Genomic DNA, 56,885 nt, shown 5'->3' with positions numbered 1-56,885 from the left:
TCTTTTTGTTCCTGCAGCCAGGCAGCCTCATCCAGAAGCATATCCAGGCGTGATATTGCAATTTTGTTCACAATTTCGCCTCGACGCACCAGGGTGATGCGGTCGAGTAATTTGTGACAATGTGCGCAATGTGTTTGGCTGTGTTTAAAGTCTTTTAAATAGCGGCTTAATGGCCGTCTTTTAGGTTGCTGCACCGTCATGATAACTCCTGGTTGTCAATGCGTTGTGCGGCATTTTTCAGGGGCGATCCAGTACGGATAGTCTCACCAACCTATAACTTACCCAGCTTTGTACGTAAGCGCTTAATAGCCTGGCTATGCAATTGGCTAACCCGAGATTCTCCGACGTCAAGAACAGCGCCAATCTCTTTAAGATTAAGCTCTTCCTGATAATAAAGCGTCAGAACCAGTTGTTCGCGCTCCGGTAAGGATTCAATCGCTTCCATTACACGGTGACGCAAATTACTTTCCATTAACTGGAATAACGGGTTTTCCTGTTGATGATCGTCAGTCACAACTTCGATACTGTCACCGTGCTCTTCTCGCCATTCGTCATAGGAGAAAAGCTGGCTATTGTTGGTATCAAGCAGCATCTGACGGTATTCTTCAACCGGAACACCGAGGCGTTGTGCGACTTCTGTTTCGGTCGCATTACGTCCCAGCTCTTGCTCAAGTTGCCCCATAGCCTGTGCTACTTCGCGAGCGTTACGCCGGACACTGCGCGGTACCCAATCACGGCTGCGCAATTCATCCAGCATGGCCCCACGAATGCGCTGCACTGCGTAAGTGGTAAATGCCGTTCCTTGCAGAGCGTCGTATCGGTCAACTGCATTCAGTAACCCGATCCCGCCCGCCTGTAGCAGATCGTCCAGTTCCACACTCGCCGGCAAACGCACCTGCAGGCGCAATGCTTCGTGACGCACCAAAGGTACATAACGCTGCCACAGCGAGTGTTTATCCATTACACCTTCAGCGGTATACAGTGAATTCACGATAAACAGCCCTGCGTTAGTTTGAGTTATCGGCATGATTATCCGATTCTGTAGCACTTTTAATCGGATGAATAGTGGGTGAAATGGGGGGTTATTTGCAGGGTTGTGTATCAGAGTTCATCTCATACTGTAAATGTACACTCCCATCCGCCCGGGCGCCGCATGATCAATGTATTAATTTCACCTGCTGGTACAGAAATCGGTCGTGAGATTTGGCTATCGCTTCGTTATGAAAAAACGGTGAAGCTATTTCCAGCAAGCTCCCGTTGTAACAACCCAGCCCGTTATAATATTCGGGGGTCTTTTATATTGTCAGACACCAGAAATGCAGACTGGCAACAGGCCTGTCAGGCGCTCAATCTATTATACGACATCCCGTTTTACTTTCCTGCGTATGACGCAAATCACGTAGCCACCACGCGGCATCTGACTGAAAAAGAAGCAAAAAAATCAGTTGCAGGTAGACATTACGCTGGACCATTTTTTTATAAATTTCTTCCCCTGGTTAATACTCTGGGTATCATTTTCTCGTCTGTTAATGATACCCATATGGAAGTGACTGAATGTTGGCAGCTATTTATTAAACCAAACGGCAAAAGTCACTATCCCGGCGCGCGGACAATTAACGGCAAACACGCTTTAGAAATACAATTATGCGATAAGCATGGTTTGCCGATTCGGGCGAAGTGCTGTGGTTATGAATATCGGGTTAGTGGTTTTGTTCATGAAAAATATGGCAATACTTTTAACCAGCGTCTTTTTCAAAAAAGTATTCAAGGCGGATTATCGCTTTATTCGCCTTTTAAGTACGAACATCACAAAACGCCTGTTACCGTTATGCGCAAGCCAGCCGCTAAAGGTCAGCTTGTCAAACGGCGACGCACAGATTCTTTTTTGGGCAGAGCCAACCATGTAAGCCGCAATGATAAGATTACGGTGCATCGACATACAAACGTCATTTCACAAGAGTGGCATTGATGAACGATCCGGAAGGCTTTCAACAACAGGTATTTATACCTTGATGTCACTATGACAGACCTTATTCTCAAGGAATAATCATGAAAAAAAATGTCGTTTTCATTCACCTCGAAAGCCTTAATCAGGCGATATACAGCCGTCGCCAGTGGTTTCCATGCCTGAACAGCCTGACGCCGCATACATTACGCTTGAATAATTTTATCTCATCAGCGACATCATCGTTCATGGCCGTCAGTGATTTACTGCACGGTGATGACGACATCCTTGAGCATAATGTGAATTTTGAGATAGGACTGGTGCCGCGCCGTAAGTCGCCGTCCATGTTTGATGATCTGCATAATGCCGGTTACCGTACTGCAGGGCTGGGTTTCCCACAAAACGTGGTGAGTTTTGACATGATCTGGAGCGAGCGCGATCGCTTCAAATGGTATGACACTTCCAGCGAGATGCTACATACCGCCGAGTCTATTATTGCTGACCATTCCCAGCCTTTCGCGCTGTATATCTGGAACCTGTGTAGTCACCTGTGCTATCAGGACGGTTATAAAGGTGCCAGTGATAATAGTTTCATCCGCTGGCAACGTGGTTATGAGAGTATGGATAATACCGTGGGTGATATCCTGCGCCTGCTGATGAATCATAAACAGATGGAAAATACCACGCTGGTTATCTTTGGCGATCACGGCGACGATTTCTGGAACCACGGCCTTAATGGCGGATTTGCCCATGCCATCGAACCTTATACCTCTTTGGTTCATACACCGGCATTTATCTACGACAGCAACTATAAAGCACGTGATATCAATCATCTGGTTAGCATGATTGATCTGAAAAAAACGGTCTTTGATATGTTGAATATTCCGGTGACGGGTGAAGATAACCCGGCAAGCTTCTCAGCGCTTTCTGGTGACAGGAAATACAGTTACAGTCGAAATCTGTTTGCTGCCCAGACCGGTGAAACGCGCCATACCCCGCTTCGTAAAGGCTACTCTATTACCTCTGAACTTTTCCATCTGCTGTATGTGAATGGTGAGTACAAGATGTATGCGTGGCAAGCGGATAGTGCGAACCAGTTTAACCTCCTGGATTACCTTAAAACCGAAAACGGTAAGGCCTCCATCGATTATGAACGCCTTGGCGCAGGCAGGGCTGCTGGCGCGCACCCGCATGTCCAGTACTTTTTATATCCGGGTTGTGAAACGGTAATCGTTGAGGCGTTTGAAGAGATGTCATCCCTGTTACAACGATGGATTGCTGACAAAAACAGTCTGGTTGATTGAATATGGATATAAAAAAACCCATCGTAAAGATGGGTTTTTTATTATTAGCGCAGACGGGCAATCTCAATGATTTCGGTCGTCGAGATCGACGGTGTTCGCGGCAAATAAACGACCTCACACCACGGTTTAACCCAATCAAAACGCCCTTCCCAATCATCACCCATCACCAGCAAATCGGCATTTTTCATCTCGATATAGCGGGCTTTATCTTCCAGTGATTCTTCTATGAACACTTCGTCTACACAGCGCAATGCGCTGATAATTTTAACGCGGTCATCCTGGCTATAGAGCGGGTAGCGCTGCTTTTTTTTAAAACTCAGCGCGTCAGAAGAAACACCCACAATAAGATAATCGCCAAGTTGAGCGGCACGCTCAAGAATATTCACATGTCCAATATGAAAGACGTCAAAAGTACCGAAGGTGATCACTCTTTTCATATCATATACCCGGCAATACTAATTTAAAGTCACAGTGGTCAGGAGAGATAGAGTGTCCCAAACTTTTCTCGCGAATAAGATCGGTAATCATATCGACTTCATCAAGCGTCAATGTTGGGTAGATCGGTAAACAAAGCACCGAAGCAGATACTTTCTCAGCCACAGGCATCAGGCCCGGCTGTGCGCTGGGTAATCCGCGGTACATCGGGAACTCAGAAATCAGCGGATAGAAATAACGTCGGGTAAAAATATTATGCGGCTTGAGACTTTCATAGAGTTCATCTCGTGAGCAGGCAAAATTCTCATCGATAAATATCGGTGTATAAGCATAATTCCACTCGATATTTTGCGGTTTATCCAGGATCCGCAAGCCTTTAATACCTGCGAGTTTTTCGACGTAACGCTTATAGATTACTTCACGGTTGAGCAAAGCCTGATCGATATGTTGCAGCTGGAGCATACCAAAAGCGGCCTGGACTTCGTTCATTTTGCCGTTTATACCCGTCGCAACCACAGTAGTTTCATTTGCAAAGCCAAAGTTTTTCAGATCATCGATGCGTTTTTTCATTTTCGCATCCTGACAAATAATGGCGCCGCCTTCGACTGTATTAAAGACTTTCGTCGCGTGGAAACTGAGGATCGAGAGATCCCCATGGGTCAGGATGCTGCTGCCATTTTCTTTTACACCAAAGGCATGGGCCGCATCATAGATAACACGCAGATCGTACATATCAGCAATACGCTGAATCTCATCCACATTACACGGAATACCGTAGCAGTGGACGGGCAAAATCGCCGTCGTTTCCGGAGTAATCGCCGCTTCGATTTTACGCGGATCCATATTGCAGGTTTTCGGATCGATATCCACGAAAACCGGTTTTAACGAGTTCCAGAGGATGGTATGCGCCGTCGCCACGAAAGAGTACGGGGTGGTAATCACCTCCCCTTTTACTCTTAATGCCTGGAGTGCCGTTAACAGCGCCAGCGTACCGTTTGAAAATAGCGACAGATACTCAACACCCAAATATTTCGCCAGCGCCGCTTCAAATTGCTGATGAAACGGGCCTGAGTTGGTCAGATGTTTGCTTTGCCAGATCTGCTCCAGATAAGGAATAAACTCCTCAAGCGGCGGCAGTAACGGGCTGGTTACATAAATATTATCGCGCATGGATTTACTCCTGGCTCGCCTCGATATCTTTGATATCGAGAACAAAACTTTGTGGCTTCTTACCATCGCAGTAATTCTGCCAGATGGTACGGAGCAATTTTTCAAAGGTTCGCGAAGGATCAACAACATCGTTTTTCCGTTGCACAAAACGCTCACGCATATTTAAGCGGATGGAATTCAACTCTTCTTTTTTATCTATCCATGCCAGAGCATGCTCGATATAAGCTTCCTCATCTTTAACAAGGAATTGTTCAAGCTGATAAGCTTTGATGATCTCATTACCCTGGCGACCGGCCATCGTTCTTCCGCTCAGGGTGAGCATCGGAACCCCCATCCACACGGCGTTATTACTGGTGGTACCGCCGTCATACGGGAAAGTATCAAGCATAAGATCAATCTCAAGGTGCATACGCATATATTCTGCAAAATGCGTTTTTGCACGGAAAATAAGCTGATCGGATTTAACGCCCAGCGCCTCAAATTTCTCCCGCAAACGTGCGGAAACCTCTTCTGATGGCATATAACCAATTAACATTCTGGCATTAGGCGCAGCAGTCAGTATTTTGGCCCATGTGGCAACCACACCGTCGCTGATCTTTTTCGGTCTGTTAAGGCTGCCGAAGGTAAACACCCCATTAGAAAGAGCAGGCAATGGATTCACATCTGGCACGTTTTTCGGCGGCTCATACTGAACAGGCATTGGCATAAAGATCAGTTTTTCGGTGAACTGATCATCAAGCTCTCCGGGTTTCGCCATACCCGTGCCGCAAATATGATAATCCATTGCGATCAGGCCGGACGTGCAAGGATAACCAATCCAGCCAAGCGCAACCGGTGCTGGTTTCAGCGCAAACGTCGCAAGGCGGTTGTAACCTGTATGGCCGGAGAGATCGATAAGAATATCCACAGCATCTTCATTAACGATACGGGCGAGTTCCAGCGCACTCTTCGTAAAGACATTGCGCCATTTCGTTGATGTTTTCTCGAAATACTCACTCACATCGTCATAAATTGGCGAGGTGTTGTAGACATACAATTCATACTGTTCACGGTTGAAATTTGCCCAGTATGGTTTAAGGAACCAGGTCACCGGGTGATGGCAAAGATCGCCGGATACAAACCCGATACGCAACGGGCGTTGCGGATCTTTACTGCCTGACCAGTTAAAGCGCGTTTTCTGCTCTTTTGCCCATTTCTCCGTCAGACGGCCATAAACGCGGTGTTCTTCGAACAGCGCCGCTGGCTCTATGTTTGCGCTATGGGACAACGCAAAATTCAGACGGCTGTAATTACCCTGGTCTGACGGCATCAGTTTAATGGCTTTGCGAAGTAAACTGATAGACTCTTCTACCCGCAAATTTTCTGCCACTAACACTGCGAGGTTAGCGACCATACCCGCATTATTCGGCGTAATGGATAACGCTTTTTTATAGCAATATTCAGCACTGGCTACGGCTTCATAGTCAGAATACAGGCGACCCAACGCATCCCAGGCGAGCGCATTACGCGGATCTGCACGCAGAATGGCGCGCACCACGCGTCCTGTCAGCCAGTCTTGCTGCAAATGCCACAGCGCCACGGCCAGTTCGAAATAGATGTCCCAACTGACAGAGGTAATACTCAGCGTGCGGTTAATAGCGCCAATCGCTTTACCGTATTCGGAAGTACGGCTGTAGACGCGTGACAGTTCCAGCCATGCATTCGGATTCGCTTCCATCTTACTGACCACGTCCAGCGCCAGTTCTCTCGCTTTATCAAACTCACTGTTGAGAATAAGCGAATCAAGGCGATCAACGGTTTTATGGTCGACCGGCTGCGTATTCTTTTTATCAAGCGGGGTAGCGTCCGCACGCAGATTTGCCCCATCGAAGCCACCATTCTGCGGCGCGCTGGAGAAAAGAATGAGAGGCAGGATCGTGCCCGCCATTTCTGGTAGCGTGGCGACTTTGATTAATGACTGATAGTGCGCAATCCAGCTGGCAACGCTACCCGTCAATACCCCTTTACGACGCAAACCGTCTACCAGCTTGATGTCAGCAAACGCCAGATTATCTTTTTCCAGCACTGACACTTCCTGCGCGGTCAGTTCGACAGCTTCGTTCCAGAAGTTAAAGCCCGATTTTAATTGTTGGAAAGCCTGGCCAAAGATGGTGGTCAAATGCGGCGTTTTCTGTTCATTGTAAACAGACGGGATTCGCTGGAAATATAATCCAGCAGCACCCTGCATGAACAAGGCGCCCAATGAGAGCAAGAGCTTCTCTTCATGGTCTACTTTTTCGGTTTCCGGAGAGCGTGTATGGAATGCCAGTTGCTCAAAACTCATGCTCAGCGGCCATGCTTCGCCCAACGCATCCAGCACAGACAACGTGACCACATCATCGGTCGCAATAAAAGCACCGGACTCAGAACGCAGGCGATTATAAATCTTGCCGTTGCCATCAATTTCGCGACGGAAACTCGCTGCCCAATGGAAATCCCGCAAGCGGCTGAGATCGGGTTGGGCAGCAATGTCCTGCGCTGACTCAGCGACTGTAAGCAAACTAAAGCGCGAACGACGGTTAACAGAGAAATCGAGGTATTGCTGAACCAGCAATTTATCTTTGTGCGGACAAACGGCCTCTGAAAGTTCTGCCACCTTGTCGCCGTAATGCGCAGGGCACTCTTTCCAGGGGAAGAGATCGCCAACATAGCGTAGTCCGGAACGTGTCACGCTCTCATGGAAATCGACAAAGTAGCTGGCATTGTTCATACCGTGTAAATAACGCAAGGCGAAGGTTTCATCATCCATCGCCTCGGCTTCACTGATTAACTCTTGCAGCGCTTCACGAGCCGGGTGTTGACTCATGCCCAGCGAAAGCCAGGTTAATGCAGCACGGGCACTGCTTAAACGCAGTTCATCACTGTTCGCGTCGCGCGCATGCAGAGCGATTGCATCCTGAATAATCTGGCTTACACCCGCGCCTGGCTGGGTAAGCCACTCGGTCGCAACCACGCCCTGGGAGGTAAGATGCTGTTGGCAAAAGGCAAACAACGCTTCACGCGTCTGACTATCAAGCAGCGAGAAAATATTATGAATGATGATGTAATCAAACTGAACGCCAAGACCTGCAAGCAAATTTTCCAGATCCGTGCAAAACAGCTGGGTATTCTTAATTCCCGCTAATTTGAACTGCAGCTGCCCGGCTTCGATTTTCTCCGACGACAGGTCGATACCGATAATTTCGGCCTGCGGGTAAGCGAGAGCAAAAGGCATAAGATGCGAAGCATCGCCGCAACCAATATCCAGGATACGCGCGCGATCTGGCGCTGCGCCGTCAATACCATATAGCCAGGCGCTCGCCTGAATACGTGTTGCGCTGAGATAAGGAGCAACAGTGGTCGACTTAGGTATAGCGGAATTGACTGACGCTAAATTGAAATTTTGCGGTAAATCTAAAGAGAACACAGCGCTATCCTTTACAGTTTGGAAACCATTTTCCTCATCCTACCAGCGCGCTGTAGTGTCCATTGGCAGAGTAAACGTCAATAATGGGGGTAATTCTATCTATCAAAAAATGGGGCAAAAAGACGCAGCAAATACACTGCGTCACTCGCATCCGGAAATCAAAATTATCATATTAAATCAAATAGATAACATATCTTATAAGAATGTAGTTTTATTACTCCAGATAAAAATCGACGGCATCCACATCCAGCACCAGCACATCATCCAGTTGTGCAACATCCAGCCGCTCTGGAAAATAGTTATCAATAAATATTGCAGGCCCTTTGATATGCGTTGATTTTTTAACTGAGTCTTGCAAATGAATGATTTCATCAAACAACAGCGGTGAAATCGCCGCCTGATTTAATGTTTCGAGCGGTTTTTTCTCGTGGCGGGTAATTAAATGTAGTGATTTACCACGGGCCCGACTTTGATACAAAAAAGCCAGCACTACAGGGTTAGGTTGGTTTCGAATAATTAGCGTATCGTCCAGATCCACATAGACGCGCTGGTAATGCAATGTCGTTGCTGCGCGAGTGCGGATCGATCGTTCAATAAGCGTCACATGCGGCGTGACCAACGGAATCACATCTCTTCCCATAAAATCATGTAGCGCCATAAGCGGCAAATTAACACCGCGAGCGCGTTGGGCGACCATTGTCCCGGCGACGCGACATGACACTTCAAGTAATTTCCAGCGTTGGGCACTGTCTTGTTTCAACTGGAAAAACCAGGGACCTCTTAAGGTTAACCCGGCATTAATTTCGCGGGCGATAGCGGCAATCTCGTCGTCAAGAGCGACACTTTGCGAGCGCATCGTAATACCCGCCCTCACCCGTTCACGCGTACGCGGCCCCGCCCAGACGAGTTCGCCACGCCGGTTGGTAAAACAATCCACCGTCAGCTCGCGGCCGGGCAGATATTCAACAATCACGGGCATATCGCTACCGGCAATACTTTGCGCGAGTTGCTCCTCATTCGCCGCGAGTGCGATGCCATTCCCCCCCTGACCACAGTCAGGTTTGACAATGACCGGCCAGCTTTTTGGCGTTTCCCCCATAGCGTAGACATGCGGGATCCAGCTTGCGCCCGCAAAGCGCTGATATGTGAGACTTTTACGGCGAGCAATTCGTGTGGTTTCCCTGTCGCCATTAACGAGATAACAACCGGCTAAATCGTCCATTTCCGCCAATTTTTCGCATACCGTATCGTGAGTAGCAAAAATGATGTCAATTTTATGGGTAACCAGCATCTCTCTGAAATGAGAATCGAATTCCGGTGCACTGATAAAGGGAACATCGCCAATGTAATCCGCAAAATGAAAACGCCCGTGATCATCGCAGCTTGATGCGCCAATCAGGCGATTAATATGGAGCGAATAACGAAGCGATTGCGCGATCTCTCCTGCGTTTTCCGATCCGCAGGGGAAAACGAGCACATTCATTTTTTTCATTATCTTTATTCCTTAGCCTCATCCGTAACCACAGACCTGACAATCTCACTAAGCTGCTGGATGTCCTCTTCGCTATAACGTTGGTCGCACGGCAAGGGGATCATGTAATTGACAAAGTTCGCCTCGACACTGTCAGGCTCGACACGTTCAAGAACTTCGTGCCAGTAGGTGGCGACAAATACGCCTCGGGCAATCAGCGCCTGACGTAATGCTTTTGTCGGGTAGAAAAACGGGTAACAAAATGGCCCCGTGACCGGAGCCTCTGCAAAGCGAAATGCATTGAGAGCGCCAAGCGATTCACTTAGCAGAGCATAATTCCGCTCACGGACCGTTCTGATACGTTCGTAATCCACTGAACGCAAGATGCGCTCCGTCAATGCGGACATTTTCCTTGCCGTGATGTTATTAAGCGCTGACTCCGCCTGCTGAAAATCGGCATAACCGGCAGAAGTGCCGTGTTCGTGCTGCACCAGAAGATGTGCAAAATGGTGTAGCGATTCCCGATCCTGAATCTCAGGAAACGGTAACTCAATCTGTGTCTGCAAAAATCCGCCATCAGCAACGCCAAAGAATTTCCGCGGTGAATAGAGATTGGCCAACGCCGGATACTGTTGCTGATAAAATGCCTGAGAGTGATCGAAGATGATCCGATGAGCGGGGATCATTCGCGAAAGTTTTTCTTTCTGCTCCCCACCCTGCCCCAGGTAATCAACATAAAGAAGGCAATCCTCTTTTTCAAACGGCATAGCGAACAACGGCAGGTAATCGTCCGTGAGTCTGTACCAGACAATGTCTATTCTCGCTGCAACAACCGCATCAATCACACTCTGGCAAATCAGCCTGGGTAACCAGAGACGTTGCGGCTGCACACATTCTAAAAGATGATAAAGGGCACCGCGCGCAGAGTGGTACGCTCTGGCACGCGGGTAATAATGTGCGCCGGCAGGAGGTAATTCTAACGGGAAGTAACCACCGAATGTTTTATTTGCCATTCTGAATTCAGTCAACGTAGCTAAAATTCTTCAACGCCTGCCTCACCTGCTCAGGCTCACAATGCATCAGAACATCAATCATCGAAAGATAAGGCACGAAATCATGCGCGCCTTGTGAATACACGGTATTGTTGGCCTGCAAAAAACGGAGCGTAATACCGTGTTGCGCAAAATTTTTCGCACTGTATAAATGACGTCCTCCGGTACTGTTGACATACCGCTCGCCTTCCAGCGCTTTGCAAATACCGATGACCTTGTTCTCAGCATTTTCATTACGATCATAAGTCAGGCTGGAGGATCGTACTATGTTTTGCTCCAGTCCAAGGTAACCGGATACGCCGTCAATCGCGACCCGACAGCATGCGGTAATATCGCGATCTTTATTCCATAACGCTTTTTCCACCAGCGGCATGACGTCGCTAAAAAAAGGGGCTTTGCGATAACTTTGCTCAAGGGTCCGTGCGATCTTCTCAACCTGCAAAGAGAACGTCAGTTCACCAATTCGCTTGAACGACGATGCGGAGGGTACAGGTAGCGTAAATCTCTGCGCCTGCCCATCAACAAGAATGCTGTTGCGATTGATATATCCCTGCTTGATAAAGTTGGCATCGTCGTAGAGCACGAAGACGTCTGACTGGTAGATAAGCTGGAAGTACCCTATCCATGGGAAAAAATAGGGCTGCATTATGGCTACGTTCATCTTCCTTTATCCTTAGTCATACTGCCAACGTGCGAAAGAAAAATTATCGTAACACTGTGATGCTTTCACCATAGAGGAAAAAGGCAGAGGATCGGTATTCTGTTTATGAAATTAGCTGACGTAAGGGCAAAAAAAAACCAACCCCGGAGGGTTGGTTTTCAATGTCACATTGAAGCGTGTTATTAACGCAGCAGGGACAGTACAGACTGCGGAACCTGGTTCGCCTGAGCCAGTACAGAAGTACCTGCCTGTTGCAGAATCTGCGCTCGGCTCATGTTGGACACTTCGGTCGCGTAGTCAGCATCCTGAATACGGGACTGTGCTGCGGACAGGTTAGTCACGGTGTTGTTCAGGTTGGAGATAGTAGAGTCGAAACGGTTCTGAATCGCACCCAGGTCTGAACGCTGAGTATCAACAGCTTTCAGTGCATCGTCGATAGAAGACAGTACGTTGGTTGCCAGAACGTCGAAGCCTTTAGCTTTGATGCTACGAGTTTCGCCAGATGCCAGACCAGTGGTAACACCGGTGGTACCTGTTGCGCTGTATTTGTTCCAGCCGCTGTTGCCAGAGATGGTGATGTCGATTTTCTCGCCATCTTTAGAGCCAACCTGGATAGAGATAGTGGTTGCGGAGTTGGAACCAGCCAGGATTTTGATACCGTTGAACTGGCTCTGGCTTGCAACACGGTTGATCTCGTCCAGACGCTGGTTAACTTCAGACTGGATGGAGTCGATGTCGGAACCGGAGTTGGTACCGTTCTGAGCCTGAACTGCCAGCTCACGGATACGCTGCAAGTTGTTGTTGATTTCGTTCAGAGAACCTTCGGCAGTCTGAGCAATAGAAATACCGTCGTTCGCGTTACGAGAAGCCTGAGTCAGACCTTTGATGTTTGCAGTGAAACGGTTGGAGATTGCCTGACCAGCCGCATCATCTTTTGCGCTGTTGATACGCAGACCGGAGGACAGACGCTCAATAGCAGTGCCCAGCGCAGACTGAGATTTGTTCAGGTTGTTCTGAGTAGTCAGTGACAACAGGTTAGTATTGATAACTGCCATAATTACTTTCCTTCAAAAATTGATTTAGGGTCGGTGCCTAACACTTACGGCGTCTCTCACCGTCAACAAGGGTATCGGCGCATCTTCGAAGGACTTTAGAAATAATCGATAAAAACTTTTATCTCATTGTTTTTAAATGATTTAAAATTCTTAAAGCGTCTTTTTAGCTCAAAAAATCGCCTTTCCGGAGCGGTTTTTGTCTTCTACAATCCTCTTATTTACCCCTAACTGCTCCCGCTTTTCTGTCGATTATTTTTTCATACGGTGTGTAAACTTTTTGCTCGAGTTGCCGATAGAGAGTCAAGTTACACACAAGACGCAAAGGAAAACAGACATGGCTTCTATTAGTAACCTTGGTGTAGGTTCCGGTCTGGATCTAACCACGTTGTACAACAACCTGGAAGCAGCTGAAAACACCAAGCTGACAACGATTACCAACCAGAAGACCACATATACCGCTCAATTAAGTGCGTATGGTAAGTTGCAAAGTGCCTTAACCAGCCTACAAACCGCAACGGCGGCGTTGGGTAAAGCATCTACATGGAACTCAACAACAGTTAACAGTACTAACACTTCTTTCTCTGCGGCCACGACCAGTGATGCAACGGTAGGGGATTATACTGTTAACGTTAGTCAGGTGGCGAAAGCGCAAGTACTGATGTCATCCAGTATTGCCAGCAATACCACACAGCTTGGCGGAACGACGACTGACAACACCCGTACCATTACCATTACCCAGGCGGGGACAAAAACGCCGCTGACGGTCAAATTAGCAGATTCTGATACGTCATTGACCGGTATCGCTAATGCCATCAACAAAGCGGGCGGCAACGTCAGCGCAACGGTAATGAAGGCAACTGATGGTGACTATCGCCTGATGCTGACCTCAAAATCGACCGGTACCGATTATGACATGACGGTCACTGTAACGGGCGATGATACCCTGCAGCAGAAGATTGGTCATGACAGCACGAGTAGCGCCCTTGCCGTGCAGACAGCCTCTCAGAACGCGAAGGTCTCCATCAATAATGTGGCGATTGAACGCGCCAGCAACACCATTACTGATGCATTGCCCGGTGTGACGCTGACGCTCAAATCAAAAAGTACGGCAGATGAAACGCTAAGTATTGGCCGTGCAACAGACGCTAACACCACGGCTATCAATAACTGGGTAACCGCCTATAACTCACTGCAATCCACTATCGCTAGCGTAACGAAATATGTTGCCGTGGATGCAGGCGCTGATAGCCAGTCCTCCAGTAACGGCGCGCTGCTGGGCGATTCGAACGTACGTTCGATTCAGTCTCAACTGCGTTCTCTGCTGACTGACGTACAAAGCCAGAGCGGCAATTACAAAATTCTGGCTCAGCTTGGGATTACACAAAACCCGGTAACCGGCTCCGATGGCTCGACCGGAACATTAACGGTGGATTCGACCAAGTTATCGAAAGCGTTAACCGACAACCCGGAATCGGTTCAGGCCTATTTTATTGGTGACGGAACCAAGACCGGTTTAGCGACCAAGATGAACAATACCCTGACGTCGATGCTGAGCACCGCGACAGGTAAAACGGGCGTTATCCAGAACGCGCAAGACGGTATTAACAAGACCATTAAGACTCTGGATCAGCGTTATACCGATATGGAAGCAACGATTGAAGCAACCATGGCGCGTTACAAGTCACAGTTCACTGCGCTCGACACGCTGGTCAGTAAGTTAAACAGTACCGCAACTTACTTAACGCAGCAGTTTAGTTCTTCCCGCAGTTAAGGATTTGATATGTATAGTCAAAGTGGTGCTAATTCGTACCAAAAAGTTGGGCTGGAAAGCGCTGTAATGAGCGCAAGCCCACATCAGCTTATTGTCATGCTTTTTGACGGGGCACACAGTGCCCTTGTCCGGGCACGGCTGTTCCTCGAACAAGGGGATTTGGTGTCAAAAGGCCAGGCACTTTCACATGCTATCAGCATTATAGATAACGGTCTCAAGGCAGGGCTGGACATGGATGTTGAGGGTGAGCTCCCTCGAAATATGGCATCGCTTTACGACTATATGGTGCGCCGTTTGTTACAGTCAAACCTGCATAACGACGTGGAAGGCATCATCGAGGTAGAGGGACTGCTGAACAATATCGCTGATGCGTGGAAACAAATTAACACATCGGCTTCTACTCATCAGGACATGCGTTGATGACTAACTTCATCCCATCTCTTACCGACTGGCATGCGTTGCATGCTCTGAGCATCACCATGCTAAATCTCGCCCATTCAGGTAAATGGGATGAATTGATTGAACAGGAAGTCAACTACGTACAGCTTGTAGAGAGTATTGCCCGCAACCCGATTTCACCAGGCAACAAACTGCAAAATCAGCAGGCTAAAGAGCTGCTGGGGATGGTGTTGTCAAATGAAGCTGAGCTCAAGGTGCTGTTACAGCAGCGCATGGAAGAGCTGCGCCACCTGATTGATAAAACAGGTAAGCAACAGTCTCTGACCTCAGCTTATGGTAATTTGTCTGGTAAAATCTTGTTCCCAAATAATTTAAATCAGTAACCACCAATCCTATGGTTTTCTTCCATACTCCAGAAGTCCAATGACGCGACTTCTGGAGCAAGGAAGATGAAAAACCCCACTTTATTGCAGACCTTTCACTGGTATTACCCCGACGGCGGCAAGCTGTGGCCCGAACTTCAGGCCCGTGCTGCCAGCCTCAATGATCTTGGCATCAACATGGTCTGGTTACCGCCCGCGTATAAAGGCGCGTCCGGCGGCTATTCTGTGGGATATGACACGTATGATCTCTTTGATTTAGGTGAATTTGATCAAAAAGGATCCGTGGCCACAAAATATGGCGATAAGGATCAGCTTCATGCCGCTATCGACGCGCTGCACAGCCACGGTATTGCTGTTCTCCTGGACGTGGTGGTGAACCATAAAATGGGCGCCGATGAAAAAGAGGCGATTCGCGTTAATCGAGTGAACGAGCAAGACCGGACACAAATTGATGACACGGTGCTGGAATGCGAAGCCTGGACACGCTACACCTTCCCTGCCCGTCAGGGAAAATATTCAAAATTTATCTGGGATTACAAATGTTTTAGCGGTATCGATCATATTGAAAATCCTGCAGAAGACGGCGTGTTTAAAATCATCAATGATTACACTGGCGAAGGCTGGAACGATCAGGTGGATGACGAGATGGGTAACTTCGATTACCTGATGGGAGCGAATATCGATTTTCGTAACCACGCTGTGACCGAAGAGATCAAATACTGGGCGCGTTGGGTGATGGACCAGACTCACTGTGACGGTTTTCGCCTTGATGCCGTGAAACATATTCCCGCATGGTTCTATAAAGAATGGATAGAACATGTGCAGGATGTGGCGCCTGAGCCGTTATTTATCGTCGCCGAATACTGGTCTCACGACGTGGATAAACTGCAGCAGTACATTGGCCAGGTCGAGGGCAAGACTATGTTGTTCGACGCACCGCTGCATATGAATTTTCATGAAGCCTCAAAACAGGGGCGCGACTATGATATGAGCCAAATTTTTACCGGCACGCTGGTAGAAGCTGACCCGTTCCATGCCGTGACGCTGGTCGCCAACCATGACACACAGCCGCTCCAGGCACTGGAGGCGCCGGTAGAAGCCTGGTTTAAACCGCTGGCCTATGCGCTCATTCTGCTGCGGGAAAATGGCGTACCGTCTGTGTTCTACCCGGATCTGTTCGGCGCAAGTTATGAAGATACCGGCGGCGATGGTGAAACATACCATGTCGATATGCCGGTTATCGACAAGCTGGACCGGCTTATCCTTGCCCGCCAGCGCTTTGCCCATGGGGTGCAGACGCTCTGGTTCGATCACCCTAACTGTATCGCTTTTAGCCGTAGCGGGACGCAAGACAATCCTGGCTGCGTGGTCGTCATGTCAAACGGTGATGACGGCGAGAAGACGTTGAATCTCGGTGTTAACTACGGCAATAAAGTGTGGCGTGATTATCTGGGGGACTACCAGGAGAGTGTCACCACCGATGAAAACGGTGAAGGCACGTTTTATTGCCATGGCGGGAGTGTCAGCGTCTGGGTACAGGAAGAGGTGCTGTAATGATTGCGCTGAGCGAACGGACTCGCTCAGCGCCGTTGTTCAGGGTTTCACGCCAATAACGGTTTTCTTCGCCAGCGCCTGCGTACACTCAACGGTCGGCTTATCAACCCGGCGCAAGGTCATGCCGTCATAGTCAAGTTGATTACCGTCGCGCTCAAGGCGATAGATATCGCGCTGCTGCGTCACGTTATACCAGTCATCTCCCCTGGGCATCAGCTTGCCCGGTACCGCAATCACGCGTTGCCACTGACGGCAATCCAGCGTATCCCCTTCTGGCGTAATGATTAGCGAGGCAATAGCCTCAGGGCTGACCAGTTTACTTTGCGGTCCCACCGTCTGCCAGTTGCCCGCCAGCCCTTCCGGGGCCGGGTGCTTGACCACCGAGGTAAAATCATCCACCTGCACGCAACCACTCAGTGCCAGCATTGCGCCAATAATCAGTTGTTTTTTCATTATCTTTCCTGCTTTTTGCGACAGAATGAGTGTGGCACTAAACGCCTGCGGCCACCAGGGTTTCATCATACCAGACCCGATTTTTGACTGAGTACAGGTTTCAAGTTATTAAACACAGCTAATATGCGCGTCCCGGGCACAGTCCGGTTCATCTTTCGTTGGCACCTTCTGAGTTCAGAGGCTAATACCATGTCATGGCAACACATTAAAACGACCTTCCTGATTAAATTCTGGTCGCCTGTTCCGGCGGTTATCGCAGCGGGAATTCTTTCCACCTACTATTTCGGCATTACCGGCACCTTCTGGGCGGTAACGGGGGAATTTACCCGTTGGGGCGGGCAACTGCTGCAACTGGCAGGGGTACACGCCGAAGAGTGGGGATACTTTAAACTCATTCATCTTGATGGCACACCGCTGACCCGAATAGACGGCATGATGATTATCGGTATGTTTGGCGGTTGTTTTGCCGCAGCATTATGGGCAAACAACGTGAAACTCCGTCTGCCGCAGCATCGCATCCGCATTGTCCAGGCGGTCATCGGCGGGATTATCGCCGGATTTGGCGCGCGTCTGGCAATGGGCTGTAACCTGGCAGCCTTCTTTACCGGCATTCCGCAGTTCTCGCTACACGCCTGGTTTTTTGCCGTCGCTACCGCCATCGGTTCATGGCTGGGTGCCCGCTTTACGCTCCTCCCCCTTTTCCGCATACCGGTAAAAATGCAGAAAGTCTCAGCGGCGTCGCCACTGACACAAAACGCGGACCAGGCGCGTCGGCGCTTCCGTCTGGGGATGCTGATATTTGCCGGGATGATTGGCTGGGCGCTGCTGACGGCGATGAACCAGCCGAAGCTGGGGCTGGCGATGTTGTTCGGCGTAGGCTTTGGTTTGCTGATTGAACGTGCGCAGATCTGTTTCACCTCCGCCTTCCGCGATATGTGGATAACGGGCCGTACGTTAATGGCAAAAGCGATTATTTTCGGCATGGCGGCCAGCGCGATCGGTATTTTCAGTTACATACAGTTGGGTGTGGAAGCCAAAATCATGTGGGCAGGCCCGAATGCCGTTCTCGGTGGCTTGCTGTTTGGCTTTGGCATTGTGCTGGCCGGCGGCTGTGAGACCGGCTGGATGTATCGTGCCGTTGAAGGGCAGGTACATTACTGGTGGGTCGGTCTGGGTAACGTTATTGGTTCAACTCTGCTGGCTTACTTCTGGGATGACATCTCCCCTGCGCTCGCCACAAACTGGGATAAAGTCAACCTGTTGAAAACCTTTGGGCCGCTCGGCGGATTGCTGGTGACGTATGCCCTGCTGCTTATCGCCCTGCTCTTTGTCATTGGCTGGGAAAAACAATTTTTCCGCCGCGCATCGCGGGCGGCAATTAAGGAGACCGCATGAACATCGTACCCGATTACCGTCTGGATATGACGGGTGAACCCTGCCCCTACCCGGCAGTAGCGACGCTGGAGGCACTGCCGCAGTTAAAAAAAGGCGAAATTCTGGAAGTCATCAGCGACTGCCCGCAGTCAATCAATAACATTCCTGTCGATGCGCGAAACCATGGCTATACGGTGCTGGACATCCAGCAGGATGGGCCAACGATTCGTTATATGATTCAGAAATAGGGAAAAGGCGGCTAAAGGATGGCTCACCGGCACTCTTTACGTGAAGTTCGGTGAAAAAAGTGGCAGCTCCGGACGGGGCTGCCAGCAAAAAACTAAACCTGCATATTCATGATGTCCTGGTAAGCCGTTACAAGCTTGTTACGCACCTGGACACCCATTTGCAGGGAAATGGATGATTTCTGTAAGTCGGTCATTACGTCATTCAACGCCACGCCCGGTTCGCCAAGGGTGAATTTCTCAGCCTGTGTACGCGCCGTGTTCTGCGTATCGCTGATTCGATCCAGCGCGGCATGCAGCTGCCCGGCAAAACTCACCGTCTGAACGCTGTCAGCGTTATCAACGCTTTGATTTTTCGCCAGACTTGCGGTCGCCTGCAGTTGGCTGATAACGCTTTCTATACCCTGAATTGCCATGGATTATCCCCGGATGGTTTGATACACGGATAAGGTTACCAGTTCGTCAATAAGATAATGGCGGTAAATAACGATAAAAAACCAGGTTATTTGAGGCATAGAAAATTCTGAATCATCAAATAATGGCATAGCCATATTAATGGACAAATGTCGAGTTTGCCGATCCGGGAGTCTGTTTTGTTTCACTACTCAAATAACAACATCCACCCTGAGTTACGAGGTGCGCAATGAGTGCGACTGCAACTTCTGCACCACAGAATAAATCTCTGGAGTGGCTCAACCGCTTGCGCGCGAACCCCAAGATCCCATTAATGGTGGCGGCGGCTGCAGCCGTTGCTATCGTCGTCGCCATGGTACTGTGGGCAAAAAGCCCGGACTACCGCACCCTTTATAGCAACCTCTCCGATCAGGACGGCGGGGCTATCGTTACCCAATTAACGCAAATGAACATTCCTTACCGTTTCTCTGAGAACGGTGGGGCTCTTGAAGTTCCTGCAGATAAAGTTCATGAGCTGCGCCTGCGCCTCGCGCAACAGGGTCTGCCGAAAGGCGGTGCTGTCGGTTTCGAATTGCTGGATCAGGAAAAATTTGGCATCAGCCAGTTCAGCGAGCAGGTTAACTACCAGCGCGCGCTGGAAGGCGAACTGGCCCGTACCATTGAAACACTGGGTCCGGTGAAAACCGCGCGTGTCCATCTCGCGATGCCAAAACCGTCTTTATTCGTGCGTGAACAAAAATCGCCGTCTGCCTCGATCACGGTCAACCTTGCACCGGGTCGCGCCATGGATGACGGTCAAATCACAGCAATCGTTCACCTGGTCTCCAGCGCCGTCGCTGGTTTGCCGCCGGGTAATGTGACCGTGGTTGATCAGAGTGGCCGCCTGTTAACGCAGTCCAACACCGCAGGCCGTGACCTCAACGATGCGCAGTTAAAATACGCATCAGATGTCGAAAGTCGCGTACAGCGTCGTATTGAATCCATCCTTGCGCCAATCGTGGGTAACGGTAACGTTCACGCTCAGGTTACCGCGCAGATTGATTTCGCGAACAAAGAACAAACCGAAGAGCAGTACCAGCCAAACGGCGATGCCTCTCAGGCAGTACTGCGTTCTCGCCAGACCAACGAAAGTGAGCAGATTGGCGGAAGTTATCCGGGCGGCGTACCGGGAGCGCTGTCTAACCAGCCTGCCCCGGCCAATGCCGCACCGATCACAACGCCACAGGCGAATCAGCAGAACGGACAGCAAAATCAAACGGGTCAGCAGACGGCCTCTTCGGCTGCAAACAGTGCAGTGCCGCGCAATACCACCCGTAACGAAACGGCGAACTACGAAGTAGACCGCACCATTCGCCACACCAAGATGAATGTCGGCGATATCGAGCGTCTCTCTGTGGCCGTCGTGGTGAACTACCGAACCCTGGCGGATGGCAAGACCGAAGCGCTGACCGCAGATCAGCTTAAGCAAATTGAAGACCTGACCCGCGAAGCCATGGGCTATACCGAAAAACGCGGTGATACCCTGAACGTGGTGAACTCCCCGTTCAACGCAACCGACGATGTGGGTGGTCAACTTCCATTCTGGCAACAGCAGAGCTTCATCGATCAGATGTTGACTGCAGGTCGCTGGCTGCTGGTTCTGATTGTCGCCTGGCTGCTGTGGCGTAAAGCGGTACGTCCGCAGCTGGTTCGCCGTCAGGAAGAGGCGAAAGCGATACAGGAAGCACAGCGTGCCCGTGCTGAAATTGAAGAGTCCGTGGAAGTTCGTCTCAGCAAAGACGAACAACTCCAGCAGCGTCGTAATAATCAGCGTCTGAGTGCCGAGGTGATGAGCCAACGCATTCGTGAGATGTCAGACAACGATCCGCGCGTTGTGGCGCTGGTCATTCGCCAGTGGATGAGTACTGAAAATGAGCAATAATGCAACCGGCCTTACCGGTACCGATAAAAGCGTCATTCTGCTAATGACCATTGGAGAAGATCGCGCAGCGGAAGTGTTCAAGCATCTGTCCCAGCGGGAAGTGCAGCATCTCAGTACCGCTATGGCCAGCATGCGTCAGTTCTCTAATAAGCAATTAGTAGAAGTCCTGCAGGAGTTTGAGGGCGAGGCTGAACAATTCGCGGCCCTGAATATCAACGCCAACGACTACCTGCGTACGGTACTGGTGAAAGCGCTCGGCGAAGAGCGTGCCGCCAGCCTGCTGGAAGATATTCTCGAAACCCGCGATACCACAAGCGGTATCGAGACGCTCAACTTTATGGAGCCGCAGAGTGCCGCCGATCTTATTCGCGACGAGCACCCACAGATTATCGCTACCATCCTTGTCCACCTCAAACGTGGCCAGGCTGCCGATATTCTTGCCCTGTTTGATGAGCGTCTGCGCCATGACGTCATGCTGCGTATCGCCACGTTCGGTGGCGTACAGCCAGCCGCACTGGCCGAACTGACCGAAGTACTCAACAACCTGCTCGACGGTCAGAACCTCAAGCGCAGCAAAATGGGCGGCGTGAGAACGGCGGCGGAGATCATCAACCTGATGAAAACGCAGCAGGAAGAAGCCGTTATTTCGGCGGTTCGCGAATTCGACGGCGAGCTGGCACAAAAAATTATCGACGAGATGTTCCTGTTCGAAAACCTCGTGGATGTGGACGACCGCAGTATCCAGCGCCTGCTGCAGGAAGTGGATTCCGAATCCCTGCTTATCGCGCTCAAAGGCTCCGAACCGCCGTTGCGCGACAAGTTCCTGCGCAATATGTCCCAGCGTGCGGCGGATATCCTGCGCGACGATCTTGCCAACCGTGGCCCGGTCCGCCTGTCGCAGGTGGAAAACGAGCAGAAAGCCATTCTGCTTATTGTTCGTCGTCTGGCCGAAACCGGCGAGATGGTAATTGGCAGCGGCGAGGATACCTATGTCTAATGAATTGCCGTGGAAGATCTGGACACCAGAAGATCTCGCTCTACCGGTACCTGAGTTTATCGCCGCGCTGTCCACAAGCGATGAGCCGAATGTAGAGGTCGAAGACGAACAATCTGCTGAACAAAAGCGTCAACAGCAGTTAGCACAGATACAGATGCAGGCGCATGAAGCAGGCTATAATGCAGGTCTGGCAGAAGGCAGACAAAAAGGCCAGGAACAAGGTTACCAGGAAGGCCTCTCTCAGGGCTATGAAAATGGTATGAACCAGGCGCGCCAGCAGCAGGCACCTATCCATGCCCGTATGCAACAACTGGTTAGCGAATTTCAGTACACCCTGGATGCGCTGGATAGCGTGATTGCCTCCCGTCTGATGCAGATGGCGCTTGAAGCCGCGCGTCAGGTCATTGGCCAGGCCGCGTGCGTGGATAACGGCGCCCTGATTAAACAGATCCAGACGCTGCTGCAACAAGAACCTCTGTTCAGCGGTAAACCACAGTTACGCGTGCATCCTGATGATTTGCAACGCGTAGAAGAGATGCTTGGCGCGACGCTCAGCCTGCATGGCTGGCGTCTGCGCGGTGATCCGACCCTGCATCCAGGTGGCTGCAAAGTCTCTGCTGATGAGGGCGATCTCGACGCCAGCGTGGCAACGCGCTGGCAGGAACTGTGCCGCCTTGCGGCACCGGGAGTCGTTTAATGACTGCACGTCTGACTCGATGGCTGACTTCGCTCGATAATTTCGAAGCCCGAATGGCGCAACTGCCATCCGTGCGTCGTTATGGTCGTTTGACGCGTGCTACCGGTCTGGTGCTGGAAGCGACAGGTTTGCAACTGCCGCTGGGGGCTACCTGCGTTATTGAACGTCAGGAAAACGGCGAGACCAGAGAAGTCGAAAGCGAAGTTGTCGGCTTTAACGGACAACGCCTGTTCCTGATGCCGCTCGAAGAAGTGGAAGGCATCCTCCCTGGCGCTCGCGTCTATGCGAAAAGTATTCTTGGCGATGGTTTGCAAAGCAGCAAACAACTGCCGCTTGGCCCTGCCCTTCTTGGTCGTGTACTGGACGGCAGCGGCAAACCACTCGATGGTATGCCAACACCGGATACCGGTGAAACCGGCGCGCTGATCACCCAACCGTTTAACCCGCTACAACGTACGGCTATCGAGCATGTGCTTGACACCGGCGTGCGAGCCATCAACGCCCTGTTAACGGTAGGCCGCGGCCAGCGCATGGGGCTGTTTGCCGGTTCCGGCGTGGGTAAGAGCGTCTTATTAGGCATGATGGCCCGCTATACCCAGGCTGACGTTATCGTGGTCGGGCTCATCGGTGAGCGTGGTCGTGAAGTAAAAGATTTTATCGAGAATATCCTCGGTGCCGATGGTCGCGCACGTTCGGTTGTGATCGCCGCGCCTGCGGATGTCTCGCCTTTATTACGTATGCAGGGCGCAGCCTACGCCACCCGCATTGCTGAAGATTTTCGCGATCGCGGCCAGCACGTGCTGCTGATTATGGATTCCCTGACGCGTTATGCGATGGCCCAGCGTGAAATCGCGCTGGCGATCGGCGAGCCGCCCGCCACCAAAGGTTATCCCCCCTCCGTTTTTGCCAAATTACCTGCGTTGGTGGAACGTGCAGGTAACGGTATTAGCGGCGGAGGCTCCATTACCGCGTTTTATACCGTGCTGACCGAAGGGGATGACCAACAGGATCCGATTGCCGACTCCGCGCGCGCCATTCTGGATGGACACATTGTCCTGTCCCGTCGGCTGGCAGAGGCAGGACACTATCCTGCCATCGACATCGAAGCGTCTATCAGTCGTGCGATGACGGCCCTGATTACGGAAAAGCATTACGCCAGAGTCAGAAATTTCAAACAGTTGTTGTCGAGCTTCCAGCGTAACCGTGATCTGGTGAGCGTTGGCGCCTACGCGCGCGGCAGTGACCCGATGCTGGATAAAGCTATCGCATTGTGGCCGCAGTTAGAGGCTTTTTTACAACAAGGCATTTTCGAACGTGCCGGGTGGGAAGATTCAATACAAGCCCTTGAACTCATTTTCCCGAACGCATAACGCAGTGGGAGAGCGACGACTATGACGCAAAATAGCGCATTAACGACGCTAAAGGATTTGGCAGAGAAAGAAGTTGACGACGCAGCCCTGAGATTGGGTGAAATGCGCCGCGGTTGCCAGCAAGCGGAAGAGCAGCTAAAGATGCTGATGGATTATCAGCATGAATACCGCAACAACCTGAATAATGATATGAGCCAGGGGATCGGAGCCCAGCGCTGGCAAAACTATCAGCAGTTTATTCAGACGCTGGAAAAAGCCATTGAGCAGCATCGACAGCAACTGATGCAGTGGAATGAAAAAGTCGACACCGCACTGAATTGCTGGCGAGAGAAAAAGCAACGACTGCAGGCATGGCAAACTCTGCAGGAAAGACAAAACGCTGCCGCACTACAGGCGGAAAACCGCCTTGATCAAAAGAAAATGGATGAATTTGCACAACGCGCATCCCAGAGGAAAAATGAATGATCAACTTGCAGAAATTGCTTTCGACAGACGTGGATGCAACCTCCGGTGTGCAAACAGGTGTTGGCAAAACGAGCGGTGATACAGCACAAGATTTTCTTGCCCTGCTGGCAGGCGCCCTTGGCGGAAAAACGCTTACCGGCACCGACGCAGAGGGCAAGACAACCTTTACCCTTGCCGACCTGCAAGCCGCCAGCGGCAAATCGCTGAAAAATCTGCGCGCATTGTCTTCTGACGATGCGCAGAGTCCTGCACAGAAACTGGCAGATTTACTGGCCCGCCAGACAGTCAAAACCGATACTGATACTCTGACCACCGACGGTAAAACCCAGGTACAAGCGCTGTTATCGGGCCTGACGCCGGAAACCAAAAGCGGCGTTCTTGCTGCGCTCGGAAAAACAGAGACGGGCACTGCCACTCACGCAGCCACTGACGATGACAGCAGTGATTTAAGCGAAGAAGAGCTGGCGGGTCTTAGCGCACTGATGGCTATGCTGCCGCATCAGCAAACTGCCCAACTGACGCCGACAAAATCCACCGCTGACGTCGCCACCGCCGCCTCCAGCGCGGTGGGCGCCACAAAACGTAGCGGAGTTGATCTGGCGACCCTTGCAGCCGGTGCGCAAAAAGGCGATAACGCAAATACCGCAGCGCATGGAACGGACCTCTCTGCCGGTGATGATGTCGCCCAACAGCATGCCGGCATTTTTGGCAGCACGCTGGCCCCCGCAGCGAAACAAGATGCGGACAACGCCGCCATGACCATCAACACCACCGCCAGCGTTGCGCCTGTCGTCAGTAATGCATCATCAGCCCAGGCCAGCGCGCCGATCTCTTCTGCCGTTTTGAGCGCACCGTTAGGCAGCCATGAATGGCAACAGACGCTCAGCCAGCACGTCACTATGTTTACCCGACAGGGTCAGCAAAGCGCCGAGTTGCATCTGCACCCGGAAGATCTTGGTCAGGTACAAATCTCCCTGAAACTCGATGATAATCTGGCGCAAATTCAGATGGTGTCGCCGCACAGCCACGTTCGTCAGGCGCTGGAGGCTGCACTGCCTACGCTCAGGACATCGCTGGCTGAAAACGGCATCCAGTTGGGTCAAAGCAGCATCAGTAGCGAAAGCTTTGCCGGGCAGCAACAATCTTTTTCTCAACAGCAACACTCTTCACGCACTGGCGGCGGTAACAATCTGGCAACAGAAGACGATGAGCCGCTGATCGCGCCTGCAAGCCTGCAATCGACGGCGCGTGGTAACGGTGCAGTCGATATCTTTGCCTAAACGCCAGAGGTAGCATGATTATCCCCGTCTTTTCCGCGCTTTGACGCGGACAGGACACGGGATAATCAGACTATGAGCAGTACCTAACAGGAAGCACGTATCAGATGACTGACACCGCTATCAACAAAAAAAAACGTAAGCGTAAAATCTGGATCCCGCTATTGGTGTTAATCACCCTCGCTGCATGCGCGACTGCTGGCTATAGTTACTGGCGTATGCAACAGCATCCGTCTACGGACGCGAAGGCGGAAACAGAAGCCCCGCCGCCGCCTCCGGCACCTGTATTCTTCGCCCTTGATACCTTTACGGTAAACCTGGGCGATGCGGATCGTGTGCTGTACATCGGCATCACGCTGCGTCTGAAAGACGACGTCACGCGTGCCAGACTGAGCGAATATTTGCCAGAAGTTCGTAGCCGTTTGCTGTTGCTGTTCTCACGTCAGGATGCCTCAAAGCTCGCCACTGACGAAGGTAAGCAGCAACTGGCTACAGCGATTAAAGAAGCAATCGCAACACCGTTAGTGGCGGGGCAACCGAAACAAGAAGTCACTGACGTTCTTTATACAGCTTTCATTCTGCGGTAAAGACATGGGCGATAGCATTCTTTCTCAGGCCGAAATCGACGCGCTGCTCAACGGAGACAGCGACACGAGCGATGCTCCGAAGCCAGGTGCAAGCGGCGATAGCGATATTCGTCCCTATGACCCGAATACCCAGCGCCGCGTAGTACGTGAACGTCTGCAGGCGCTGGAGATTATTAATGAACGTTTTGCGCGTCAGTTCCGTATGGGGTTGTTTAACCTGTTGCGTCGTAGCCCGGATATTACCGTTGGCGCGATTCGCATTCAGCCCTATCACGAATTTGCGCGTAACTTGCCGGTTCCGACCAACCTTAACCTTATCCACCTTAAGCCACTGCGCGGTACGGGATTATTTGTTTTCTCCCCAAGCCTGGTCTTTATTGCGGTAGACAACTTATTTGGTGGTGACGGACGATTCCCGACGAAGGTGGAAGGCCGCGAGTTTACGCACACAGAACAGCGTGTTATTAACCGCATGTTGAAACTGGCGCTTGAGGGCTACAGTGATGCATGGAAAGCTATCCATCCGCTGGACGTTGAATATGTACGTTCAGAGATGCAGGTTAAGTTCACCAATATTACGACCTCACCTAACGACATCGTGGTGAACACGCCGTTCCATGTGGAAATCGGCAACCTGACGGGTGAGTTTAATATTTGTCTGCCATTCAGCATGATAGAGCCGCTGCGTGAAGTGCTGGTCAACCCGCCGCTGGAGAACTCCCGCTCGGAAGATCAGAACTGGCGAGACAACCTGGTGCGCCAGGTTCAGCACTCTGAGCTGGAGCTGATTGCTAATTTTGCTGATATTTCACTGCGGCTGTCGCAGATACTTAAACTCAAGCCCGGCGATGTCCTGCCGATCGAGAAACCCGATCGCATCATTGCGCATGTGGACGGAGTGCCTGTACTCACCAGCCAGTATGGCACGCTAAATGGTCAGTACGCCCTGCGTGTCGAGCATCTGATTAACCCGATTTTGAATTCGCTGAATGAGGAACAGCCCAAATGAGTGATATGAACAATCCGTCCGATGAAAACAGTAGCGCAATGGACGATCTGTGGGCTGACGCGTTGAACGAACAAAAAACCACCACCAGCAAAAGTGCAGCTGACGCTGTCTTCCAACAGCTGGGCGGCGGCGACGTCACGGGTAGCCTACAGGATATCGATCTGATTATGGATATCCCGGTCAAACTGACCGTAGAGCTTGGACGTACGCGCATGACCATTAAAGAGCTGCTGCGTCTGACGCAGGGTTCTGTGGTTGCTCTTGACGGTCTGGCCGGTGAGCCGCTGGATATTCTGATCAACGGTTACCTCATTGCGCAAGGCGAAGTTGTGGTTGTTGCGGATAAATACGGCGTACGTATTACCGATATCATTACTCCGTCTGAGCGCATGCGTCGCCTGAGCCGCTGAGGCCGCCAATGAAAACCCAGGCCACGGTTAGCCAGCCGTCAAACGTACCGGGTTCGCCACTGCTGCAAGTCAGTGGCGCGCTGGTGTTGATTCTGGCGATAATTTTTATTGTCGCCTGGCTGGCGAAGCGTCTGGGATTCGCCGGTAAATCTGCGGGTAGCCGCGGACTAAAAGTCAGTGCCACTACCTCCGTAGGGCCACGCGAGCGCGTGGTCATTGTTGAGGTGGAAGATGCGCGCCTGGTCCTGGGCGTTACCCCTTCGCAGATTAATTTACTGCACACGCTTCCTCCGGCCCCCGCCGACAATGAAGACATGAAAGAGAAGACCCCGGACTTTCAGTCCGTGATGAAGAATTTGCTTAAGCGTTCCGGGAGAACCTGATGCGCCGTTTGTTACCTTTCGCGCTGGCCGGATTATGGCTGGCTGCCCCTGCCGCATTTGCTCAACTCCCGGGCCTGGTGAGTCAACCTCTGGCCAACGGCGGACAAAGCTGGTCCCTGCCGGTGCAGACGCTGGTCTTTATCACTTCACTGACCTTCCTGCCTGCCGTACTGCTGATGATGACCAGTTTTACACGTATCATCATCGTGTTTGGTTTGCTGCGTAATGCCCTGGGTACCCCTTCCGCGCCGCCAAACCAGGTTATGCTGGGGCTGGCGTTGTTTTTAACCTTTTTTATTATGTCGCCGGTCATCGATAAGATTTACGCCGACGCTTATCAGCCCTTTAGCGAAAACAAGATTTCTGTCGATGTGGCGCTGGAGCGCGGCGCACAACCGCTGCGTGAGTTTATGCTGCGCCAGACGCGCGAAGCCGACCTCGCCCTCTTCGCCCGCTTATCCAATAGCCCGCCGATTCAGGGGCCGGAAGCCGTCTCAATGCGCATCCTGCTGCCGGCCTATGTGACCAGCGAACTCAAAACGGCCTTCCAGATTGGTTTTACGATATTCATCCCGTTTTTGATTATCGACCTGGTGATCGCCAGCGTCCTGATGGCACTGGGGATGATGATGGTGCCTCCTGCCACTATTGCGCTGCCCTTTAAGTTAATGCTGTTCGTGTTGGTGGATGGCTGGCAACTGCTGGTCGGTTCACTGGCGCAGAGTTTCTACAGTTAGGAGTGAAAGATGACACCTGAATCGGTCATGATGATTGGCACCGAGGCGATGAAAGTTGCCCTCGCACTCGCCGCGCCATTGCTCCTGGTCGCCCTGGTGACGGGTCTGATTATCAGCATCCTGCAGGCCGCTACCCAGATTAACGAAATGACTCTCTCATTCATTCCAAAAATCATTGCGGTGTTTGTGACTATCATCATTGCCGGCCCGTGGATGCTCAACCTGCTGCTGGATTATATGCGCACGTTATACAGTAACCTGCCCTATATGATTGGGTAAGCCCCGCATGTTTCATGTCACCAGCGATCAATGGCTCCAATGGCTCAGCATGTATTTCTGGCCCTTGTTGCGCATTATGGCGCTGATTATGACGGCTCCGATCCTGAGTGAGCACTCTATCCCCCGACGCGTAAAAATGGGGCTGGGTCTGGTGATCACCTTTATCGTCGCGCCGACGCTGCCCCCGGTCAACGCAACCATGTTTTCCGCGAATGGCTTCTGGCTGGCAATACAACAGCTTCTGATTGGCATAGCGCTTGGTTTTACGATGCAGTTTGCCTTCGCGACCATTCGTTATGCCGGAGAGTTGATTGGTTTACAGATGGGTCTGTCATTCGCGACCTTTGTTGATCCTACCAGCCACCTCAATATGCCTGTGCTCGCCCGCTTCATGGACATGCTGGCGATGCTGCTGTTTTTAGTTCTCAATGGTCATCTGTGGCTGATTAGTATGCTGGTGGACACCTTTCATACGCTGCCGATAGGCGGAGATCCGGTGAACAGTGATGCGTTTATGGCCATCACCCGCTCCGCGAGTATGATTTTCGTTAATGGCGTGATGCTGGCTTTGCCCATCATTACCCTGCTGCTGACCATTAACCTGGCGATGGGTTTATTAAACCGAATGTCTCCACAATTCTCCCTTTTTGTTATCGGTTTCCCGATAACATTAACGGTGGGCATTTTGCTCATGGTGGCCATGATGCCATTAATCGCGCCTTACACCGAACGTGTATTTGGTGAGGTTTTCAATCTATTAGCCGATATAGTCGGCGAACTGCCCAAGAAATAACAACCCACACATTTTATATAGCCTTCCTAAGGAAATTCCTAAAATCAATTTCGGGAATCACTCCCTACGATATACCTGACGCGGGTTAATTGTTTTTAAGGTTCTCACAGAACACAACATTTACTTTACTTTGAGATGATTCCTGGCAAATTATACGTAACTTTACGGGATAGTGGTTTCGCCTGAGGTCGTCCTGCTCATTGTTTTATTACTTTTTTGCCTGGTGGTTCAGGGACCTCTGGCGAGGGTGAATTATCGTTACGCATTGAGTGAGGGTATGCCATGTCAACGATTATTATGGATTTATGCAGTTATACCCGGTTGGGACTAACGGGGTATCTGGCAAGCCGGGGGGTAAAGAAACGAGAAATCAACGATGTAACAACCGTTGATGAGCTCGAATCGGCATGTGTGGCGTTACAACCCACGGTGGTGTTTATTAATGAGGACTGCTTTATTCACGATCCTGTCAGCAGTCAGCATATAAAAGAAATCATTACTCAACACCCCCGGACGTTATTTATTGTATTTATGGCAATAGCTAATATTCACTTTGATGAATATTTGTTAGTCCGCAAGAATTTATTGATCAGTTCCAAGTCGATAAAGCCTGAGTCCCTGGACGATATTTTGGCTGACTATCTTAGTAAAGAGAAAAAGAGTATTGGGCACATTAATTTACCCACGCTATCACTGAGTCGGACGGAATCCAGCATGCTCAAGATGTGGATGTCGGGGCAGGATACCATCCAAATATCCGATCAGATGAATATTAAAGCTAAAACGGTATCTTCCCATAAAGGTAATATTAAAAGGAAAATTAAAACGCATAATAAGCAAGTGATCTATCATGTCGTTCGTCTGACCGACAATGTAACCAGCGGTATCTTTGTGAATATGCGATAAAATTTTGAGGGATCACCCTCCTGAACGGAGGGCGAATGAAATTAATCAATCAGTTCAACAAAAATCCCGTCCGGATGACCTTTTTCATTAAAGAACCAGATACCGAGCGGGTAATCATCAAGTGACACCAGGTACATCGTACCTTCATTGAATTCTTCAATAGCCAGCACGACACCCGGACGGCGCGGACCACCGTCCGTCTTGACCGTAACCCGATCGTTTACCTTCATATCCATCCTCCTGTTTCATTTGTGCCAGTGTAGAACAATTCTCAATAGCTGGCAGCCTCCGGGCGTTTGGCTGACTATTTTTTCTACCGACTATACTGATCAATGGGCCTGACAATGAGGTGAAACGGATGAGTACAGTGAAAGAGTACAGCGACACCGCAAAACGGGACGTCAATGTCGACGTTGACGCCCTGCTGGCAGCAATCAACGAAATATGCGAGAGCGAAATCCATCGGGTTGCTGACGGCGATGGTCAGCGCGTTAGCATCGATGGGCGGGATTACCACACCTGGCGTGAACTGGCAGAGGCGTTCGAGCTTGATATTCACGACTTTAGCGTGACGGAAGTGAATCGCTAAATCGCTAAAAAGAAAAAATCCCGGTCATGGGGTGGCCGGGATAAAACTTGCTCTCGCAAGAAGCACTTGAAAATTCGTTACACCAGGGAATCTGATGTAACTGGAACCATATCCTCAAACTTATTGCATGACAAGGTAATATTCCTGGGTTGAATAATTTAGTCGCGCAATATTTACACCGAGTGCACATCCATGAGTGCCCGCGCCATGCCGCTTACCTGCATTCGGTATCGATGTTTCGCTAAGTGGCCTTACGTAAAAATGAGATTTGTCTTACCTGACTGCAAGGAGCAGACCATGCCAACGCTTGACGACCCACTGCTGGTGTTTTCCGATGTTGACGGCACACTCCAGGATAGCCACACCGGCGACTGGCAACCGGCGGCTGAGTGGCTTGCCCGGCTGCGTGAACACCATATTCCTTTGATCCTCTGTAGTAGCAAAACTGCCGCCGAGATGATGGCAGTACAACGCATGCTGGGTCTGGAAGGCCTGCCCTTTATTGCCGAGAACGGCGCTGTTATTCAGCTTGATGAACACTGGCAGGATCACGAAAACTATCCGCGTATCATGACAGGCTCTTCCCACGACGAAATTACAAAAGTTCTCATTGAACTGCGCAGTCGCGATGGCTACAAGTTCACGACCTTTAGCGAAATGGACGAGCACATTCTGGCTGATGTCACCGGTCTTCCACCAGCGCAAGCCGCGCTCGCCCGTTTGCAGGAAGCGTCTGAAACCTTAATCTGGCGGGATAGCGATGAACAGATGCAGATTTTCGACGCTGAACTGGCCCAGCTCGGCTTACGTTTCGTGCAGGGGGCCAGGTTCTGGCATGTCCTTGATGAACGTAGCGGCAAAGACCAGGCAGTGAACTGGTTAATACGCCAGTATCGTCATTATGACGGTACGAGTCATATCACCCTGGGATTAGGGGATGGTCCCAACGATGCGCCGCTGTTGGATAGCGTCAATTTCGCTATTGTGGTGAAAGGGCTGAACCGTGAGGGGATCCGCTTACAATATGATACCCCTGAGCGGGTATACCACTGCGCCCTTGAAGGCGCAGCGGGGTGGCGGGAAGGAATGGATTATGTGTTGGGCAGTGGCGACACGCCGTCCTCGGCGCAAACCTGATTGCGACCGTTATTTTTTGCCTGATATAAACGGCTGTCGGCAACAGACTGGAGATATTCGAAATCATAGTTGCCGCCTTCCTGCGCGCCAGATACGCCGAGGGAGGCGGTAACGCGAATGGTTTTACTCTTTTGAACAAAAATTTCTTTGTCGCTGATACGCTGGCGGATTTTTTCTGCCACCACGGTCGCATCCAGGAGCGTCGCCCCGGGCAGCAATACACAAAACTCTTCCCCCCCGACTCGCCCGGCCACATCCTGCTCGCGGATCGATTTACCAATCAAGCCCGCAGCATAAGACAACACCAGATCCCCGGCCTGGTGACCAAAGCGATCGTTGACCCGCTTAAAATGGTCAAGGTCAATTTGAATCACCGAGAGCGGGAGATTTTGCGCAGCACACTCCTTTGTCAGCACCCGGGCGCGCTCAAACAACGCGCCGCGATTATTCAGTCGCGTCAATGGGTCATACCAGGCCTGCCATTGCAATGTATGCTGGAGCTGGAACATATTGCTGACCATCTGCCGGATAACGCCCCACGAGAGCAACAGCAGAGTGGTAAACAGGAGCCACAATAAAGCCAGGGCGAGACTGATACTGCCAAAATCACCGCGCAACCCCTCACGCAACGTCTGGATACGCAGCACACTACCTTCGAAATGTTTGAGTTTTTCCCAGCTCACGAAACGCGTCCCCAGGCGCAAGCCGCCCGCTGTGTCTTTGGCCATTTCCCGTTTCAGCTGCGCCCGTTCCTCACTGGAAAATTGTTGGTTCGCGGTTCCGCGCTCTGCGGTAGTCGTAAGCAAAGCAAACTGCGCATCATACAGTTGGTATTCGCCTCTATCCTGATTCTGTCGCGCTTCGGTCAGTAATGCCTTCATTGATGACACAGGAAAACTCATTGATAGAACGCCATACCAGTCGTTTTGATGATCCAGCGGCACACTGGCGGTCACCAGCGAATCGGCAAGACTCAGTTCGTGCGCTTCGTCACTAAACCAACGTACACCGCGCAGTTTGTTTTCACGCTCACTTTGCCCGCTAAACCAGGGGCTGGTCAGATACTGGTAATACTGCTGAACAATTTCATTATTGTTCCCGACTGGTAATGTGGAGATAAAAAAACCCGCACGGGAGACATAGAGCGCACGACGCGGAAACATAGTGGCACTGGAGGCAAAACGGAACAGATAACCGAGCTCCATTGCGGCAGTCAGTTCATTATGCAATAGCGGGTTATCGCGGCTTAACGAGGCGCTTTGCTCGACAAAATAGTCTGACACACCATATAAAGGCAGCGTCCGGCGGTTATCCAGCACTATTTGCCAGTAAGGCAGCATGCGCTTCTGTTCAAACTCCGCCTGTATGTTACGTAAAACATCGAAAGCGAGCGGCGTTTGTAGCGCAGACTGCATACCGTTGCGGAAAAATAGCAGACGGTCGATACCTACCTGCATCTGCCTGTCCAGCACATTGGCAACATTATCCAGCGCGTTACGCTGACTGACGACATACGCGCCTTTCATCACAATGACTTCACGCCATGTCAGCACCGTAGAACAGACCAGCACAATAACAAAACAGAGATTCACGACCCGGCTGGGAACAAACCAGGTTTTGACAAACGCAAGTCGCGGAGGACTTTTAACGACTTTTTCCTGCCCCACAAAGACTCCCTGAATAAACGCAACGCTGAATGCGTTATGCGATTGCCAACGGCAAATAACTGAAAGAAGAAAAACGCCCGGGCATGCCGGGCGTTTTAGATGGCTATGCCTCTTCGCAAAGCTTTCGTCCTTCACCGGGAAGCAGTTCATCTTCCCGGAAGGCTTCACGTTTTACGACGTAACCGTCATACCAGCGACACTCCACCATCCCGCTGGAATAACCGGTGACAATCATGCACTGCCCACCATTTTTTGCTTTTACTTCATCACTGACCAAAAAGACCATCTTTGCCTCCTGTATCAGGGTGAAACGATTTCACCTTAGACGAAGTTTCAACCTTTTGCGTAGTGGCAAAATCGAGAATTCAGGCATGCGTACCACGCAGTCGTGCAATAAGTTTCACCGCTAATAAGACTATCGCACCGATGATAAAACCCAATACCAGATTAGCCAGCACGGGGAGCAATGCCGCAACGAAGGTATTACTGCCTTGCGCCATGTGTTCAATGGCGTGGTGTAACGGCGCAATACCGTGAACCACAATGCCGCCGCCAACCAGGAACATGGCCAGCGTCCCGACGACCGACAATATTTTCATTAGCCAGGGCGCAATAAATAACAAGCTTTTGCCCAGCGCCTGCGCAAGCGCCGCGCGTTTTTCTGCCAGCCAGTACCCCATATCGTCAAGCTTGACAATAATGCCCACCAGGCCATACACCCCAATCGTGACCAGCACCGCAATTCCGGACAGAATCAGCACCTGATTTAACAGCGGCGCTTCAGCCACAATACCCAGGGTGATAGCGACAATTTCTGCCGACAGAATAAAATCGGTGCGGATTGCGCCTTTAACTTTATCGCGTTCAAATTCGCGCGGATCTTGTGAGGCCATCGCATTCAGCCGCTGTTCGCGCGCTTCCTGCGTTTCTTTATGTTTACGGGCCTCAAGGGTGTGCAATACTTTCTCGACACCTTCAAAACACAAAAACGCCCCGCCAATCATTAATAACGGCGTAACGGCCCAGGGGATAAAAGCGCTGATCAATAGCGCCAGCGGCACCAGAATCACTTTATTGAGCAGTGACCCTTTTGCGACGCTCCAGACGACGGGTAATTCGCGGTTTGCGCGTACGCCGGTGACCTGCTGGGCATTGAGGGAGAGGTCGTCACCCAGTACGCCAGCGGTCTTTTTTGCCGCCAGTTTACCCATCACCGAAATGTCATCCAGCAATGTAGCGATGTCATCGAGTAAAGTTAATAAGCTACTTCCTGCCAAAATGGTCTTCCTTATTGATTATCTGCGATTTTTTGCCTGTTGATTCTCTAAGTATGATGTAAAAAAGCCACAGCGAAAATCCTCAAGCGTAAGACAACAAAAATTTAACAGATAAAATACAATTAACCACTCGCCAGGGCGATAGTTTTGGCGTTTACTATATGCCTCCTTTTTATTTTGCTGTGAGTGAGTATGCATTTCAGGCAAGTTCTACCGCTTATTGGTGCACTTTTTGCGCTGTATATCATTTGGGGTTCCACGTACTTTGTTATTCGCATCGGGGTTGAAAGCTGGCCACCGTTTATGATGGCTGGCGTACGTTTCCTTTCTGCCGGCATTTTACTCATGGCATTCTTGCTTATTACGGGCCATAAACTCCCCCGGCTGCGTCCTTTGCTTAATGCGGCGCTGATTGGCGTGTTATTACTTGCCGTCGGTAACGGTTTTGTGACCGTTGCGGAACATCAGAACGTCCCTTCCGGCATCGCTGCCGTCGTCGTAGCGACCGTTCCGCTCTTTACGCTCTGCTTTAGTCATTTTTTTGGTATTCAGACCCGCAAATTAGAATGGATGGGGATTGCTATTGGCCTTGCGGGTATCATCCTGCTTAATAGCGGCGGCAACCTGAGCGGTAATCCCTGGGGTGCGCTGATGATCCTTGTCGGCTCGCTGAGCTGGGCATTCGGTTCCGTCTACGGTTCACGTATTGAATTACCCACCGGCATGATGGCTGGCGCAATCGAAATGCTGGCAGCAGGCCTCGTCTTGTTGACCGCCTCCGTACTCAGCGGCGAGAGGATGACCACACTACCGACGGTGCAGGGCTTTATGGCGGTCGGCTATCTGGCCATCTTCGGTTCTGTGATTGCCATCAATGCCTATATGTACCTGATACGCAATGTCAGCCCGGCTATCGCCACCAGCTATGCCTACGTTAACCCGGTTGTGGCCGTTTTGCTTGGTACCGGTTTTGGCGGCGAACATCTTTCCAGCATCGAGTGGCTCGCGCTCGGAATTATCATTATGGCTGTCGTACTGGTGACGCTGGGGAAATACCTTCTCCCTGCCCGACCCGTGATTAGCCCTTGTGAAGCGGAAAAGTAACGTTCATTGATGAATGCCCAGTGTGTCGATCTGCGCGGCGTCACCGCCCCCGCAGATCCACTCCTCGAGCCGCTCGGCCAGTGCATCGTCCGTTAATTTAAGCCGCCCGCGTAGCGCACATTCCCAGACAATGAGTACGCGCCACCCCTGCTCTCGCAGCAATGCGCTATCGCGGTTGTCACGCACGACATTTTTACCTATTTTTTCCAGCCAGAATTCAGTACGCGTCGCGGGCACTTTAAATAAATAGCACTCGTGGTGATGCCAGAAACAGCCGTGGGTAAAGATGACGGCGCGATATTCGTCCAGCACAAAATCAGGGCGTCCAGGTAACGCAGCATCCTGGACACGGAATGTCAGGCCAAGCATCTCCAGCAGCGAAGCAAGCCGTTTTTCGATTGCCGTGTCACGGGTGGCAATGGCACGCATGTTTTTGCTGCGCGTCGCTTTATCGTGGACATCTGCCATGTGCTCCCCCTCGTTTTACCGACCTGGTTTATGATGACCAAAACGATGCAAGACTTCGTTATCCAGCCCGTGGTAATCACCCTGTAATTCAGCGCTGATTTTTGCCATAAACTGCACCAGATAATCGGCATTATGCTGCGCCAGCGCTCTCCCCTTTTCCGTCTGCATGGTGGCGGGCAGCGTCAGCAGCTTGGTGCGAAAATGGTCAAGCGCATAACGTTTATCGTTGAGTTCACGCCCGTCGGCAAAGGGATCGCGACTATCAAATAAGGCGACACCCAGCGAACCGGCAACCGCAAAAACGCGTGCCAGCCCAATGGCGCCTAGCGCTTCAAGTCTGTCGGCATCCTGAACAATTTTCGCCTCCGGCGTTTGTGGCGCGATCCCGGCGCTGTAGCTGTGCGCCTCAATAGCGTGACGCACCGCAGGGTAGCGTTCTTCCGGGAAATGCTGAAAATCCGCGCGCAGAATAGCTACCGTTTTTTCCGCCGCCATACGCGAGGCTAAGGACCGCCGTGGATCATTTTTTGCCAGGCTGACGATATCGTGAAAATAACAGGCCGTCAGAATCACCAGCGCGTCTACTTCCTGCCCCTCCATAAGATGCTGCGCGGTACGCCAGACCCGGCGAAAATGGGCGACATCGTGGGCGGCATCCGTCTGGCTATAATGTTGTCCGACCCATGTGTCGAAACACTGCTGCCAGTCAGTTAATGTCATGGTTACTCCATCCAGGGAAAACCGTAACCATAGCATCATTTTATTTCATTGCTTATGCGTTCGTCCCACGAGGGCGGGTATACCATGCAATCCCACCCAATATGAGCCCTACTGTGCCGAAAGTCAGGAGACTGAGTAATGCCAGTATCCATTGGCCCGGTTCAGTATCGAACAACATCCCCGCCGGTATTGCAGCGGTACGATTGGCAGTCCAGACAATCTGCGCAAGGCTCCAGATAAAATGCAGGCAAAACAACCAGAAAGCCCATAGGGCCAATTTCCCCCCGGGGCCGCGTATCTTTTTTTCTGGATCCTCATCTTTCCTGGCGCTCTTCATCATCACTGCAACAACACTATATAATTTCACTATAAATGTGATGTACATCACAATACACTGGTCTTCGGGGTTTTTCAAAAGTGTTTATCCAGTCAGACTCAACAAAAAGAGCATAAATTGATCTTGCGCAACTGACCTTTTTTGCGTTGTTTTTCACCGCAATCATTCAACCTGAAAATAATTAAGATGCATTTAGCCTGTTTCATATATAGAAAAGAGTCATATAAATTGACGGTATATTTATCTTAGATTCTGTGGCACTATTTCACGACTATCAGTATTGAGTTACTTCTGAGTTATTCATCATTCTTTTCCGCACTATTTCGCCTGGGGATCTCTCAGGCTTTTTTTCACCTTTTATGTTCGCCACGAAAATATAAACCACTCAAAGATAAGCACATCAAATAAAATGCGTTAAAACTATATACCCAAGAGAATCATACACAATAAAAATACAATAAAATCAACTAACTAAATGCTTTACTATTTTAAAATTCATAATCTAAATACCATCCCAAATAGAAACATTTTGCAATATTTTAAATAATTTACTTACATTTTTGACGTAAAAATTAATGAACTTAATAGAATAGTATTCAGTTTGTAATTTCGGATGAAATTGCAATTATTCATATAAATTATGATCTCAAGGGAATAGATTATGAAAAGAAAAGTACTGGCAATCTTAGTGCCCGCATTATTAGCTGCGGGTGCAGCAAATGCGGCAGAAATTTATAATAAGAATGGTAATAAAGTCGATTTCTACGGAAAAATGGTCGGCGAGCGTGGCTGGACCAATACCGATAACCACAACAGCGAAAACGAAGATTCCTCTTACGCGCGTATCGGCGTTAAAGGCGAAACCCAGATCCACAGCGAGCTGACCGGTTTCGGTCAGTTTGAATACAACATGGACGCCAGCAAACCAGAAGGCGGCCAGGAGTCAAAAACGCGTCTGGCCTTCGCGGGCCTGAAATTCGGCAACTACGGTTCATTTGATTATGGGCGTAACTACGGCGTGGCCTATGACGTTGCGGCATACACCGATATGCTGGTCGGCTGGGGTGGCGATTCCTGGGCTGCTTCCGATAACTTTATGACCGGTCGTACCAACGGTGTCGCCACTTACCGCGTCACCGACTTCTTTGGTGAAGTGGATGGGCTGAACCTGGCGCTGCAATATCAAGGCAAAAACAGCAACCGCGATGTTAAGAAACAGAATGGCGACGGCTACAGCATGTCCGCCTCTTATGAATTCGACGGCTTTGGCTTTGCTGCAACCTACGGCAAATCTGACCGTACCGATGAACAGTCCGCCGACCGCAAAGGCGATAACGCCGAAGTCTGGTCCATCGCGGCAAAATACGATGCAAACAATGTTTATGCTGCCATGATGTACGGTGAAACCCGCAATATGACGGTAGAAAACGATAGTCAGTTTGCCAATAAAACGCACAACTTCGAAGCCGTTGTACAATACCAGTTCGACTTTGGCCTGCGCCCGTCTCTGGGTTACGTCTACTCTAAAGGCGAAGACCTGAGCCGTCGTGGTAGTTTCAAAGGTGGTGATGCCGCTCGCGTAAACTACATCGAGCTTGGCACCTGGTATTACTTCAACAAAAACATGAACGTTTATGCGGCCTATCAGTTTAATCTGCTGAACGACACACACTATGTGAAATCAACAGGCACTGATAAAGACGATAAATTCCTGATGGGTATCGTTTACCAGTTCTAATCGTACTTTTCCTTCAAGGCCCGCTGCAAGCGGGCTTTTTTGTGGCAAAAGCACAGGCCTGCCGCAAAATAAAGCGTGTAATGATAAAATTTACTGGAGTAATGAGAAAAACATCTGTGACGAGAGTCGTTGAAAGCAAGGCGCGTAACTGATTGAATAATGGCGGAGAGAGGGGGATTTGAACCCCCGGTAGAGTTGCCCCTACTACGGTTTTCGAGACCGTCCCGTTCAGCCGCTCCGGCATCTCTCCGTTTCAATGGTTGCCATGATGCCAGGTAATTTGGCATTTTAACAGACCCTGTCCCGTTAATTTGGTTCAAGTGGCGAGTTTGCGAGCAAAGCGATGATTAAGTGGCCCTGGAAAACAAAGGAAGCCTCTCACGGTGCGGAATTCCCATGGGAAGACGCGTTAAATATCCCCGTGTTAGCGAGCCTTTCTTTAGATGAACAAGAGAGACTGGTTCAACTTGCAGACCGTTTTTTGCAGCAAAAGCGGTTAGTTGCCTTGCAAGGTTTCGAACTGGATGCGCTAAAGAGCGCGCGTATCAGCATGCTCTTTTGCCTGCCGGTACTGGAACTCGGCCTTGAATGGCTGGATGGTTTCCATGAAGTGCTCATCTACCCTGCTCCTTTTGTCGTTGACGACGAATGGGAAGATGGCATTGGACTGGTGCATAGCCAGCGCGTCGTTCAGTCGGGGCAAAGCTTTCAGCAGGGGCCGATTGTCCTGAACTGGCTGGATATTCAGGATTCGTTCGATGCATCGGGTTTTAACCTGATCATTCACGAAGTCGCACACAAGCTCGATACCCGTAATGGCGATCGGGCAAACGGTATTCCGCTCATCCCTCTGCGTGAAGTCGCGGCCTGGGAGCATGACCTGCATGCGGCAATGGAAAACATTCAGGATGAGATCGATCTGGTGGGAGAAAGCGCGGCCAGTATTGATGCCTATGCCGCAACCGACCCTGCGGAATGTTTTGCCGTACTGTCGGAATATTTTTTCAGCGCACCTGAATTGTTCGCCCCACGTTTCCCGGCGCTCTGGCAACGTTTCTGTCAGTTTTATGCTCAGGATCCGTTATCACGTCTGCGCGATCGCCCTTTCTCAGCGAATGACCCCGTTAACCGTGTACACTAAAAAGGCAATCTGCGCTTTAATTCACCAATTGAATCAGCAGGTTAAATTAGGTATTGACACATATGAACGTGGCAAGTAGTATGCGCCCCGTTCACACGATTCCTCTGTAGTTCAGTCGGTAGAACGGCGGACTGTTAATCCGTATGTCACTGGTTCGAGTCCAGTCAGAGGAGCCAAATTCAGAAAACCCGCTTAAGGCAACTTAAGCGGGTTTTTGTTTTTGTGGCTTCATACTCCTTTCTCTGCCAGCGCCTGCAACTCGCCTTTCAGCCAGTCTGTTGCCGCCCGCTTACCGCTGCGCTTATGTGAATAAATTTTTACTTCAAATGGCGGCACGGCAAAGGGCAGATCGAAGATGGCTAACTGCGCCGCCTGGTTCATCTTTCCGGCAGCAAAACGCGGGATGGCGAGCAACAGATTGCTCTGCTCAATAATGAAGGGCGCGCTGAGCATTGAGGGCGTTTTTATCGCCACCTGCCGCGTGTGTCCCATCCGCTCAAGTTGCAGATCCAAAATACCCTGCTTCTCGTTCCAGGGGGTGACTACCAGATGGCTGGCCGCAAGGTAATCCGCCAGCGTCAGTCGGGTGCGCTGACTGTTGCTGATGACGACATACTCATCTTCAAACCAGACAATTTCATCCAGTTCTGCGTGCACCGCATCATCTGGCGCACTAAACCCCAGCGCCAGATCAATCTCCCCGGCAAGTAACTCCGTCAACGCCGGGCTGTGCGGCAAATAGCGCAACTCAAAACGCAGACCCGGAGCCGTCTCCTGCAGCCGATTCATCAAAGCCGGAAAGATACAAAAAGCGGTGAAATCCGTAATCGCAATCTGGAAGCAGTCGCTGCTGCTGGCAGCGTCAAACGCAGGTTGCGGCGTCAACTCCTGATTCAGGGACTTTAACGCCGTGGCGATTGCTGGCGCCAGTTGGGTCGCATATACACTGGGGCACATCCGGTGGCCTTCACGGTAAAACAGTGGGTCATTTAACGTGACACGTAGCCGCGAGAGCGCATGGCTGAGCGCAGAAGTACTCATCGCCAGCTCTTCGGCGGCCGCTCTGACGGAACGGTGCCGGTAGATGGCGTCAAAAACAGGCAAAAGGTTCAGATCGAGGCGTCGCAGAGCATGATGCATAATATTCATCAACCAGTGATTTCATTGCACTTAATTCTTTTAACAATAACCCTTATGCTTAACGCCAGCAATTTGAACCCACGCATAACGGACAGGAAGAGAAATGAGCATCACGATTCGCCAGGCACGCCCAACGGACGCAAAAGCCATCTATGACATGATTTATGAACTGGCGGTATACGAAAAAGCCCCGGAAGAGGTGGTGACCACCCCGGACGAAATCAACGCCACGTTATTTGGCGCTGACAGTAAAACTGAAGCGTTAATCTGTGAGATTGATGGCAACGTGGCGGGCTATGCAGTCTTCTTCACCAGCTATTCAACCTGGCTCGGACGCAACGGTATCTATATGGAAGATTTGTACATTACCCCTGATTATCGCGGCGTCGGAGCAGGTAAAGCTTTGTTGAAATACATTGCGCAATGCGCGGTGCAGCGCAAATGTGGTCGTCTGGAATGGAGCGTGCTCGACTGGAACAAACCCGCGATTGATTTCTACCTGAGCATCGGCGCACTGCCGCAAAACGAGTGGGTACGCTATCGTCTTGATGGCGATGCGCTGCTGAAATTCGCGGAATAACCGGCAACACGCGGATCCCCCGACGCCATCAGCTCGCGGGGGATACTGTGCTCAAATCTGGTAATCAATCACCTCTTCGTCCGGTTCCATCACCTGACGTTTGATGTCCTCAACCGACAGTCCTGCATTACAGAGTTCGATAAAGCGCCAGACATAGTTGCGCTGCAGTTGACCACGTTTAAGGCCAAGCCAGACGGTATTGGCATCGAACAAATGACGCGTGTCCAGGCGTACCAGTTTGCCCTCTTCGTTCTCCCCGCTCGACTGCTCGGCCACCAGTCCGACACCCAGCCCCAATTCAACGTAGGTTTTGATGACATCGGAATCCTGGGCGCTGAGCACGATATCCGGCAGCAACCCCTTGCGGCCAAAAGCTTCATCAATACGAGAACGTCCGGTGATCCCCTGCCGGTAGGTGATGAGCGGCCAACGGCTGATTTCTTCCAGCGTAAGCGGGGAGGTTTGCAGTAATGGATGATCTTTCGGGACCAGCAGGCTGTGGTGCCAGCGAAACCAGGGAAAGGCGGCGAGCGTACTGTCATTACTGAGTCGCTCACTGGCGATGCCGATGTCCGCGCCACCATTGTGCAGCAACGTCTCAATCTCCTGTGGCGTCCCCTGAATCAGCTCAAGACGGACCTCGGGAAACAGCGCACGGAACGATTTAATCACCGTCGGCAAGCTGTAGCGGGCCTGCGTATGCGTTGTCGCAATCGTCAGCACGCCGGATGTGTCATTCGTGAAAAGATCGGCGAGGCGGCGCACATTGCTCGCCTCGTTAAGAATACGTTCGGCTATCACCAACAGCGCTTTACCCGGCTCGGTCATCCCCAGCAGCCGTTTGCCCCGACGGATGAAGATCTCAATCCCCAGCTCTTCTTCAAGCTCGCGGATATGACGACTCACCCCGGATTGCGATGTATAGAGCATGTTAGCGACTTCGGTGAGATTATAATCCCGGCGCGCCGCTTCCCGGATAATTTTCAGTTGCTGGAAATTCACCTTTCCCTCCAGGCCCATCAGACATGACGCTATTGTTAAAGTCTGAGGCCTGGCAGAACAAATAATAAAAACCAGCATGTTATTCCGTAATGGAATAACGCTTAACTCACCAGTTGCAACTCCTGGTTATCCATAGCCGGGCGGCTTACCAGAGACATAAGAATATCTTTTACCGCCTGTGCCTGTGGCGAGAGCGTACCGCGGGCAGAAACGTTCAGAGAGAGCGGTAACGTCATCGACGGCGTGGTAATCCGCGCCATCCAGCCATTGGCCGCACTGCTCAGGGAGCGGGCAGCAGATTCCGGCAGCACCGTCACCCCCATACCACTGGCAATCGCCGCCGTCAGGGTGGCGATAGACTCAATTTCACCAATGATTTTTGCCGTCAGACGACGCAAGGAGAACGCTTCATCAACGCGCAGACGTACCGCGCTGTAATCACGCGGCAGGAACAGATTCATCTCCGCCACGGCTGTTAAATCAACGCTTTGCCCCGGGCAATCGCGTGTACCGACCAGATAAAGATCCTCTTTCAGCAGCGGCAAGCTGGTGATCCCGGAACCCGGCGCGCGCTCATACAGCACGGCCATGTCGAGTTGACCACTCAGGAGTTTATCGTTCAGAACCGTACCGCTGTTTTCATGCAAATACACGGTCACTTCCGGTAATTCTGAGCGTACCGCCTGCAGCAGCGGCATCGTAACGGAAGAAGCTGCCGTACCCGGTGCAAGTCCTATGGAGACCTGTCCACGCAGGCATTGCCCGACATTGTTCACCGCTAACTGTGCCTGCTCGCACTGACGCAGGATAGTCCGCGCATGGGCATAGAGGATCTTGCCCGCTTCGGTTGGCGTCACGCCGCGCTTGGTGCGAATCAGCAGTTGTTGATCCAATTCACCCTCAAGCGTAGCCACCTGCTGGCTCAGCGCGGGCTGTGCGATATGCAGTACCTCAGCGGCCTGAGTCAGGCTGCCGATATCGACGATTTTTACGAAGTATTTCAGGCGTCTTAAGTTCATTTTGCCTCCTGTTCGGAATACCAGTGCCAACGCCGGCAGTCATGTTGTCGGAGGAGTTGCAATATGCTTGCCAGTTTTAGATAAGTCATCCGACCATCGCTAACAGGCTGGATAATAAGAGATTCTGATAATTCCAGGGATCTGATTACTGAAACAGTGGTTTGCCAGATGCCCCATAAGAGACTCCTCTGCCTCATGATGGTGCAAACGCTTTGCGAATTGCCGGTCTCTCAGGCGCATTGTTGAAATAGTCAGCAAACAGTATGTGAAAGGTATTGCGCCCTTTGACAAGGCGATCAGGCATCGTTAATATGCGCCCCGTTCACACGATTCCTCTGTAGTTCAGTCGGTAGAACGGCGGACTGTTAATCCGTATGTCACTGGTTCGAGTCCAGTCAGAGGAGCCAAATTTGAAAACCCGCTTAAGGCAACTTAAGCGGGTTTTTGCTTTTCAGCACAGCACGTCCTGTTAATTCGACAAATCCGCGGCGGGTACTTATTCTTACTTAATGTTTTACCGGAACATGCCGATAATACTGTGAGGCTTTGTCCTCGCACTGTTAGATTTTTTGTTTGTTAACAATAGGATGATCGAAATGGATACATTACAAATCGCATCATTATCGACCAGTCTCAGTGCTTATAATCTCCAGAACCAGGTCAGCACCATTGTCCTGAGAAAAGCACTGGATAACCAGGAGGCGACGGCAACCGGTATCATTAATCAGATACCTCAGGTGCCGGCAAATCCATCAATTGGTCGTCACGTGAATACCACCGCATAAGCAAGTTTGCCCCATGACGCGTGCGTTCATTGGGCATTCCTGAGTACCTATGCTGCCAGGGCCCGCCCAAATGCGGGCTTTTTTTATGTGGGTTTACAACCGTTCTTTACTCACACCAAAGCTGTGCGCGGGCTCGCTGATGTTCACCGGCATCCCGGAACGGCGCTCAAGCACCTCCGCCGCTTTCAGCGCATCCACGCCCTCGCCTTTAATGACAGCATGCAGCGTCGGCGTCAGCGGCAACGGGACTTTATGGGTGGATTCAAACTCAGCGCGATTGCGCGATAACGGTTCATGAACTTCAATCCAGCGGCTACCGTCCGGCTCCACGGTGGCTTTCACCGGCTGGTCAATCAACTGCACTCGGGTACCTACCGGCACATTGTCGAAGAGATATTTGATGTCGTCGTTACGCAGACGAATGCAGCCCTGACTTACGCGCAGCCCGATACCAAAATTGGCGTTGGTCCCGTGAATGGCATACAGCTTACCGATGTAGATGGCATAAAGTCCCATCGGGTTATCCGGCCCGGCAGGCACCATCGCGGGCAGCGTTTTCCCCTCTTTGGCATATTCGCGACGAGTATTCGGCGTAGGAGACCAGGTAGGCCCCTCCTGCTTACGTTCTACTGCGGTCACCCAGTTACGCGGTGTTTCGCGCCCGGCCTGGCCAATGCCGATCGGCAGGATCTCTACCGTATTGCTGTCTTTGGGATAGTAGTAAAGGCGCATTTCAGCGACGTTCACCACGATGCCCTGGCGTACGGTGTCAGGCAAAATGACCTGCTGTGGTATCACCAGTTCAGAACCTGCTTTTGGCAGGAAGGGATCAACGCCGGGATTGGCCTCCAGCATGTTGCTCAGCCCCTGGCCGTACTGCGCGGCAAAGGCCTCCAGCGGCAATGTATTGCCCTGCGGCACCGTGGCAACCTGCACGCTGCCAACCAGGCGACTCCCTTCAGGTGGCAATGGGTAGCTCACCGCCAGCACACTCTGACTGACGAGCAAAATAAACAGGCCATAAAACAATTTCATACGACGCATGATTTCCTTTCCTCAGATGCGACAGGCATAGCCTAATCATAGCCTTTTTTGTCCTTGTCTCGCTAATGCGCAAGGGTTATACCGCAACGGGCAGGCTCTGAACGTGGTTCCCCTTTCTTCGCTTGCTTCACACTTCAATTGCGCGTAGGCTTTCAGCCAATTAAAACCAATCGGTCTAAATTATGAGTAGCGAAACGATCGTTGCACAAAAACCCCGTCGTGGCAGGCCTCCGAAGGTCGAACGCGCATTTACCGATACCCGCCAGGCGTTGATTCGCTCAGGTCTGGCGGTGTTGACGGAGACAGGGTATTTGTCTGCAGGTATCGATGCGGTCATTAAAAATATCGCCGTGCCGAAGGGATCGTTTTACCACTGCTTTCAGAGCAAACAGGAATTTGGCCTGGCGGTGCTCGCGGCCTACGGTTCATTTTTTGCCCATAAACTGGACAAATTTCTGCTTGATTCCACCGTGCCGCCACTTGAACGGATGGCGGCTTTTGTTCTTCATGCGGGTCAGGGCATGGCGAAATACCAGTTCCGCCGGGGTTGTCTTGTTGGCAATCTTTTACAGGAAGCCCCCCTCTTACCCGAAGCATTCCCCCAACGATTAATCGCGATCCTCGATGAGTGGGAAACGCGCGTCGCCCGTTGCTTTACCGAGGCGCAGACGCAGGGCGTTATTCCGCAGGATGCCTCACCGGAAAAACTGGCGCGGGTGTTCTGGTCCGGCTGGGAAGGCGCGGTGATGCGCGCCAAATTGTTCCAGTCCGCCGAGCCGCTCAATCAGTACTGGGAATTCTTTTTGCACAGCACTACTCAAAAATAACACCTGCACAGGACGGCCCTGGCGCCGAAAAACACAGTCAGACGAGGAATACTCAGTCATGAAAGCTTTAGTTCTGGAACAGATTGAAAACAAAACCCTGGCAGCCGTGAAAGATATCACTCTGCCCGCCCTCGCCGACGGCGATGTACTGGTCGATATCGACTGGTCAAGCCTGAATTACAAAGACGCGCTGGCTATCACCGGCAAAGGGAAAATTATTCGTCAGTTCCCGATGGTGCCGGGTATTGATTTCTCTGGCCGCGTCAGCGAAAGCCGCGATCCGCGCTTTACCCAGGGGCAGTCAGTGATCCTCACCGGTTGGGGCGTGGGTGAAAATCACTGGGGCGGCCTGGCCGCACAAGCGTGTGTTAAAGGCGACTGGCTGGTTTCCCTGCCAGAAGCGTTAAGCGCGCGCAACGCTATGATTATTGGTACCGCAGGCTTTACCGCCATGCTGTGCGTGGATGCGCTGGTTGACGCAGGCGTGAAACCGGAAAGCGGCAAAGTGCTGGTCACCGGGGCCAGCGGCGGCGTGGGCAGCACCGCCGTTGTGCTGTTGAAAGCGCTGGGTTACACCGTTGTGGCGGTTTCTGGCCGTGAATCAACCCACGCTTACCTGCGCCAGTTGGGTGCAGATGAAATTTTACCGCGCAGTGATTTCGAAGAGACCCGTCCGCTGGAAAAACAACTTTGGGCTGGTGCCGTTGATACCGTCGGCGGCAAAGTGCTGGCAAAAGTACTGGCACAAACCCACTACCGTGGCTGTGTTGCCGCCTGCGGCCTGGCGGGCGGCTTCGATCTGCCAACGACCGTAATGCCGTTTATCCTGCGTAACGTTCGCCTGCAGGGGGTAGATTCGGTGATGGTGCCAACCGCTGAGCGCGCTGCGATCTGGACGCGTCTGGCCAGCCTGTTGCCGGAAAGCTATTACCAGCAGGCATCCACCGAAATCGCTCTGGAACACGCGCCGGCGTTTGCCGCCGATTTACTGAGTAATAAGATTCAGGGCCGTACGCTGGTGAAAATCAACGGCTAACGCTGTCCCCCGGCGCGCGCCGTCGCGCCGGTTCCTGACCACATGCCCCATTCACCCTCTTACGATTTCCGTGCGCCATACGCGACGATGGCGTTGAGGACAGGCATCCTCCGAAACCCGTTATGCGGCGTTATTGTTTCATAAAGCTGTGACATACTATCGTCTACAGCCGTACACCTGTGAAACAAGGAGTTAATGATGAATAAAAAGGGTGCACATCTGACCCCGGAACAGGCACTGGATCAACTGGAAGCCCTGTATGAGCAGTCAGTGTCGAACCTGCGTGCCGCCATCAGTCGTTATATCGAAGACGGCACCTTACCGACGAACGAAGCACGCGCCGATGGCCTTTTCGTCTACCCCGAACTGTCGGTAAGCTGGGATGGCAGCGCCACTAACCCACCGAAAACCCGCGCGTACGCCCGTTTCACTCACTCTGGCTGCTACACCACCACCGTCACCCGCCCCACCCTGTTTCGCAGCTATTTACATGAACAACTCACGCTGCTGTGCCAGGACTATGGCGCACATATTGAAGTGGGGCTGTCCGCACATGAAATCCCGTATCCTTATGTCATTGACGGCTCGGAGCTGACGCTGGATCGCTCAATGAGCGCCGGGCTGACCCGCCATTTTCCCACCACCGAACTGGCGCAAATTGGCGATGAAACCGCCGATGGTCTGTTCCACCCTACCGAGCTCTACCCGTTGTCGCATTTCGATGCCCGCCGCGTGGATTTTTCGCTGGCCCGTCTGCGCCATTACACCGGTACGCCGGTAGAACACTTCCAGCCTTTCGTGCTGTTCACCAACTACACCCGCTACGTAGACGAGTTTGTCCGCTGGGGATGCAGCCAGATTCTGGACCCTGAAAGTCCCTACGTTGCCCTCTCCTGCGCAGGCGGACACTGGGTCACCGCCGACACCGACGCGCCGGAGGAGGCCATCTCCGATCTGGCGTGGAAAAAGCACCAGATGCCGGCCTGGCATTTGATCACCGCCGACGGTCAGGGCATTACCCTGATTAACATTGGTGTCGGCCCGTCAAATGCGAAAACCATTTGTGACCATCTTGCCGTGTTGCGCCCGGATGTGTGGATGATGATTGGCCACTGCGGCGGTCTGCGTGAAAGCCAGTCGATTGGCGACTACGTGCTGGCGCATGCTTATTTGCGCGACGACCACGTGCTGGATGCCGTGCTGCCGCCTGATATTCCCATTCCGAGCATCGCCGAGGTGCAGCGCGCACTGTACGACGCGACCAAAGAGGTGAGTGGCATGCCCGGTGAAGAGGTTAAACAACGCCTGCGTACCGGTACCGTGGTCACCACCGACGACCGTAACTGGGAGTTGCGTTATTCCGCGTCGGCGCTGCGTTTTAACCTGAGCCGCGCGGTGGCTATCGACATGGAAAGCGCCACCATTGCTGCCCAGGGTTATCGCTTCCGCGTACCATACGGCACGCTGCTGTGTGTCTCTGATAAACCGCTGCACGGCGAAATCAAGCTACCCGGCCAGGCCAACCGTTTTTATGAAGGGGCGATTTCCGAACATCTGCAGATTGGTATACGCGCCATTGACCTGCTGCGGTCAGAAGGCGACCGGCTGCATTCACGCAAACTGCGTACCTTTAACGAACCGCCGTTCCGCTAACGATAAGGAAGGATTCTTATGCAAACCCCAACACCGCTGGCGGCATTGCGCACGCAACTGGCGGCCATGGATGTTGATGGCATGATTGTGCCGCGCGCCGATGCGTACCAGAGCGAAGACTGCGCGCCGCACGATAACAAACTGGCCTGGCTGACCGGCTTTAGCGGCTCAGCGGGGCTGGCGCTCATCCTGCGCGATCGGGCGCTGATCTTTGTCGACGGGCGCTACCAGGTGCAGGTTCGTCAGGAGGTGGATCTTAATGCATTTGAGATCCACCATCTGCACGATGAGCCGCTGGCGCAGTGGCTTAACGATTCGCTGCCCGCTGGCAGCCGTATCGCATTTGAGCCGTTGCTGATGGTCAATAGCCAGTTTACCGCGCTGGAGGCTACCCATTGTGAGCTGGTGGAGTTAAGTAACGATCCGTTTGATGCTATCTGGCACGACCGTCCCCCGGCGCCCTGCGGGGCGATCCGCGAAATGCCGCTGGCGATAAGCGGTGAAAGCAGTGCAGCGAAACGTGCACGCATTGCGGAGATTCTGGCAAAAGAAAGCGTTGATCTGCTGGCTATCACCCAGCCGGATAACATCGCCTGGCTGTTGAATATTCGCGGGTCAGATGTGGCGATGAACCCGGTCGCTCACGCATTTGCCCTGCTCAGCCGTGACGGAGAGATGGAGTGGTTTATCGATCCGGCGAAAACCCATGAGCTGTCGGATGTGCTGAAATCCTCCCTGCGGATCTCCGCATGGACCGATTTTCTACCCCACTGCCAACAGGTGGCGGCAGGCAAGAAAGTAATGCTGGATGCGGATTACGCCCCGGTCGCCCTGCGTTTTGCTATCGAACACAATGGTGGCGAAGTGGTCTGGCATGCGGATCCCATCACGTTTATCAAAGCGCACAAAAACCCTGTTGAACTGGAGGGTTATCGTGACAGCCATCGTCAGGATGGCGCGGCGTGGGTTAACTTCCTGGCATGGCTGGCACGTGAAGTCCCGGCGCGTGAGGCCGCAGGCCAGCCGCTGACCGAACTGGAAGCGCAGGCAAAACAGCTGGCTTTCCGCCAGCAACAGGCTGGTTTTATTGAGCAGAGCTTTAGTACCATTTCCGCCTCTGCCAGTAATGCCGCGATGTGCCATTACCACGCCAGCGAAGCCACCAACGCTGCCATTACCCGCAGCAATTTCTACCTTAACGACTCGGGCGGTCAGTATTGCAATGGCACAACCGATGCCACACGCACATTGGCATTTGGCCCCCTTTCCGATGAACAGCGCCTGCACTATACCGCTGTGCTGAAAGGCTTTTTATCGATGCTGACGCTACAGTTCCCGAGTGGCACGCAGGGTCATCAGATAGATGCCTTTGCCCGACGCGCGCTGTGGCAATTGGGTCTCGATTTCGATCACGGCACCGGGCATGGTGTGGGGCATCAGTTGTTAATACATGAGCAACCACAACGCATTGCCAAAAAGGTTAATCCGTGGCCGCTGGTCGCCGGGAATATCATGACCATCGAACCGGGTTATTATCTGGCCGAGCGCTATGGCATTCGCATTGAAAACCAGGTGGAAGTCGTGGAAAGCCAGCCTGGATTCTGCCGCTTCTCATCGCTGACGCTGGTGCCCATTGACCTCAGTCAGGTAGAGTGGCCGCTACTCTCGAACGAGGAAAAACAGTGGCTGGATACCTACCATCAGCAGGTTCGCGACACACTTTTGCCGTTGGTCGACGGTGATGCACGCGCCTGGCTGGAAACGGCAACAGCGCCAGTCTGCGTGTATCCGGGTTAAACAAAAAGCCTGCACAGGCGTCATGTGCAGGCTTTAATTTATGGCTATGTTTAAACTCTGCAAGAATTATTCTTACTATTTTTGAAAGACTATTTGCACTCGCATAAAAACATTATCGCCGGATATTACGGATAAAAGAGATCAATCACATACCTTTCTTGACATAGCCTTACCAACAACATGGTATTGTATTTTGCATTAACACTTTGGTAGATACCTGAATATTCATTAAGATTTTTCTTAAGTCAAATTGATTAAATCTTATTTTCTTAAAGATTATGAGAGAGTTATTGCTTTTGTTTTATTCAGGTATATAGAATAAACCAGCCAACACCAGGATGCCCAGAGGTTTCAAGGGAATGAAATTTTTAATAAATATTGATAATGACACATTATTCTCTACTGGCATCGTCGGTTTAATTCGTGATGCCATTAAAGAATGCAATATCACTTCACCTTCTCTTTCCTGGGATTTTAGCGTTGAGAATATCCATAAAGCCGATTTTATTTTTATGACCGTATGCACAGGAGAATATTACTTATGTTTTAAAGACTTAATTAACAGAAAAAAGTCTGTGAAGACTTTTATCTTTGTCGCTGGCGATACTATTCCAGCCAGACATAGCCTGCCTGACTGCATCAAAGACGCACAGTTCTTTCTCTGTAAAGCGAGTTCGTCTGTGGTTTACGACGCCATTGTCAAAGCCATTCGTGGTAATCCTGCACCAAAAGAACGCGCTAAAAGCGCAGGGAAATGCGCTTACTCCTGTATTAACTGCAACTATCGGGCCCTCTCTTTTACGCAGGAGAAAATTGCCTTCGGCTTAAACGCCTGCATGGGAATGAATGATATAGCGGATCGTATTGGCATTACCTACAAGACGGCTATTAGTCATAAAAAGAATATTATGAATAAATTCGACCTGAGCAGTAAACTCGAATTGTATGAGTTCATTGCCTGTTATCACAAAAAGAAGCATTAGTGCTTATCATGGAGCCACAGATGCTTTGTCGATTAAAGCATGACTTACTTGCGAGTAATATCAGCCTTCACTACCAGCCTGTTTATTCTGCCGCTACTCAAAAGATTGTCGGGTTTGAAGCGTTATTGCGCTGGAGTGATTCACGATTTGGACGTGTCTGTCCGGAAACACCGATCGGGCTCGCCGTTGTAAATGGCCTGATGAGCACCGTTTCGCTCTATGTTATTAAAAGAGTTATTGCCGAAATGGCGCCATTACTTTCCCGGCATGCTCAACGCAGTAATACAATAGCGGGCTTAACGGTCAGGGAGCAATCATCACCTGCACATTCGCCAGTTCGAGGGCGGTTGCCAGTACCGCGGGCGGCGCGCTGTCGGTGATCAGCAGATCGATATCCTGCCACTGCGCCACCTGCACCAGCGACATATGCTGGAATTTTGCCGAATCGCAGAGCAGCACTTTAAAGCCGGAACGACGAATCAGCACCCGTTTCATTTCCGTCTCATCCAGCGCGCTATCGTAAATGCCCTGGCTGGTAATGCCCGACGCGCCGATAAACGCGATATCAAACCAGAACTGCTGGAACTGCTCAATGGCGGACGGCCCGACAATTGCCATCTCGTCATCACGCATCATTCCCCCGGCCAGATAGACTTCCGGCGCCTGCGCATAACGACCCAGCGCATGGGCAATGCGCACGCTGTTGGTAAAGATTTTCAGGCGCTCATGCTTCACCAGATCGTCAACCATAAACAGGGTGGTGGTGCCGATATCAAGCGCCACGCTCTGGTAACGCCCGGCGACTTCGGCGGCCATACGGGCGATACGCATTTTGCTCTCCCGGTGTAGTGAGAGACGTGCGTCAAAATGCGCCGGAAGCGGATCCATAATCGGCTGGCTTGCCGTTTCCGTCAGTACCGCACCGCCGTGTACCCGGCTGAGTTTACCCTCAGTTTCCAGTTCGGCGAGATCGCGGCGCACTGTCATCTCGGAGACCGCCAGTTCCGCTGAGATGTCCACCACCGTCACGCGCCCCTGCTCGACCAGCATGTTAAGGATCCGTTTTTTACGTTCCTGGGGAAGATAACGTGCCTGAATCTCGGGTTTTGCTGACATGACAATAGATACTCTGTTTCGGGTTGAAGGAGGCTTAAACGATATAGCTCACAATATTAAGGGGAAGTGGTGTGATTTAAAACCAAATTTGTTCGATTTTGTTCATTTCGCTGCGCGGAACATTGCTGCCCCGCGCGAAACGGTGCGAATTAAAACCAGTCGAGGATCCGCGTCAGGGCGGTGATTTCTGTTACCCCCTGTTCAGAAGCGAGTGATGCGCCGTAAAACGCGACGTGCATACCGGCTGCCAGCGCGGAGCGCATTCCGGTCGGGCTGTCTTCAACCGCCAGCACCGCCGCCGCAGGCAGTCCGAAGGCTCCCAGCGCATGTTGATAAGGTTCGGGTGCCGGTTTGCCATGATGTACATCATCGAGCGTGACCACCACATCAATACACTCACGGATCCCCAGCGCCTGAAGATTTGCTTCGACGATACGCCGACATGAATTCGACACACAGGCCTGTTTGATGCCTTTTGCCGCCAGCTTGCGGATGGTTTCTCGACTTCCGGGGATAGCGACCAGCTCATGGCTATGGTCATGGTAATAATCCTCAATCGCCGCCAGCCACACATCCTGATCCAACCCGGCGGGCAGGTCCGCGCGCAGAGCCTGCCAGACATCGTTAATGTGCACGCCGTAAAAGCGCGTCTCGGGAATATGGCTCAGATCCAGGCCGAAGCGATGGCAGGCAGCCAGCAGCGCCCGGTGATGGAGGGGTTCGCTGTCCACCAGCGTACCGTCAACGTCCCAGGCAATGGCGGTAAATTTCATGGTGTCTCCTGACGGGTCAATGGACGGCAGGCTTCATAAAGCTGGCGAAAACGCGGGTATCCCTGGTGGTAAACATCGGCATGTTCAGGCCGTGGCGTAATTACATCTTTGAGGTTGACCCAGGCGCTGGCCCCCTTCCAGTCTGTCGACGCCCCGACGCCAATCGCCGCTGTCCAGGCTGCGCCCAGACATGAGCCAGGATGCCCGTCAAGGCGCGTAAGAGGCTCGCCCAGCACATCGGCGACAATCTGCATCCACAGTTTGCTTGCCGAACCGCCGTCAGAAACGATATAGCGTTTAACCGGATAACCGATATCCACCAGTGTATCGATATGGTGTTTGATGGCATAAGCGTAGGCTTCAAGCAGCGCGCGCCAGATATGCCCCGCATCGTGGCTGAGCGTGAGGCCAAAGAGAATGCCACGGGCATTCGGATCATGTATCGGGGTTTTCTCCCCCAGAAAATAGGGAAGGAAAATCAGGCCATCACTGCCCGCCGGGCGGTTTTCCGCCAGCGCGTCCAGATACTGATGAAGGCTCATCCCTTTTTCACGTGCCGCCGTTTCATGCTGCGCCGCGAAGTTCTGCACAAACCAGTTCAGTCCCGAACCGCCGGTTGACATACAGCCGTTTGGCATATAGCAGCCCGGCACAAGGTGATAATCCAGATACAGACGCGGGTCTGGGGTCGCGGTTTCCGTCACGGTCAAAATATCCACCGAGCCGCCGAATTTGAGCAGCACTTCGCCAGGCGAGGTCACACCCGCGCCGAGCGCAGACGCAATCAAATCCGCCGCCCCGCCAATCACGGGCGTGCCTTCACTAAGTCCGGTCCAGGCCGCCGCCTGCGCGGTTACCGTGCCGATAATGTCATGGGAACGGGCCAGACGGGGTACCGCATAGCGGGGAACATGCGCAAAAGCGATCAGCTCGTCATCCAGCGTATTGCGGCTGATATCAATAAAACCCGCCTCCAGCGCCCAGTTCTGCTCAATGATTTTCTCTCCCGTCAGCTTCCAGTTAATAAAATCATACGAACCAAATACCGTGGCGATACGTTCAAACACCGCAGGTTCGTGGTGTTCAATCCAGCGGATTTTTGCCCCCACCAGTTGTTGGTTGATACCGTTTCCGGCGCGCTGTAAAAAATGCTGGCTGTCCATTTCACTGCGCATCTGCTGCACTTGCGCGCCGCTACGGCCATCGCTCTGCTGAATGCTCGGGCGCAGCAGCCTGTCTTCGCTATCCAGCAAGACCACGGCAGGCAGCATCCCCGTCACCCCAATACCGCAGATCTCGCTCGCCGCGATGCCGCTTTGTGTGAGCAGTTGCTGACAAATTTCGCCGACATTCGCCCACCACTGTTCCGGCGACTCTTCCGTCCAGCCGCTGTGCGGCGCCGAAAGCGTAACCGGTCGGGAGGCTGTAGCGAGCACCTTGTCGGGCAAACCGATCAGGATGCCGATGGTAGAGGTCGTACCAATATCAATGCCTAACAGATACTGCATCTTATCCTCCCGTTCCGCGGGTTGTGCTTAGCGCAGTTTTTCGACCACATCCATAAAGCGTTTAACCCGGTCCCCATCGACCTGATTCCAGGTGTGCCCGTCAACCTTGAAGTGTGTGCCGATAACCACACCGCTGGCAATACTCAGAATGTCGGTGACGTTATCGATGTTTGTGCCGGTATTAGCGAAAACCGGAACCCCCTCCACCGCTTCGCAGACCTTGCGCAGATTGGAATGTTCTGCCGGTTCACCGGTGATCGGCCCGGAGACCAGAATGGCGTCTGCCAGTGATGAGAAGATGGCGCTGCGTGCGCGCAATTCGATAGGGCGCGCATCCAGAGAATGGGCGAATTCAGCATTGATGTTAAAGAGCAATTTCATATCCTGGCGGCCCAGGTTGCGGCGCAGGCGAGACGCGCTGGCGCAATCCGGCTCCCAGATCCCCATATCAGATGCAAACACGCCGGTGAAAATTTCACGGA

General features: G+C 51.7%; 60 protein-coding genes, 3 tRNA genes and 1 pseudogene (2 of these 64 cut by a window edge). 37 read left to right on the top strand and 27 right to left on the bottom strand.

The window, feature by feature from the left end:
* Window positions 1-200, bottom strand: the beginning of a protein-coding gene (gene fliZ / locus L2097_RS03325; RefSeq protein WP_047369797.1) for a flagella biosynthesis regulatory protein FliZ. It extends 352 nt beyond the left edge of the window; only the first 200 of its 552 coding nucleotides appear in the window; its start codon is at window positions 198-200; its stop codon lies beyond the left edge, outside the window.
* Between the two features lie 71 nt (window positions 201-271).
* On the bottom strand, window positions 272-991 hold the full coding sequence (locus tag L2097_RS03320; protein ID WP_041852034.1) for an RNA polymerase sigma factor FliA: 720 nt from the start codon (window positions 989-991) through the stop codon (window positions 272-274).
* A 162-nt stretch (window positions 992-1,153) separates the two neighbouring features.
* Here L2097_RS03320 and L2097_RS03315 point away from each other — a divergent pair, with 162 nt between their 5' ends.
* Complete coding sequence (locus L2097_RS03315; RefSeq protein ID WP_250352116.1) at window positions 1,154-1,969, top strand: hypothetical protein; 816 nt, start codon at window positions 1,154-1,156, stop codon at window positions 1,967-1,969.
* 80 nt (window positions 1,970-2,049) lie between these two features.
* Window positions 2,050-3,249, top strand: a complete 1,200-nt coding sequence (locus L2097_RS03310) for a sulfatase-like hydrolase/transferase (RefSeq protein ID WP_085007054.1) — start codon at window positions 2,050-2,052, stop codon at window positions 3,247-3,249.
* Window positions 3,250-3,293: 44 nt separating this feature from the next.
* Here L2097_RS03310 and L2097_RS03305 read toward each other — a convergent pair whose 3' ends face one another.
* The 7 genes from L2097_RS03305 to L2097_RS03275 all read right to left on the bottom strand — a co-directional run bounded on the left by L2097_RS03305 (window position 3,294) and on the right by L2097_RS03275 (window position 12,538).
* Window positions 3,294-3,686 (bottom strand): FAD synthase family protein, encoded by a 393-nt coding sequence (locus tag L2097_RS03305; RefSeq protein WP_085007053.1) that lies wholly within the window; start codon window positions 3,684-3,686, stop codon window positions 3,294-3,296.
* Between the two features lies 1 nt (window position 3,687).
* Window positions 3,688-4,854 (bottom strand): DegT/DnrJ/EryC1/StrS family aminotransferase, encoded by a 1,167-nt coding sequence (locus L2097_RS03300; RefSeq protein WP_250352115.1) that lies wholly within the window; start codon window positions 4,852-4,854, stop codon window positions 3,688-3,690.
* Window positions 4,855-4,858: 4 nt separating this feature from the next.
* Window positions 4,859-8,299 (bottom strand): O-linked N-acetylglucosamine transferase family protein, encoded by a 3,441-nt coding sequence (locus L2097_RS03295; RefSeq protein WP_250352114.1) that lies wholly within the window; start codon window positions 8,297-8,299, stop codon window positions 4,859-4,861.
* Between the two features lie 214 nt (window positions 8,300-8,513).
* Window positions 8,514-9,791, bottom strand: coding sequence for an ATP-grasp domain-containing protein (locus L2097_RS03290; RefSeq protein ID WP_250352113.1), 1,278 nt, complete (start codon window positions 9,789-9,791; stop codon window positions 8,514-8,516).
* 5 nt (window positions 9,792-9,796) lie between these two features.
* Complete coding sequence (locus tag L2097_RS03285; RefSeq protein WP_250352112.1) at window positions 9,797-10,783, bottom strand: hypothetical protein; 987 nt, start codon at window positions 10,781-10,783, stop codon at window positions 9,797-9,799.
* 7 nt (window positions 10,784-10,790) lie between these two features.
* Complete coding sequence (locus L2097_RS03280) at window positions 10,791-11,483, bottom strand: WbqC family protein (RefSeq protein WP_085007048.1); 693 nt, start codon at window positions 11,481-11,483, stop codon at window positions 10,791-10,793.
* A gap of 182 nt (window positions 11,484-11,665) precedes the next feature.
* Entirely contained in the window at window positions 11,666-12,538 is an 873-nt protein-coding gene (locus tag L2097_RS03275) for a flagellin N-terminal helical domain-containing protein (RefSeq protein WP_085007047.1), read from the bottom strand.
* Between the two features lie 334 nt (window positions 12,539-12,872).
* On the opposite strand from L2097_RS03275, the gene fliD reads away from it, so the two are divergent.
* The 4 genes from fliD to amyA all read left to right on the top strand — a co-directional run bounded on the left by fliD (window position 12,873) and on the right by amyA (window position 16,645).
* A complete protein-coding gene (gene fliD / locus L2097_RS03270; RefSeq protein WP_085007046.1) occupies window positions 12,873-14,309 on the top strand; it encodes a flagellar filament capping protein FliD in 1,437 nt (478 codons plus the stop codon).
* A 9-nt stretch (window positions 14,310-14,318) separates the two neighbouring features.
* On the top strand, window positions 14,319-14,729 hold the full coding sequence (fliS, locus tag L2097_RS03265) for a flagellar export chaperone FliS (RefSeq protein ID WP_085007045.1): 411 nt from the start codon (window positions 14,319-14,321) through the stop codon (window positions 14,727-14,729).
* Entirely contained in the window at window positions 14,729-15,091 is a 363-nt protein-coding gene (gene fliT / locus L2097_RS03260; RefSeq protein WP_047369789.1) for a flagella biosynthesis regulatory protein FliT, read from the top strand. Before fliS ends, fliT begins: the two co-directional genes overlap by 1 nt.
* Before the next feature lie 66 nt (window positions 15,092-15,157).
* On the top strand, window positions 15,158-16,645 hold the full coding sequence (gene amyA / locus L2097_RS03255) for an alpha-amylase (RefSeq protein ID WP_047369788.1): 1,488 nt from the start codon (window positions 15,158-15,160) through the stop codon (window positions 16,643-16,645).
* 39 nt (window positions 16,646-16,684) lie between these two features.
* Here the strand turns inward: amyA and yedD are convergent, their stop codons facing one another.
* Complete coding sequence (yedD, locus tag L2097_RS03250) at window positions 16,685-17,098, bottom strand: lipoprotein YedD (RefSeq protein ID WP_047369787.1); 414 nt, start codon at window positions 17,096-17,098, stop codon at window positions 16,685-16,687.
* A 189-nt stretch (window positions 17,099-17,287) separates the two neighbouring features.
* On the opposite strand from yedD, the gene yedE reads away from it, so the two are divergent.
* Both yedE and yedF read left to right on the top strand, forming a co-directional pair.
* Window positions 17,288-18,493, top strand: coding sequence for a selenium metabolism membrane protein YedE/FdhT (gene yedE, locus L2097_RS03245; RefSeq protein WP_047369786.1), 1,206 nt, complete (start codon window positions 17,288-17,290; stop codon window positions 18,491-18,493).
* A complete protein-coding gene (gene yedF, locus L2097_RS03240) occupies window positions 18,490-18,720 on the top strand; it encodes a sulfurtransferase-like selenium metabolism protein YedF (RefSeq protein ID WP_047369785.1) in 231 nt (76 codons plus the stop codon). The genes yedE and yedF overlap by 4 nt, the downstream gene beginning before the upstream one ends.
* 92 nt (window positions 18,721-18,812) lie before the next feature.
* Here yedF and fliE read toward each other — a convergent pair whose 3' ends face one another.
* Entirely contained in the window at window positions 18,813-19,133 is a 321-nt protein-coding gene (fliE, locus tag L2097_RS03235) for a flagellar hook-basal body complex protein FliE (protein ID WP_047369784.1), read from the bottom strand.
* A 227-nt stretch (window positions 19,134-19,360) separates the two neighbouring features.
* Between fliE and fliF the strand changes: the two genes are divergently transcribed.
* The 14 genes from fliF (at window position 19,361) to rcsA (ending at window position 30,962) form a co-directional block, all read left to right on the top strand.
* A complete protein-coding gene (gene fliF, locus L2097_RS03230) occupies window positions 19,361-21,052 on the top strand; it encodes a flagellar basal-body MS-ring/collar protein FliF (RefSeq protein WP_047369783.1) in 1,692 nt (563 codons plus the stop codon).
* Complete coding sequence (gene fliG, locus L2097_RS03225) at window positions 21,042-22,049, top strand: flagellar motor switch protein FliG (protein ID WP_047369782.1); 1,008 nt, start codon at window positions 21,042-21,044, stop codon at window positions 22,047-22,049. Before fliF ends, fliG begins: the two co-directional genes overlap by 11 nt.
* Window positions 22,042-22,746 (top strand): flagellar assembly protein FliH, encoded by a 705-nt coding sequence (gene fliH / locus L2097_RS03220; protein ID WP_229222507.1) that lies wholly within the window; start codon window positions 22,042-22,044, stop codon window positions 22,744-22,746. The genes fliG and fliH overlap by 8 nt, the downstream gene beginning before the upstream one ends.
* Window positions 22,746-24,116 carry a flagellar protein export ATPase FliI gene (gene fliI / locus L2097_RS03215; RefSeq protein ID WP_085007043.1) on the top strand — a complete coding sequence of 457 codons (1,371 nt, stop codon included), beginning with the start codon at window positions 22,746-22,748 and terminating at the stop codon, window positions 24,114-24,116. Before fliH ends, fliI begins: the two co-directional genes overlap by 1 nt.
* 21 nt (window positions 24,117-24,137) lie before the next feature.
* Entirely contained in the window at window positions 24,138-24,581 is a 444-nt protein-coding gene (fliJ, locus tag L2097_RS03210) for a flagellar export protein FliJ (RefSeq protein ID WP_047369779.1), read from the top strand.
* Window positions 24,578-25,861: a flagellar hook length control protein FliK gene (gene fliK, locus L2097_RS03205; protein WP_250352111.1), complete on the top strand. Its 1,284-nt coding sequence runs from the start codon at window positions 24,578-24,580 to the stop codon at window positions 25,859-25,861. Before fliJ ends, fliK begins: the two co-directional genes overlap by 4 nt.
* Window positions 25,862-25,965: 104 nt before the next feature.
* Complete coding sequence (gene fliL / locus L2097_RS03200) at window positions 25,966-26,445, top strand: flagellar basal body-associated protein FliL (protein ID WP_047369777.1); 480 nt, start codon at window positions 25,966-25,968, stop codon at window positions 26,443-26,445.
* Window positions 26,446-26,449: 4 nt separating this feature from the next.
* Window positions 26,450-27,454 (top strand): flagellar motor switch protein FliM, encoded by a 1,005-nt coding sequence (fliM, locus tag L2097_RS03195; protein WP_047369776.1) that lies wholly within the window; start codon window positions 26,450-26,452, stop codon window positions 27,452-27,454.
* Complete coding sequence (fliN, locus tag L2097_RS03190) at window positions 27,451-27,864, top strand: flagellar motor switch protein FliN (RefSeq protein WP_047369775.1); 414 nt, start codon at window positions 27,451-27,453, stop codon at window positions 27,862-27,864. The genes fliM and fliN overlap by 4 nt, the downstream gene beginning before the upstream one ends.
* An 8-nt stretch (window positions 27,865-27,872) precedes the next feature.
* Window positions 27,873-28,247, top strand: a complete 375-nt coding sequence (gene fliO, locus L2097_RS03185) for a flagellar biosynthetic protein FliO (RefSeq protein ID WP_047369774.1) — start codon at window positions 27,873-27,875, stop codon at window positions 28,245-28,247.
* Window positions 28,247-28,984: a flagellar type III secretion system pore protein FliP gene (fliP, locus tag L2097_RS03180; RefSeq protein ID WP_047369773.1), complete on the top strand. Its 738-nt coding sequence runs from the start codon at window positions 28,247-28,249 to the stop codon at window positions 28,982-28,984. Before fliO ends, fliP begins: the two co-directional genes overlap by 1 nt.
* Before the next feature lie 9 nt (window positions 28,985-28,993).
* Complete coding sequence (gene fliQ / locus L2097_RS03175) at window positions 28,994-29,263, top strand: flagellar biosynthesis protein FliQ (RefSeq protein WP_041851836.1); 270 nt, start codon at window positions 28,994-28,996, stop codon at window positions 29,261-29,263.
* Between the two features lie 7 nt (window positions 29,264-29,270).
* Window positions 29,271-30,056 carry a flagellar biosynthetic protein FliR gene (gene fliR, locus L2097_RS03170; RefSeq protein WP_085007040.1) on the top strand — a complete coding sequence of 262 codons (786 nt, stop codon included), beginning with the start codon at window positions 29,271-29,273 and terminating at the stop codon, window positions 30,054-30,056.
* Between the two features lie 282 nt (window positions 30,057-30,338).
* Entirely contained in the window at window positions 30,339-30,962 is a 624-nt protein-coding gene (gene rcsA, locus L2097_RS03165) for a transcriptional regulator RcsA (protein WP_041851838.1), read from the top strand.
* 41 nt (window positions 30,963-31,003) lie between these two features.
* Here rcsA and dsrB read toward each other — a convergent pair whose 3' ends face one another.
* Window positions 31,004-31,192: a protein DsrB gene (gene dsrB / locus L2097_RS03160; RefSeq protein WP_047369771.1), complete on the bottom strand. Its 189-nt coding sequence runs from the start codon at window positions 31,190-31,192 to the stop codon at window positions 31,004-31,006.
* Between the two features lie 128 nt (window positions 31,193-31,320).
* Between dsrB and yodD the strand changes: the two genes are divergently transcribed.
* Window positions 31,321-31,551 carry a YodD family peroxide/acid resistance protein gene (gene yodD, locus L2097_RS03155; protein WP_047369770.1) on the top strand — a complete coding sequence of 77 codons (231 nt, stop codon included), beginning with the start codon at window positions 31,321-31,323 and terminating at the stop codon, window positions 31,549-31,551.
* 297 nt (window positions 31,552-31,848) lie between these two features.
* Window positions 31,849-32,688, top strand: coding sequence for a mannosyl-3-phosphoglycerate phosphatase-related protein (locus tag L2097_RS03150; protein WP_047369769.1), 840 nt, complete (start codon window positions 31,849-31,851; stop codon window positions 32,686-32,688).
* Here the strand turns inward: L2097_RS03150 and dgcQ are convergent.
* The 3 genes from dgcQ to L2097_RS03135 form a co-directional block, all read right to left on the bottom strand.
* Window positions 32,643-34,355 (bottom strand): cellulose biosynthesis regulator diguanylate cyclase DgcQ, encoded by a 1,713-nt coding sequence (dgcQ, locus tag L2097_RS03145; protein WP_502799286.1) that lies wholly within the window; start codon window positions 34,353-34,355, stop codon window positions 32,643-32,645. The two genes, L2097_RS03150 and dgcQ, sit on opposite strands and share 46 nt — an antisense overlap.
* A gap of 103 nt (window positions 34,356-34,458) precedes the next feature.
* The gene (locus L2097_RS03140) at window positions 34,459-34,641 is read right to left on the bottom strand and encodes a YodC family protein (protein ID WP_047369767.1); all 183 of its coding nucleotides are present in this window, start codon (window positions 34,639-34,641) and stop codon (window positions 34,459-34,461) included.
* Window positions 34,642-34,720: 79 nt separating this feature from the next.
* A complete protein-coding gene (locus L2097_RS03135) occupies window positions 34,721-35,632 on the bottom strand; it encodes a DUF808 domain-containing protein (RefSeq protein ID WP_250352110.1) in 912 nt (303 codons plus the stop codon).
* Window positions 35,633-35,824: 192 nt separating this feature from the next.
* Between L2097_RS03135 and yedA the strand changes: the two genes are divergently transcribed.
* Window positions 35,825-36,736, top strand: a complete 912-nt coding sequence (gene yedA, locus L2097_RS03130; protein ID WP_085007037.1) for a drug/metabolite exporter YedA — start codon at window positions 35,825-35,827, stop codon at window positions 36,734-36,736.
* Window positions 36,737-36,739: 3 nt separating this feature from the next.
* Here the strand turns inward: yedA and L2097_RS03125 are convergent, their stop codons facing one another.
* Genes L2097_RS03125 through drpB form a run of 3 tightly spaced genes read right to left on the bottom strand, consistent with a single transcriptional unit; the run spans window position 36,740 to window position 38,261 of the window.
* Window positions 36,740-37,204 (bottom strand): very short patch repair endonuclease, encoded by a 465-nt coding sequence (locus tag L2097_RS03125; RefSeq protein ID WP_085007036.1) that lies wholly within the window; start codon window positions 37,202-37,204, stop codon window positions 36,740-36,742.
* Between the two features lie 15 nt (window positions 37,205-37,219).
* Complete coding sequence (locus L2097_RS03120) at window positions 37,220-37,924, bottom strand: phosphohydrolase (protein WP_250352109.1); 705 nt, start codon at window positions 37,922-37,924, stop codon at window positions 37,220-37,222.
* Between the two features lie 52 nt (window positions 37,925-37,976).
* Window positions 37,977-38,261 (bottom strand): cell division protein DrpB, encoded by a 285-nt coding sequence (drpB, locus tag L2097_RS03115; RefSeq protein ID WP_250353123.1) that lies wholly within the window; start codon window positions 38,259-38,261, stop codon window positions 37,977-37,979.
* 661 nt (window positions 38,262-38,922) lie between these two features.
* On the opposite strand from drpB, the gene L2097_RS03110 reads away from it, so the two are divergent.
* The gene (locus L2097_RS03110; protein ID WP_250352108.1) at window positions 38,923-39,999 is read left to right on the top strand and encodes a porin; all 1,077 of its coding nucleotides are present in this window, start codon (window positions 38,923-38,925) and stop codon (window positions 39,997-39,999) included.
* 160 nt (window positions 40,000-40,159) lie between these two features.
* Here the strand turns inward: L2097_RS03110 and L2097_RS03105 are convergent.
* A tRNA-Ser gene (locus L2097_RS03105) sits at window positions 40,160-40,249 on the bottom strand.
* Window positions 40,250-40,342: 93 nt separating this feature from the next.
* Between L2097_RS03105 and mtfA the strand changes: the two genes are divergently transcribed.
* Window positions 40,343-41,140, top strand: a complete 798-nt coding sequence (mtfA, locus tag L2097_RS03100) for a DgsA anti-repressor MtfA (protein WP_047369724.1) — start codon at window positions 40,343-40,345, stop codon at window positions 41,138-41,140.
* 100 nt (window positions 41,141-41,240) lie between these two features.
* Window positions 41,241-41,316, top strand: a tRNA-Asn gene (locus L2097_RS03095).
* Window positions 41,317-41,368: 52 nt separating this feature from the next.
* Here the strand turns inward: L2097_RS03095 and L2097_RS03090 are convergent.
* On the bottom strand, window positions 41,369-42,292 hold the full coding sequence (locus L2097_RS03090) for a LysR family transcriptional regulator (RefSeq protein ID WP_250352107.1): 924 nt from the start codon (window positions 42,290-42,292) through the stop codon (window positions 41,369-41,371).
* A gap of 91 nt (window positions 42,293-42,383) precedes the next feature.
* Here L2097_RS03090 and L2097_RS03085 point away from each other — a divergent pair, with 91 nt between their 5' ends.
* Window positions 42,384-42,860 (top strand): GNAT family N-acetyltransferase, encoded by a 477-nt coding sequence (locus tag L2097_RS03085; protein WP_250352106.1) that lies wholly within the window; start codon window positions 42,384-42,386, stop codon window positions 42,858-42,860.
* A gap of 51 nt (window positions 42,861-42,911) precedes the next feature.
* Here the strand turns inward: L2097_RS03085 and cbl are convergent, their stop codons facing one another.
* Both cbl and nac read right to left on the bottom strand, forming a co-directional pair.
* Window positions 42,912-43,862, bottom strand: coding sequence for an HTH-type transcriptional regulator Cbl (gene cbl, locus L2097_RS03080; RefSeq protein WP_041851852.1), 951 nt, complete (start codon window positions 43,860-43,862; stop codon window positions 42,912-42,914).
* 101 nt (window positions 43,863-43,963) lie between these two features.
* Entirely contained in the window at window positions 43,964-44,881 is a 918-nt protein-coding gene (gene nac / locus L2097_RS03075) for a nitrogen assimilation transcriptional regulator NAC (RefSeq protein ID WP_047369721.1), read from the bottom strand.
* A 331-nt stretch (window positions 44,882-45,212) separates the two neighbouring features.
* On the opposite strand from nac, the gene L2097_RS03070 reads away from it, so the two are divergent.
* Together L2097_RS03070 and L2097_RS03065 are read left to right on the top strand one after the other, a co-directional pair.
* Window positions 45,213-45,288: transfer RNA gene (locus L2097_RS03070), tRNA-Asn, on the top strand.
* 189 nt (window positions 45,289-45,477) lie between these two features.
* On the top strand, window positions 45,478-45,666 hold the full coding sequence (locus L2097_RS03065) for a YjfB family protein (RefSeq protein ID WP_041851854.1): 189 nt from the start codon (window positions 45,478-45,480) through the stop codon (window positions 45,664-45,666).
* Between the two features lie 93 nt (window positions 45,667-45,759).
* Here the strand turns inward: L2097_RS03065 and ldtA are convergent, their stop codons facing one another.
* Entirely contained in the window at window positions 45,760-46,710 is a 951-nt protein-coding gene (ldtA, locus tag L2097_RS03060) for a L,D-transpeptidase (RefSeq protein WP_250352105.1), read from the bottom strand.
* Window positions 46,711-46,892: 182 nt separating this feature from the next.
* Between ldtA and acuR the strand changes: the two are divergent.
* The 6 genes and pseudogenes from acuR (at window position 46,893) to L2097_RS25750 (ending at window position 53,386) form a co-directional block, all read left to right on the top strand.
* Window positions 46,893-47,599, top strand: a pseudogene (gene acuR / locus L2097_RS03055) (acrylate utilization transcriptional regulator AcuR).
* Window positions 47,596-48,573, top strand: coding sequence for an acrylyl-CoA reductase (NADPH) (acuI, locus tag L2097_RS03050; RefSeq protein ID WP_502799285.1), 978 nt, complete (start codon window positions 47,596-47,598; stop codon window positions 48,571-48,573). The pseudogene acuR and the gene acuI overlap by 4 nt, the downstream one beginning before the upstream one ends.
* Before the next feature lie 198 nt (window positions 48,574-48,771).
* Window positions 48,772-50,226 carry an AMP nucleosidase gene (locus L2097_RS03045; protein WP_250353121.1) on the top strand — a complete coding sequence of 485 codons (1,455 nt, stop codon included), beginning with the start codon at window positions 48,772-48,774 and terminating at the stop codon, window positions 50,224-50,226.
* Between the two features lie 18 nt (window positions 50,227-50,244).
* Window positions 50,245-52,023, top strand: a complete 1,779-nt coding sequence (locus L2097_RS03040) for an aminopeptidase P family protein (protein WP_250352104.1) — start codon at window positions 50,245-50,247, stop codon at window positions 52,021-52,023.
* Between the two features lie 359 nt (window positions 52,024-52,382).
* A complete protein-coding gene (locus tag L2097_RS03035) occupies window positions 52,383-53,006 on the top strand; it encodes a helix-turn-helix transcriptional regulator (RefSeq protein WP_250352103.1) in 624 nt (207 codons plus the stop codon).
* An 8-nt stretch (window positions 53,007-53,014) separates the two neighbouring features.
* Entirely contained in the window at window positions 53,015-53,386 is a 372-nt protein-coding gene (locus L2097_RS25750) for an EAL domain-containing protein (RefSeq protein WP_350029001.1), read from the top strand.
* Here L2097_RS25750 and L2097_RS03030 read toward each other — a convergent pair.
* The 4 genes from L2097_RS03030 to L2097_RS03015 form a co-directional block, all read right to left on the bottom strand.
* Window positions 53,310-54,122, bottom strand: a complete 813-nt coding sequence (locus L2097_RS03030; RefSeq protein ID WP_142517977.1) for a DeoR/GlpR family DNA-binding transcription regulator — start codon at window positions 54,120-54,122, stop codon at window positions 53,310-53,312. The two genes, L2097_RS25750 and L2097_RS03030, sit on opposite strands and share 77 nt — an antisense overlap.
* Window positions 54,123-54,271: 149 nt before the next feature.
* The gene (locus L2097_RS03025) at window positions 54,272-54,895 is read right to left on the bottom strand and encodes an HAD family hydrolase (protein WP_250352102.1); all 624 of its coding nucleotides are present in this window, start codon (window positions 54,893-54,895) and stop codon (window positions 54,272-54,274) included.
* Window positions 54,892-56,403: an FGGY-family carbohydrate kinase gene (locus tag L2097_RS03020; protein ID WP_250352101.1), complete on the bottom strand. Its 1,512-nt coding sequence runs from the start codon at window positions 56,401-56,403 to the stop codon at window positions 54,892-54,894. Before L2097_RS03020 ends, L2097_RS03025 begins: the two co-directional genes overlap by 4 nt.
* Window positions 56,404-56,430: 27 nt before the next feature.
* Window positions 56,431-56,885: the 3' portion of a BtpA/SgcQ family protein gene (locus tag L2097_RS03015; RefSeq protein WP_047369697.1), read on the bottom strand. The gene runs 346 nt beyond the window's last position; 455 of the gene's 801 nt are visible here — the last part of the coding sequence; its start codon lies off the right edge, out of view; the stop codon is at window positions 56,431-56,433.

Source organism: Citrobacter sp. MNAZ 1397, assembly GCF_023613995.1.
Taxonomy (GTDB): domain Bacteria; phylum Pseudomonadota; class Gammaproteobacteria; order Enterobacterales; family Enterobacteriaceae; genus Phytobacter; species Phytobacter ursingii.
The sequence above is the reverse complement of the archived record's forward strand: the minus strand, read 5'-3'. Positions and strand labels throughout refer to the sequence as shown.

Bases quoted from the DNA above. Each gene is read 5' to 3' on its own strand.
- nac (WP_047369721.1), bottom strand. From the start codon at position 44,881: ATGAACTTAAGACGCCTGAAATACTTCGTAAAAATCGTCGATATCGGC.
- L2097_RS03285 (WP_250352112.1), bottom strand. From the start codon at position 10,783: ATGGCAAATAAAACATTCGGTGGTTACTTCCCGTTAGAATTACCTCCT.
- mtfA (WP_047369724.1), top strand. From the start codon at position 40,343: ATGATTAAGTGGCCCTGGAAAACAAAGGAAGCCTCTCACGGTGCGGAA.
- ldtA (WP_250352105.1), bottom strand. From the start codon at position 46,710: ATGCGTCGTATGAAATTGTTTTATGGCCTGTTTATTTTGCTCGTCAGT.
- L2097_RS03315 (WP_250352116.1), top strand. From the start codon at position 1,154: ATGATCAATGTATTAATTTCACCTGCTGGTACAGAAATCGGTCGTGAG.
- fliO (WP_047369774.1), top strand. From the start codon at position 27,873: ATGAAAACCCAGGCCACGGTTAGCCAGCCGTCAAACGTACCGGGTTCG.
- fliE (WP_047369784.1), bottom strand. From the start codon at position 19,133: ATGGCAATTCAGGGTATAGAAAGCGTTATCAGCCAACTGCAGGCGACC.
- fliT (WP_047369789.1), top strand. From the start codon at position 14,729: ATGACTAACTTCATCCCATCTCTTACCGACTGGCATGCGTTGCATGCT.
- fliL (WP_047369777.1), top strand. From the start codon at position 25,966: ATGACTGACACCGCTATCAACAAAAAAAAACGTAAGCGTAAAATCTGG.
- fliK (WP_250352111.1), top strand. From the start codon at position 24,578: ATGATCAACTTGCAGAAATTGCTTTCGACAGACGTGGATGCAACCTCC.
- L2097_RS03280 (WP_085007048.1), bottom strand. From the start codon at position 11,483: ATGAACGTAGCCATAATGCAGCCCTATTTTTTCCCATGGATAGGGTAC.
- L2097_RS03045 (WP_250353121.1), top strand. From the start codon at position 48,772: ATGAATAAAAAGGGTGCACATCTGACCCCGGAACAGGCACTGGATCAA.
- fliQ (WP_041851836.1), top strand. From the start codon at position 28,994: ATGACACCTGAATCGGTCATGATGATTGGCACCGAGGCGATGAAAGTT.
- L2097_RS03275 (WP_085007047.1), bottom strand. From the start codon at position 12,538: ATGGCAGTTATCAATACTAACCTGTTGTCACTGACTACTCAGAACAAC.
- L2097_RS25750 (WP_350029001.1), top strand. From the start codon at position 53,015: ATGGAGCCACAGATGCTTTGTCGATTAAAGCATGACTTACTTGCGAGT.
- L2097_RS03300 (WP_250352115.1), bottom strand. From the start codon at position 4,854: ATGCGCGATAATATTTATGTAACCAGCCCGTTACTGCCGCCGCTTGAG.
- fliF (WP_047369783.1), top strand. From the start codon at position 19,361: ATGAGTGCGACTGCAACTTCTGCACCACAGAATAAATCTCTGGAGTGG.
- L2097_RS03025 (WP_250352102.1), bottom strand. From the start codon at position 54,895: ATGAAATTTACCGCCATTGCCTGGGACGTTGACGGTACGCTGGTGGAC.
- fliH (WP_229222507.1), top strand. From the start codon at position 22,042: ATGTCTAATGAATTGCCGTGGAAGATCTGGACACCAGAAGATCTCGCT.
- fliS (WP_085007045.1), top strand. From the start codon at position 14,319: ATGTATAGTCAAAGTGGTGCTAATTCGTACCAAAAAGTTGGGCTGGAA.
- yedD (WP_047369787.1), bottom strand. From the start codon at position 17,098: ATGAAAAAACAACTGATTATTGGCGCAATGCTGGCACTGAGTGGTTGC.
- fliN (WP_047369775.1), top strand. From the start codon at position 27,451: ATGAGTGATATGAACAATCCGTCCGATGAAAACAGTAGCGCAATGGAC.
- acuI (WP_502799285.1), top strand. From the start codon at position 47,596: ATGAAAGCTTTAGTTCTGGAACAGATTGAAAACAAAACCCTGGCAGCC.
- L2097_RS03040 (WP_250352104.1), top strand. From the start codon at position 50,245: ATGCAAACCCCAACACCGCTGGCGGCATTGCGCACGCAACTGGCGGCC.
- fliI (WP_085007043.1), top strand. From the start codon at position 22,746: ATGACTGCACGTCTGACTCGATGGCTGACTTCGCTCGATAATTTCGAA.
- L2097_RS03310 (WP_085007054.1), top strand. From the start codon at position 2,050: ATGAAAAAAAATGTCGTTTTCATTCACCTCGAAAGCCTTAATCAGGCG.
- yedE (WP_047369786.1), top strand. From the start codon at position 17,288: ATGTCATGGCAACACATTAAAACGACCTTCCTGATTAAATTCTGGTCG.
- L2097_RS03020 (WP_250352101.1), bottom strand. From the start codon at position 56,403: ATGCAGTATCTGTTAGGCATTGATATTGGTACGACCTCTACCATCGGC.
- drpB (WP_250353123.1), bottom strand. From the start codon at position 38,261: ATGAAGAGCGCCAGGAAAGATGAGGATCCAGAAAAAAAGATACGCGGC.
- L2097_RS03065 (WP_041851854.1), top strand. From the start codon at position 45,478: ATGGATACATTACAAATCGCATCATTATCGACCAGTCTCAGTGCTTAT.
- yodD (WP_047369770.1), top strand. From the start codon at position 31,321: ATGAGTACAGTGAAAGAGTACAGCGACACCGCAAAACGGGACGTCAAT.
- L2097_RS03110 (WP_250352108.1), top strand. From the start codon at position 38,923: ATGAAAAGAAAAGTACTGGCAATCTTAGTGCCCGCATTATTAGCTGCG.
- fliP (WP_047369773.1), top strand. From the start codon at position 28,247: ATGCGCCGTTTGTTACCTTTCGCGCTGGCCGGATTATGGCTGGCTGCC.
- L2097_RS03290 (WP_250352113.1), bottom strand. From the start codon at position 9,791: ATGAAAAAAATGAATGTGCTCGTTTTCCCCTGCGGATCGGAAAACGCA.
- L2097_RS03120 (WP_250352109.1), bottom strand. From the start codon at position 37,924: ATGACATTAACTGACTGGCAGCAGTGTTTCGACACATGGGTCGGACAA.
- yedF (WP_047369785.1), top strand. From the start codon at position 18,490: ATGAACATCGTACCCGATTACCGTCTGGATATGACGGGTGAACCCTGC.
- fliJ (WP_047369779.1), top strand. From the start codon at position 24,138: ATGACGCAAAATAGCGCATTAACGACGCTAAAGGATTTGGCAGAGAAA.
- fliM (WP_047369776.1), top strand. From the start codon at position 26,450: ATGGGCGATAGCATTCTTTCTCAGGCCGAAATCGACGCGCTGCTCAAC.
- L2097_RS03125 (WP_085007036.1), bottom strand. From the start codon at position 37,204: ATGGCAGATGTCCACGATAAAGCGACGCGCAGCAAAAACATGCGTGCC.
- yedA (WP_085007037.1), top strand. From the start codon at position 35,825: ATGCATTTCAGGCAAGTTCTACCGCTTATTGGTGCACTTTTTGCGCTG.
- rcsA (WP_041851838.1), top strand. From the start codon at position 30,339: ATGTCAACGATTATTATGGATTTATGCAGTTATACCCGGTTGGGACTA.
- L2097_RS03140 (WP_047369767.1), bottom strand. From the start codon at position 34,641: ATGGTCTTTTTGGTCAGTGATGAAGTAAAAGCAAAAAATGGTGGGCAG.
- L2097_RS03030 (WP_142517977.1), bottom strand. From the start codon at position 54,122: ATGTCAGCAAAACCCGAGATTCAGGCACGTTATCTTCCCCAGGAACGT.
- L2097_RS03305 (WP_085007053.1), bottom strand. From the start codon at position 3,686: ATGAAAAGAGTGATCACCTTCGGTACTTTTGACGTCTTTCATATTGGA.
- L2097_RS03035 (WP_250352103.1), top strand. From the start codon at position 52,383: ATGAAATTTTTAATAAATATTGATAATGACACATTATTCTCTACTGGC.
- L2097_RS03150 (WP_047369769.1), top strand. From the start codon at position 31,849: ATGCCAACGCTTGACGACCCACTGCTGGTGTTTTCCGATGTTGACGGC.
- fliR (WP_085007040.1), top strand. From the start codon at position 29,271: ATGTTTCATGTCACCAGCGATCAATGGCTCCAATGGCTCAGCATGTAT.
- L2097_RS03085 (WP_250352106.1), top strand. From the start codon at position 42,384: ATGAGCATCACGATTCGCCAGGCACGCCCAACGGACGCAAAAGCCATC.
- fliG (WP_047369782.1), top strand. From the start codon at position 21,042: ATGAGCAATAATGCAACCGGCCTTACCGGTACCGATAAAAGCGTCATT.
- amyA (WP_047369788.1), top strand. From the start codon at position 15,158: ATGAAAAACCCCACTTTATTGCAGACCTTTCACTGGTATTACCCCGAC.
- dsrB (WP_047369771.1), bottom strand. From the start codon at position 31,192: ATGAAGGTAAACGATCGGGTTACGGTCAAGACGGACGGTGGTCCGCGC.
- fliD (WP_085007046.1), top strand. From the start codon at position 12,873: ATGGCTTCTATTAGTAACCTTGGTGTAGGTTCCGGTCTGGATCTAACC.